Source organism: Gardnerella sp. 2492, assembly GCF_050320365.1.
Classification (GTDB): Bacteria; Actinomycetota; Actinomycetes; order Actinomycetales; family Bifidobacteriaceae; genus Bifidobacterium.
The window spans coordinates 1441566-1499236 of the sequence record NZ_CP186952.1 but is presented as its reverse complement, the minus strand read 5'-3'; the positions used below and the strand labels follow the sequence as shown (position 1 = coordinate 1499236).

Here is a 57671-nt window from a genome sequence, read left to right as displayed (position 1 = left end):
GATTTCTTACGATGAAGCCAATGGAAAATACTCACACTTTATGCTTAATGCGTACGATATAGTGTTGTCCTGCTCTGGAACTTTGGGAAGATATGCAATAGTGCAAGCAAAAGATCTTCCATTATGTTTGAATACGAGTGTAATAAGATTTAGGCCTAAGCGCGATTACGATGATTATTCATTTGTATATGGATATATTACTTCAAAAGAGTTTCTTAATAATCAAATATCTATGGCGAATGGTAGCGCGCAGGTTAATTTTGGACCAACTCATTTGAAAAAAATATTTTTATTTGAGCCTCCAATTGAACTTCGTAAACAATTTAATAATTTAGTGATGCCAATAATAAATGCACAAATAATAATACGCGACGAAATTTCTAAGCTTGTAACATTACGCGACGCATTGATACCAAAGCTTATGTCTGGAGAAATCGATGTATCAAATCTCGACATTTAGAAAGCTAAATTCTTATTTATCTTATTATTTAGTTCAATCTTGTCATCTAAATCTCGGAGTATTGAAGCTACTGCCTTCTGTTGCACCATTGACGGCAATTCCACTTCAATACCGTCAAACGTGTCTCGCGTAATTGTATCAAACACCGAGCCATGAGTATTCTTTTTCAAAACCAGCACGTTGTGCTTAATCAAGTAATATAAATACTCTTCATCAACAAGACCTTCTTTTGCACGTAGCCCATAACACGACTGATTAAAAGCCATAGGATATGGAATCATCGCTATTTCTCCGACAGTACCACGCGCTGAAATTATTGAATCATTTCTCTTTAGCAATTTCGTTGAGCTATTATCAAATCCAGCCTGTGTAATGGTCTTCTCTGTTTCATATACGTAGCGATAATCATTGTTAAAGTCTTTTACAGAAAGCCAAGGAATGTCACCATTCCAATATTCCGGCTTACTTGTCTTCGGAGTTCCGCCACCAATAATATCCATTATTTCTGAAAGCTTATATTTCATACCCAATTGCCCCCAAATTCTTCTTGATTTCAGCTTCTAATTCGTGCGATTTTGCAAACATTTCTGAAAGTTCAGAAGTAAGCCTCGTCATCTTCTCTTCAAATGGCTCTCCGTCATCATCCTGCTCTTCAATACCAACATATCTTCCTGGAGTAAGAATGTAATCTTGATTAGCTATATCTTCTGTTGTTGCTACTTTGCAAAAACCTTTAACATCTTCTAAAGTACCATTCTGAAAAGCTTCAAACGTGTTGGATAATTTTTGTATATCGTCATCTGAAAGATCCCTATGCTTACGGTCAATCATATGACCCATATTTCTGGCATCAATAAAAACAGTTTTACCAGTCTGCCTCTTATTCTTAGTAATAAACCACAACGTGACTGGAATAGTAACGCTGTAGAAAAGTTGCGTAGGCATAGCAATAATGCCTTCTATCAAATCATCTTCAATAATTTTCTTTCGTATTTCGAATTCTGAAGTAGTAGATGTAGACAAAGCACCATTAGCAAGAACAAGACCGATTTTCCCATTTGGAGCAAGATGATGAATCATATGCTGAATCCAAGCGTAATTAGCGTTTCCTGCAGGAGGAACTCCATACTTCCAACGCACATCATCAAGTAGTTTTTCTTGATTCCACGGGTGATAATTGAAAGGAGGGTTAGCGAGAATAAAATCAGCTTTCAAAGTAGGATGCAAATCATTAGTAAAAGTATCTGCCTGATACGGTCCTAAATCAGCATCAATACCACGAATAGCCATATTGATTTTAGCCATCTTCCACGTATCTGGATTAGCTTCTTGTCCATAAACAGAAATAGTTCCACGGCGATGACTGTGAGCCTCAATAAACTTCTCAGACTGAACAAACATGCCACCACTACCGCAGCAGCAATCATACACACGACAATTATCGAACGGCTTTAACACGGAAACCAAAGTTTTTACAATGCTAGAAGGCGTATAGAATTCTCCACCATCTTTACCTTCTACAGCTGCAAATTGAGCTATGCAATACTCGTAAGTTCTTCCAATAATGTCTTCATCAAGTCCATTACCGTTCATATCAATACTATTTGTAAAAATATCAACAACGTCGCCAAGAACCTGCTTATCCAAATCAGGATTTGCATAATTTTTCGGCAATACATTCTTAAGGCTCTTATTTTCTTGCTCAATAGCAACCATTGCATTATCGATGACTTTGCCAATTTCAGGAGTATGTGCTGCAGAAGCAATTACATTCCATCTTGCATTTTCTGGAACATAGAAAATACTATCAGCAAGATACTCGTCACGATCGTTTTCAAAACCATCATTTTCTTCTACAAGCTCTTTATAACGCTTCTCGAATGCAGTAGAAACATACCTCAAAAAAATTAAGCCAATAATTACTTTGCGATATTCAGCAGCTGGAATATGACCCCACAGCACGCATGCAGCATCCCATAATTGCTTTTCAAAACCTATATTCGCCGCATTTTTATCAGCCATCTATATACCAACCACCTATCTACTTGCAAAGATTAATCATCCACAGAATAAATCTAGTATTAAGTTTACATCAATTAACGATTTACTAATTAAGTCTAAGTATCATAAACCAGCATAGCCGTTGACACCACATATAACACCACTTATACTTTTATAAAACTTTCAAAAAATCAGCAAAATATGAAATCAAATATGACTAAAACAAATAAAATTAGCAAAAATATCACTCACAAAAACAACGCCAAAACACTTACAAATAAAACACTCAGCTACTACATGTCACTACCGTATAAGCTGGAGATTGTAAAGGATCCAGATGAAGGCGGATTCGTGTCCTACTACCCTGATTTGCCAGGATGCATAAGTTCAGGAGACACCGAACAGGAAGCAGCAGCAAATGCGCAGGACGCTAAGCATTCTTGGTTTGAAGCAGCTCTTACAAGCAAAATCAATATAAAAGAGCCGTCTTACCATGAATTAAATGACTATTCCGGACAATTCAAGTTACGTCTTCCTAAAGAATTACACAGGCAGTTGGCTGAACAATCTCAAGCCGAAGGCATAAGCATGAACCAGTATTGCGTTTATCTTCTTTCGCAAAATAACGCTATTGAGCGCGTGCTTGAGCAAGTATAGACAATAAATACTTCATACTATTTATCTGCAATTACTCGCAATTACTTGCAATTACTTGCAGCGCAATTTCAATACCGCAAAGCATATCAGCTAAACTCATAGAACTCGTACTCGGCTTATCAAGAACTTGCTCAGGCAAATACGGAACGTGAATAAAACCGCTCTTAATCGGCAATTTCCTAGTCTGGCAATAATGACAAACACTGTAAAGCACATCATTGCACACGTACGCGCCCGCAGAAAAAGACACAGACGCCGGCAATTTCGCCTTATTCAAAGCCTCAACTATATTCACAACTGGCAAAGTCGCTTTATACGCCACATCACCATCCTGCACAACAGGCTCATACCAAGGCTTATATCCACTATTATCCGGTATGCGCGAAGCTCTACAGTTAATTCCAACATACTCAACGTTAAAACAAGCAGAACCGCCAAATTGCCCTAACGAAAGCACAGCATTAGGGTGAACTTCCTCTATTTTCTCAATAACTTTTTGCGCACCTTTGTTAAATTCTGTAGGAATCTGCAAACGAACAAGTTCCACGCCCTCAGGCGCATGCACTGATTGCGCAATCTCCCACGACGGATTTATAGACTCATTATCAAACGGCGTAAAACCAGTAATCAAAATACGCATTACAATACCCCCTCATACAACTCTCACTTTATCAAAACATTAAAACGCATCACAAAAACTGTATATATGTGAATGTCACTGTATATAAACAGTATACAAATTTCAGGATTCTACTACGTAATTCATGTTCGCAAAAAGATTAGTTATAGTCAGATTGTGAAATAATCACACTTCCCACACAACACGCACAAAATCAAAATTGGTAAGACTCACATTCATGTAATAATATTATGCATTGGATGTGCGTTCGCGCCGCAGCGTAAATTAAACAAAGTAGTTAATGCAGCACATACCATAATTTCAGCAGAAATAAACAAAATAAAACTAGATTCAACGACGAAAAGAGATTACCGATGGCGAAGATCATTCAGATTGGCGCAAATCACGCCGGCACTGCCTGCGCTAACACAATTTTGAGCTACCCAGGAAACGATCTTACAATTTACGATCAAAATAGCAATATTTCCTTCCTTGGCTGCGGCATGGCTTTGTGGATTGGAAAGCAGATTCAAAGCAGCGACGGACTGTTCTATCAGAAGCCAGAAGATTTCGTTAAAAAAGGCGCTAAGGTAAATCTTGAAAGTAAAGTTTTAGACATAGATTACGCAAAGAAAGAAGTAACAGTCGAGCTTAAAGACGGCACTGTTATTCACGATTCTTACGACAAGCTGGTTCTAGCTACCGGAAGCCTTCCAAACAAACCACGCATTAAAGGCATCGATTTGGAAAATGTGCAAATGGTAAAGCTTTTCCAGAATGCACAAACTGTTATTGCAAAGCTTCAAGAGCGCGATTTCCATAATGTTGTGGTTCTTGGCGGCGGCTACATTGGCGTTGAACTTGCTGAAGCTTTTAAGCGACTTGGCAAGAACGTAACTCTTATTGACATGGAAGACCATATTCTTAACGGCTACTTTGACCCAGAGTTTTCTAACAATTTGAAGAAAATTATGGAAGATAAGGGCATTAAGTTTGAGCTTGGTCAAGCTGTTGAGGAGATTATTGGAGACACTGAAGTTAAGGCTGTTAAAACAAGCAAAGGCACTTACGATGCAGACATGGTGATTTGCGCTATTGGCTTCCACCCAAACGTTGCGCTTGGCAAGGATCATTTAAAGCAGTATGCTAACGGCGCTTTCCTCGTTGACAAGAAGCAGCAAACTTCCGACCCAGACGTGTACGCAATCGGCGACTGCGCTACAATCTACGACAACGCTCGAGACCGCGTAAACTACATTGCTCTCGCCACTAACGCCGTTAGAAGTGGCTTGATTGCAGGTCACAACGTTTGCGGAACTCCTGTAGAAACCGAGGGCGTGCAAGGCTCTAGTGCAATGATGATCTACGATTACAAGCTTGTTTGCACTGGCTTGAGCTTGACTGCCGCTCAAAAAGAGGGCATGGATGTTGATTACGTTGATTTCGAGGATACTCAAAAGCCTGCGTTTATGGAAGTTGAGAATCCAAAGGTGAAGATTCGCATCGTTTACAAGAAGGATACGAAGGTGATTGTTGGTTGCCAGTTGGCTTCTAACTACGATATGTCTGCAGCAATTCACCTGTTCTCGCTGGCTATTCAGAAGAAAGTCACGATTAAGGAGCTTGCTTTGTGCGATATCTTCTTTATGCCTCACTTCAACCAGCCATACAATTACATTACGATGGCAGCTTACACGGCTTTGTTGAAGGGATGATTAGCTTCTGCAATTAGCTTAAATCGCGTTTATTAAACCAAGCAATCTGTTCTATAATGTAGCAGTTGCTTGGTTTTTTAATCATCCGCGCACTATTAGCATAAGACATGCAGATTAAAACAAAGGAGTCTAGGATGAAACAGCTCTCTATTAAACCAACTATTCACAAGTTCGAGCACGCGCGCGATTTTGCGCAAGAATTCAAGCTCGGCAAGGGCGATCTGGTTATCACAAACCAGTACATTTGGGAGCCTTATTTTGGTGATTTAAATCTTGATTGCGACGTGATTTTCCAAGAAAAATACGGCAAAGGTGAGCCTAGTGACGCAATGGTTGATGCGATTGTTAGCGACATTCGCACTACCCCAAAGCGCGTGATTGGCATCGGCGGCGGCACTGTTTTGGATATTTCCAAGGTTTGCGCTTTGAAGCAAACAAGCCCACTTGAGGATTTAGTTGACGGAAAGATTCCTGCACAAAAAGGCGCTGATCTTATTCTTGTTCCAACTACTTGCGGCACAGGCTCCGAAGTTACAAACGTTGCCGTATTCTCGCTTACTAAGCGCAACACAAAGAAGGGTTTAGCAAACGACGCTTGCTACGCTACAGACGCGGTTCTTATTCCGGAATTATTAAAGAGCCTACCAGATTACGTTTTTGCAACCAGCTCTATTGACGCTCTTACGCACTCGATCGAATCCGCGCTTTCCCCTATTGCAACTGAACTTACAAAAATGTTTAGTTACAAGGCTTGCGGACTTATTTTGCAAAGTTATATGCGAGTTGTGAAGGAAGGCAGTAGTGCAAAAGCCCAAGTTGTGGGCGACTTGGTTTCGGCAAGTCTTTACGCTGGAATTGCGTTTGGTAACGCTGGCTGCGGTTGCGTTCACGCGATGGCTTATCCGCTTGGTGGAACTTTCCACGTGGCTCACGGCGAAACGAATGCTGCGCTTCTTACAAGCGTTTTGCGATACTATGCTAAGCATGATGCCAACAGCGATAGCACAGAAAACACTGAGCTTTCTAATCTTTTCGACTTTATGGCAAATATTCTCGAATGCCAGAATGCAGACGTATTAGACAAGCTCGACGAAGTTCTTAACACGATTCTTCCTAAGCACAAGCTTCACGAGTATGGCATGACCAAAGACATGATTCAAAGCTGGGCTTCAAGCGTTGTTAAAGAGCAGCAGCGACTTTTGAAGAATTCCTACATGCATATGGATGAGTCTGCAATTGCCGAAGTCTACGCATCTACTTTCTAAAATCAGATATCACTAAAATCAGATCTCACTAAAAAGTCATATTTCATCAAAAACAATCCCCGCAACCAACAAAAGCTGCGGGGATTTTAATATCGAATATCGCACCTACGCTAAAACTTATGCCTCAAGCGTTATTACAGGATGCAAATCAAACATTGTTACAGTACGCTTCATACGCGCAACAATGCTTGTAATAGCAATCGCAACTACGCCGAAAAGCACTAGCATTCCAATACCGAAAACTATTTCACCACTGTTCTTTCCAGCCATTGCTTGACGCAACCCCATAATCGAGTACGTCATTGGCAGGTACGGATGAACAGCTCTAAAGAATGCTGGCGTCATTTCTACAGGGAACGTTCCAGCAGAACTTGTGATTTGCAGCATAAGAATAATGATTGCAACAACTCGTCCAGGTATGTGGAACACAGTTATTATCATCTGCATAATTGCCATAAATGTTATCGCTGTAATAATTCCCACAGCGTAGAACGCAGGCACATTATCTATTTGCAGCTTAAGAGCAGCGTGAACAACACCCATAAGAATCACAGTCTGCACAACGCCCATAATAATAAATGGCGTGAGGCTAATAAGCGTACTCTTTACCGGGTTCATACCGTTAAGTATTTCTCGCCTATCCATAACTCTCAAAACGAACGTTGCCATAAGAGCACCGACCCAGAGTCCTATGGAAATAAAGTAAGGAGCGAAACCAGTTCCGTAATTTTCAACGTGAGAATACTCGTGTTCTTCCAACGCAACCGGTGCGCTCATCACTTTACTTTTTTGAACAATATTGTTGATTTTTCCAGACTTTTGAGAATTCTGAAGCCCATCATGTAACTTCTTTGCTCCTTCAACAAGTTTTGGAGTATTATCAGATAGTTTCTTAGCTCCGGAATTAAGCTGATCCGAGCCGTTCGCTATTTTCGCTGAACCTTGAGCTGCGTTATTAATACCATTATTAAGTTTTTCACTACCACTGCTCACTTTGCTAAGTCCATCTGCAAGCTTATTTGCTCCTTCAGCTAATTTATTTGATCCAGCATTAACATTTTCGATTCCTTTAGCGAGCGCATTCACTCCACCTTTTATGCGCAAACTACCAGAAGATAACGTGTCAGCACCAGCACTTAAAGCAGAAAGATTTGTTTCTAGAAGTTCAGAGTTTTCGCCTAATCCTTCTGCTAAAGCTTGCAAATTAGATACAACATCTTCCTTAGTTACTGCAGGATTTTGCGCTTGCATAAGAAGATTAGTTATTTTCGCTTTTGTTGCAGCATTTCCAGCTTTTACGTGTTCTTCTAACTCTCCACTAGAAGAAGCAAGCTTTTGAGCACCTTCATAAAATTCACCCGTTGCTGCAGATAATTTTTGCGTTCCTTCATTTAGCTGTTGTGCTCCGTTTGCTAAATCTTGCGTTTTTTGCGCAAGATACTGTGCTCCTTCTTTACTTTGCGCGTTAGCTTGGGTAAGAGTATTTGCACCTTTTTGTAAATCTCCTAAACCGTTTTGCAGTTGACGTAATGACTGCGAAAGTTGGCTAGATCCGTCAGCTAATTGATTTATTCCACTCTGCAACGACTTGGAACCATTATGTAATGCGTTTGCTCCGTTTACAGCGTCCCCAAGCGAATCTGAAGCGGAGTTTACTTTAGCAAACATGTTCTCCCAATATTCTTGCGCAATAGCTTCACTGATTTCGCTTCGCATTGTGTGGAAAGCAGTTTTACCGATTTGCGAAGCCAGCATGTTACTTGCTTGATCATACTTTACGTGAAGTTTTGCTTTAGTTGGTGTGCCATATTCTGCAGAAGCAATGCACTTACTAAATGATGACGGAATTGTTGCTACCATAAAGTATTTTCCGTCACGAAGTCCTCTGCTTGCTTCGTCTGAATTTACGAAGTTCCATTGGAATCCTTCGCTACCATCTTTTTGGTTTTTCAAGCGGTTTTTAATTTCGTCGCCAACATTACGCATTTTGCCGTTAATCATTGCGCCATTGTCTTCTACAACTACCGCAACTGGCACAGTGTCTAATGTTTTGTAAGGATTAGTGAACGCCCATAAGTATAAGGCTCCGTACAAAAGTGGTATTAAAGCTACTGTTCCTATTATTAATTTTCGAGCTTTTCCTTTCATCGTGTTGTTAAGCTCACGAAATGCAAGAGCAATAGTATTAACGCGCATTGTTTTCACCACCATTTGCTTCACGTTCACCAAGCTGAGAATCAGTATGAGAATTTTCTGCTTTCTCATTATTTGGTATGAGTCTTAAGACTTGATCAGCTTGTTTTTCGAGATCACTTTGCAAGACTCCAACAAGGCATGAGCAGTAATGTTCACTTACATATGAACGGATATCTTTAATTAGTAGATCGCTTTGTTCGCTGGTAAGTTCGGTCTCAATTTCGTCTACAAAAAGCAGCCACGGCTGTTTTAGTAAGGCTAAAGCAATTCCTAGTCTCATGCGCTCGCATGGAGTTAGTTCTCCTACTTCTGTTTTTCGAGGTGAGCAAACTTTCCAGTATGCTAAAACGTTGTACGCGTATTGTTGTAATGCTTCGCGATTATTAATATCGTTTCTATACTGTGACCTAAATAGTGGCGAATGCAATGCGAGTTTTAATTCGCTCATTAATATCTCGTCTATTGTCTGAGTTTTGTAGAATTCGTTTATTCCGTTGAATATTCCTATTCCAACGTACTGCCTTGATTTTTGTGTTTCGCTTGGAAGGTTTGCGTCAACAATTTTAAGGCTTCCACTTGTAAATTTCATATAGCCAGATAATGAAAGCAGCAAAGCTGATTTTCCTGAACCGTGCTCTCCGGATATTGCAAAAATTTTGTGTGGAGTGACTTTTAGTGACACGTTCGAGAATGGTGTTCTTCTAAATCTTTTTAATCCTAATTCTTTAGCTTCTAGCAGCGTTTGTTCTTCTTGCATGATTTGTTACGTGACGTTAGCAGCCCAAACTATAAGGTATAGTGCCTTATTTGTTAGCAAAACAATACGATAATCTACTAGTAGTTTGCTAATAGATTACTATGTTTTTATTACTGTGCGCGTCAGGCATTCCTCCTTACTATATTGTTTTTACACTGTCAGAGTATGGGGTATATGAATGTTGAAGTCTTAGCAGATTATTTGTTAAGACTTTCTGAATCTAAACACCATACTTTCTAGTGTTTTATTTTTCCAATTTTCTGTTTTTGTTTTTTCTATTTTGTTTTGACTTTTATTTTGTTTTCTTGATTTTTAATTGATCTTTATAATTAATTTTTATTTTCCACATCACTTTGTGAGATTTTCTATTTGCTAATTTTGCAATTCAACCAGTGTTGCAGTAAAAGTAGCGTAAAATCGCGCAGTTTTTTGCAAACATACACATCTGTTTGCAGTTCACGACTGCAACTATTTTCTCATCACAAGCACTTAGACTACTCTTCTGGGCGAACAAATATGAACTTATTTTTGAACTTTTGTTCATTTGTTTATTTTATAGCAATAAAAACAAGCTAAAAAGTGACAAAATGTCACATTTGCAACTTGCATTTCTTTGCTGATAATAAAAATAATATTTTTAATTGACTGTAAATAGAAATATTAAAGACTTTCATGTTATATTGTCTTTAATTATTTAATTGTTGACATAGACCGTATACATTAAATATTTCGCTGTTCAAGAGAGGAAGGCAATGCAAATTTTACATGTTTTACTTAACCCTGTTATTGTGTCGGTTGTTGTATTGTGTGCATTAAGTCTTGCTAAGCTTAATGTTTTGCTCGCAATGATTGTAGCTTGCATAGCAGGTGGTGTTGCTGGAAATATTCCTCTTTTTGGCGACGGAAATCACACTATTATGGCGCTGCTTTGCGATGGTTTCTCAACTAATGCTCAAACCGCGCTAGCCTATATTCTTCTTGGAACTTTTGCTGAAGCTATTACTACTACCGGTTTAGCTCAGATTATTTCTAAAAAAATAAGCAAAATTATTGGAACTAACAAATATATTCTTCTTGCTGTTTTAACTGTAATTGCATGCATGTCTCAAAATATTGTGCCGGTTCATATTGCTTATATTCCTATTCTTATTCCACCTATTCTTTCTATTATGAATAGGCTTAAGTTAGATCGCCGCGCAGCCGCCTGCTGCACTGCTTTCGGTCTTGAAGTTCCGTACATTGCTATTCCGTTTGGTTTCGGTCTCATTTTCCAAACTGTTATTGCTACGAATCTTTCTAAAAACGGAATGAAAGTTAGTGTTGCAGACGTTAGCGCTGTGAACTGGTATTTGGGTGCTGCCATGTTTGCGGCGCTACTTTTTGCCGTTTTTGTGCTTTACCGTAAGCCTCGAGAATACGAAACCACAGAAGCAGATACTCACGCTGCGGATGCTGTTGTTGGACCTCTTAACAAGAACCATTACGTAACAATTCTTGCGATTATTGTTGTTGTAGTAGTGCAAGTTATTAGTAAGGATCTTTCACTTTCTTCTCTTGCAGGTCTTGCAACGATGATTATTTTTGGAGCAGTTGCATGGAAAGATATCGATAAGCAGCTTGCCGGAGGCGTAAAACTCATGGGTCTTATTGCTTTCGTTATGCTTATTGCAGGCGGCTACGCTAACGTTATTCAAGCGACGGGCGGAGTTGAGGAGCTTGTAAACATCGGCGTTGCCTCTATGGGACAGAACAAGCTTGTTGCTGCGTTTGTTATTACGATTATTGGTTTGCTTGTAACTATGGGCATCGGCACTTCATTCGGCACAGTTCCTATTCTTGCGGTTTTATTTGTGCCGCTTTGCCAGAGCATTGGTTTCAGCACTCCTGCAACGATTCTTCTTATGTCTTCTGCTGCAGCTCTTGGCGACGCAGGATCCCCTGCTTCCGACACCACGCTCGGGCCTACTGCTGGCTTAAATGCGGATGGTCAGCATAGTCATATTTGGGATACTTGCGTTCCAACATTCCTTATTTTTAATATTCCGCTTATGGCTGCTGGAATCGTTATTTCGCAGTTTATTTAACTAAATATTTAAACTGGGATTAAAGTATTTAGAAACGCAAATAAAAGTGTTTATTGATAATTTTATCAATAAACACTTTTATTTTTTATTGAAAACATTATAATGTAATGTGCAATTGTGTATTTGTTATATTTTATGAAGCAAAATAACGAAAATTTAGTTAGGCAACTAGATAGGCGGTTGTTTAGAGAGTTGGGTGTTTTATGAATAAGACAGCGAAAATTATTCTGACTTCAACCATGATGGGTATTGCCACGGCAGCTTGCGCAGTATGCATGAGCCAAACCGCTTATGCTGCTAGTACTGATGCAAGTAGATCTAATGGGAGCAGCGTTAGTGCAAGTAATGCCAACGCAAGCAATACTACTGGAAATAACTCTGAAAACAGTAATAGCGTAAAAACAAATACCCCCCCCATACCGATTTCGCTAACCAAAATAATTTAGAAAATAGCGCAAAAACTAGCAATAATAAAGATGAAGATAATAAAACTAACCCCTCTTACGAAGTTAACAATACTTTAGATAATAAAAATACTGAACCTAACAGCACTTCCAGCAATAAAGGTGAAGAAGATACTGCAATTAATAGCAAATTAGAAGATCGCAGCGCAAAAACAACTGAAGATTCAGATTCGCAGGAAGAAACTGTTTCATATCCACAAATGACAGTGGTAGAGCCGGGTGTAGAGGTTACCATTAAACCAAAATTCATGCGCGGCGGTAAAGAGATTACGTTAGATCAATCGACAAAGTACGGCGATTGCAAGGACTACATGGAGGCCATAAACGTCGAGTACAAAAACGGCGAAAAATATGAACTTGCATATACTTCTTTGGTAACACGTGCCGCAGATTATAGCTACACATTCAAATGGCGCACGAGCGCAGCGCGCGAACATCCTAACGCTACCATCCGCGTTACAGGACTTCGTATGTACAATAAGAACGGGCTGCAACTTCAAGAAGAAGTTATTCCAACATTTAAGACTAAAGATGCCGATAAGCATAAGCTTGAGCCAAAGCCATTCGAATTTAATCGGAACGAATTATCGGCAGGACTTGCAACCGACAAAAGCGGTAATTATGTTCGCTGGCGAGCAATAAACAACTCCACCAACTCTAGTTCAGAACAAATGACGGCGTACGGTAATTACCTCAATTACAATCCCGATACAAAAGTGCTGACTACAACTGTAAGCGCTGTGCCATTTACTAATTACGAAAGCAACACAAATGTTGTTGCAAGAAAATACAACAATATCACGCTCAAAACCCTGAAAGTTGGCGAAACAGAACCTACGGTTGTAGATGGTATTAAAGAAACACCGTGGTTTTTCAAGTATCAGCAGTATGCGGATATCTGGAACGAAATTAATCAAACAACAATCGGTTCGAGTGACTTTACTGATCGATATGGGGATCACATTGAACAAAAAGTCGGCGGAAAGGGTCTGACTGGTCTGAAATACGACTTTGATAAACAAGGCATAACTGGCACGCCTACCATCACAGACTGGAAAGAAAGCGAAACAACTCGTACACTTACTATCTATATGGCAACAATTACTAAGCGCGATGATGGCTCTGAAACTATGAGCTTAAGTATATTCGAATGGACAGTGAGTAAGCCACAGCCAACTCCAGTTCTAGACCCTACGAAGCCGCAACCTCCGCAATTTACTGATACCACTAACGAATTGGCTGAAGGACTTGCAACTAATCAGAATGGTCAATATATACGCTGGCAAGTGACCGGTACTGATACGTATGGAGCAGCAGCATATAGCAATTATCTCAAATACGATCCTATTAAGAATGTGCTTACAACAACTCCGTGTACCGTGCCATTTAATAATCAAGAGAAGGAAATTGTTGTAGCAAGGAAATATACCAATATCACACTCAAAACCTTGAAGGCTAACGACACGGAGCCTACAGTTGTACAGGGCATTACAGAAACCCCGTGGTTCTTCAAATACAAAGAATATGAAGAAATTTTTAACGCGGTTACCGCAACCACAATCGGCTCAAGCACGTATTACGATGGGGTTGGAAACTATCATGAAGTAATGATTGGCGGTAATGGTTTAAGTGGCTTAACGTTCAATTTTGTTACGAATAGTGTTATCGGTACGCCTACCATCACAGACTGGACGGAAGGCGAAACGAGTCGCACAATTCCTGTTTATAGAGTAGAGACTTGTCATGTACCCAATACGTCCACGAAAACCATGGGAATATCTGTGACGTATTTGACAGTGAAGAGACCTAAGCCGGAACCACCAAAACCAGAACCACCAAAACCAGAACCACCTAAACCGGAACCGGAACCGGAACCAGAGCCAAAGCCAGAACCAAAACCAACTCCTGTTCCGGCTCCAGTTCCAACTCCAGAGCCGGAGCCTGAGCCTATCCCAGTGCCTATAATTTCGGAACCGGAACCAGAGCCAGAGCCAGAGCCAGCGCCAGCACAAGAAGAGACTGCTGAAGAAGCACCATCTCCGCAAACGCACGAACAGCTTGCACGCACAGGCTCCGAAACCTCAACCGTTGCAAGCACTGGATTGGCATTCTTACTGTCAGCCTTCGGTGCGTTTTCGATTAAACGCACGCGCATTGGCAAACACAGCAAGTAAAAACGCAACTAGCGAATAACACAGCTAACTAATAAACGCCAGACGAGTTGAAATAAACTCACTGGCGTTTATTTTTAAACACCAATCAATCCTAAAGTAGCCAATCGCCGCAATTTTGCACCTAATGGCTACTAAAATCATGAAAATCGAAACTATAAAGGCAATAATCTAAAGAAATAATCATATAATATCTTTAGATTACATTAAACTATGTTGATAATTTATTTATATACATAAAGCAAACTAGACAAGCTAATTTTAAAAAAAAAATAATAAAATAGCCAAAACCAAAAATGACAAGATAATAGAATAACAAAATAACAATCACTCAAAGGACTTGCACGATGCCAACTATTAAGTCAAGCACAGATTTACGCAATAACTACAACGAGATATCAACATTCTGCCACGAAACAAAAGAACCAGTCTTCATTACAAAAAACGGTCGCGGAGACTTAGCAGTAATGAGCATTGAATTATTCAACAAGTTCATGAGCAAATATGAACTATACAGTTCACTCTCTCAAAGCGAGTCTGATTTTAACAACAATCGCACATTATCTTTTGAAGAATCAATGCGAAACCTAAGAGAAGAACTCAACAATGGCGCAAAGTAACCCAAAATACACAATTCTTGTTTCGCAAAGTTACCATAAAGATTTGCAAGACATAGTCCATTACATTGCGCACAATTTAGATTCGCCAATTACAGCATACGAATTCCTCGATAACGTAGAAGCCACTGTTTCAAGCCTATCTACAATGCCATATCGATACCGATTGGTGAACGATGATTACCTGAGTAGCAAAAATTTTAGAAGATGTTTCGTGAAAAAATATGTAATCTTCTATAAAATTTGCGAAGAGAACAAAACGGTTATGGTGCATAGAATACTTCATGCTAGACAAAACTGGGTTGACATATTGTAAGTTAAAGTTATTGAGATACAAGTCTGTAAGCGAGATATACAAGATTGGTAGTAAATAAAAAACGGCCTTAACTATCAACTAGTCAAGGCCGCATCGTTTACTTTATAACGTTTTACAAAACCTTATAAAAGCGCGTAAAACTTCAGATTACACAAGTAAACGCTAGTTATCTTCCAGATTTTGCTTCAAACATTCTCCTCAATCGCACAACAGCGAAACCAGCAATAGCAAAACCTAAAGCCGAAATCAGCGCAACAACCGAAGCTGACTCACCAGTCTTAGGCAAAGCTGCAACATGCTTTTCAAGCTTCTGACCAGCAACATACTGCTTTACAGGTTCAGGCTCCGGCTTAGGTGCAGGCGCAGGCGATGGATATATCTCCTGTTCAGGTTCCGAAGTTTGAGATTCAGGAACTGTAACCGGACTCTCCGAGCCTGATTCAGGCTCAAAAGGTGCAGGCAAAATTGGATCTGGAGTAGGTGCTGGTTTTGGTGTTAGCTTCGGATCAGACTTAACAACTTTGACAGTAGCAAACTCTACAGAAGATTTACCCCTATTGTCACTGACAGTGAAACATATAACATAATTCCCGACTTTAGAATTATCAAAATCACTACTTGTGATATTAACGCTGGATTTCAAATCATTACCAGCATAATCTTTTGCATACAAAATCAGACTCTTTAAATCCAACTGCTCATTCTGCTTAATAGTTGCATCTGTCACTCTCAGTATAGGCAACTTGTATATATTATGAGTGAACCTAATTGTGTTCTTGTCACCATTTTGATAGTAATTGTCCAGTTCATCGCCGCTCACACTTGTACCGTCTTCATTTTTTATTTTCTTTGCCGTTACTGATAGAACACGTAATTTATTTACTTTACCAGCCGAATTTTTCGTAGTTTTATTCGGATTATTTTCCAGAGTAAATGTGATTTCATATTCTGCAGATGAATTAGAGCTCTCTACACCAGATATACCACTTGTTCTACTGGTACTATCTTTCAGAATATATGTATACACACCAGGTTTAGTGAACTTACTTGCAATAATGTCAGTTAAATCATCGCTTGATTTTATTCCGGTAGCATTTTCATCGTATGAAATTTTTACATCATCTAATTTAGGAATACTACTGTCTGAGCTATTTTTAGGAGTAAAAGAAAATGTGTAAGTTTTAGCAGGAATTTCAACTCCACTATCAGACTCTATTTCTTTAGTAATAAAGAATTTCGGCAGAACTTTTATCTCCATAGGGAGTACTATCTTGCCATTCTGACCATAAGTCATAGTACCGGTAAAATTAGCTTGACCTGGCTTAATTGATGTCCCTGTAACTTGCGGGCCAGGAACTTTAGGAAAATTATTAGAATCTATATTAGTTAACTTAGGTATTTCACCATTTATAGTATAACCTAAATTCTTTAATTCTTTTTTTCCTTCTTCATCAATTACAAAAGATACTTTCTTTGCTCCATAATATTTCAACGTTTCGGTGTTTATAACAGAAGGACCAAAATAATCGCCTTTTGTACCTAATTTAGTGGAAAAAACTATACGACCATTATCTTTACTGTCGTTAGTGCTTTTAAGATATTTTCCCAAATCTATAGTTTCGCTAGGTGCAATACGTATATGAAAACTACTCATATCGCTGTCAACAGTAGCAGAATTAGCAGATTCTGGAAACGAACAAACTAGCACCACAAAAGTAACAATCAATCCAATAATATTTTTGATTATTCTATTTTTAATTATTTTTTTATTCAATTTAATTCTCCAACAGAATAGTAAATCTTTTTATGATTCACTTTCTAAATTGCAAATTAATAAATTATAAAATGGTACAAATGCATAAAATGCAGATAAAATCACACCAAGAAAACGCGTGTAAATATGCGGAACCACTCGCCTATTTCAATACAAAATAAATAATGTATAAAGTGGTTAAAATTATAAAAAATTACGTCACAAAAAAGACAGCATCACGCTGTCTGTCTGCCTGTCTGTCTGTCTGCCTGTCTGTCTGTCTGTCTGTCTGTCTGTCTGTCTGTCTGTCTGTCTGTCTGTCTGTCTGTCTGTCTGTCGAGGATTATATTTTTCATAATCTCAGTTTGTCAACCTCCGTTACCGAATTAACATGCGGAATTATAACAAACAGACCCATTAAATTCTAGTGTTATATACTTCATCAATAAACTCAAAACAAAATACACAATCTAAAAGTAGCCAATCGCTGCAAATTTACAACGATTGGCTACTAAAACAAGATTCCAAACGATTTATAAAAGCCATTCAAATAATAAAAAAAACTTAATCTACAATCTCATTATGAAAGAACATCAAAAAGAAATTCATATCTTGCATTATTTCTTCCCACAAAAGACTTTTAGCCCAAGGTGCTTTACTTTTATAATCCTTCCACTTTATTCTCAACACTTCACTATCTTTGATCCTATCGAAAATTTCATTCACGTTACTCAGTAAATAAAGGGTATCTCTCGTTTGAGAAGTAGCGTAAAAAGCTTGAGCGATCTCTTCTCTCTTAAAAGCGCTATCCCCTTGAGACACTCTAAGAGCATGCAAATCATAAAAATCTCGCATTCTCGTGTTAAATTCTTCCCTCACAAGAATTGTTTGCAACTTTTCCGCTAAAATCGTTGCAATTGGATAAGTCAATAAAGAGATAGATTCTGAAAACATTAAAGGCAATTCTGCTTCCATAGCAGATGGAGTAATAGCATGCCCAGTTGAAATATCGATTTTAACAGGAGTTTTTGTACCATCAAAATCTGCAATTAGGCTAGCTCGAACCCCTGGATAGTCAGATTCTTGCATAATAGAATCAAGCGTTTGTAGCGTAAATTTAACACCATCATCGATATTGATAGATATTACATCTGATATAAAAATATGCACATCATCTTCACTAAGAGAAATATTTTGCATAGTTGTATCAATATCCATTGTTGTACGAAGATTTACGCCAACAAGATAAGAAATCAGCATTCCACCTTTTAGAACAAAATTGTCTTTATAGCGCGAGCGGGAAACACGATCTAAAAAACGCTCCATCATATATACGCGCATTAGCACGCGAGGATCTACACCCTTTTGGAGTGCAACATTCTTTATTTTTGCTTTAAGCTGATTAGCATCCTTCATTCTCATAACAACACCCCCAAATATTGTGAAATCAACTTTGAAATCCTAAATTTTTTAGCGTAATCGCTTAGTATATCAAGTCGCTTATCCTTTCTTTTAATATAAGCTTTTAACGCACCAAATACCACCTGTGCATCTATTTGAGAACGAGAACGCAAAATATCGCAAATTGTGCGCTCTAAATCATAAGAAGGCACAAGATTACCTTCAAGCGACATAAGATTCGTCTTACCAATTCCTAAAAAATCTGGTTTTATATAAAACACCCTAGCACCAGTCTTAATTAGACTACTTGCATTATAAGTTGACGGAACAGTCACTGTTAAAGAAGAAGGTTCTCTATCAGTTAAATTATGTAGAAGAAGGGCAGATTCATGTGAAAAAACAGCAACAGATGTGCGCTTTGACAATAAATTCATTTCATCATTCCACAAATTGCTCTTAACGTAAACACCTTTTGATACGCGTTCTAAGCTTTCATCTTTAATAAATCGATAAACACTAGACGGGCTAATTCCAAGTTCTTTGATGACACTATCAATGATTAGAACTTGCTTTTTCTCTATGTAATTGCGCAATTGATCTTTTAACATTTGCCCACCTACTTAATGACACGTTTACGCTGATTTTATATATCATATCAGCATAAACGTATCAAATACGCAACGCTGCTTCAATACAAAGCTCAAGAGCATACGCTTTAGAGTCTCCACCCCAATTTCGCTCATCATAATTTTCAACATCGTGCAAAGTATCTGCAGTGTAAAGAATCTCACCCCAAACAATCCCACGCATTTGTGCACAAGCCGCTAAAGCAGAACACTCCATCTCAACAACCGCGCATCCCTCTTGCTTACGGTTAGCAACTTTCGTCTTAGTTTCACGGAAAAATCCATCCGTAGTCCACGTTTTAACTTCATGATAAGGCAAATTGTGCGCTTGCAAAGTTTGTAAAATAGCACGTCTCGAGCGCTCTGAAACGTCAACATAACGACTTGGAGGCAAATAATGATAAGAAGTTCCCTCATCCCTTAAAGCTTTATACGGAACCAGGAAAACATTTTCCGCATAATCAACTAGCGATCCGCACGAACCAGCACTAATAACTTCGCTAACACCGTAAGAAATCAACCAGTCTAAGATCTGAACAGCGGCAGGAGCACCAACTGGAGCCTGCACTAAGCAGATTTTTTGCGTCTCTTCTTCTACTTCGCTGCCTGTATTTTCTCTTACTGCAGCTCCTACTTTCTCTTCCAAAACATATATTGGATATACTTTAGTTGCAGATTCAAAATTTGCTACAATCGTAGCTTTCCTACTTAAAGCATACTGATCGATTTCATCGCCTAAGAAAGCAAAAACCGCTTTAGATGGAAGCTGAACAGAAATATTATCGTGATTTGGCATTAAAACTGCACTTTTATCGGAATCATACTCTAAAATCGGCAAATCATATTCTGTCATACAATCAGCTCCTCCATACGATCAGCTCCATCCTACAAGCAACTCAATCCTATATACAAATACACGCATTAGTACGCAAAGATCACAAAATAGCCAATCAAAATGAAGATTTTTGCCATTTACGGCAATTTTCTTCACCAACGCAACCCGGAACGTAAACAAACCCAACAGTCAGCCAAACTGCAAAATAGCCGATCACTGCAAATTCGCGGGCGATTGGCTACTATCACAGAAAGCATGTTGCGTTAATATTTTTACCAAGCTTAAAATTGCTCAGCACATTTCAACAAACCAGCGCAAGCCAAGCACAAGCCAGAGCATTCCTACAATCAGCGTCACATACTCACATAGACACAGTGTAAAGCGAGTAGAAGTAAGCCTTCTGATTCATAAGATCCTCAAAGCTTCCGCGCTCAATAAGCTCGCCGCTTTTCATCACAAGAATCTCATCATATTGCTTAAGTGAATTAGCATCCAAACGGTGAGTTACAACAAGTCGAAGAATTCCTTGCAAATCCAAAATAGACTGCGTTACGTTCGCGCTTGTCTCATTATCTAGCGCGCTCGTTGCCTCATCAACCAGCAGAATCTCGGACTTTTTAAGCAAGCTTCGCGCAATAGCAATACGCTGCTTTTCGCCGCCAGAAAGATGACTACCGTTCTCGCCGCACTGATAATCCTTGCCTTTAGCAGCAATCAAATCATCCAAACCAGCCAAGTGAATCACGCGATCCACTTCCGCGTCCGGGAACGGCTTAAAAAGCGTAATATTATCTAAAATCGAAGCATCAAACATAAACACAGACTGCTGCATAAGAGTCGTCTTATCGTAAAGCGAACTCTTGCTCACATTGCTAAGCTCGTGATTATTCAGCTGCACGCTACCCTTATAATCCTTGTAGTAGCACATAAGCAGATTAATCAAACTACTCTTACCAGCACCAGAAGGCCCTACTATCGCGTAAGATTTTCCAGCTTGCAAACTAAGACTTACATTTTTCAAAACTTTACGATCCGCATCATAAGCATACGAAACATCTCGCAAAACAACACTTTTAATCGAATCGTCAATTTTCTCGCCAGAATCTTCCTTAGCGTTACTCATATAATCAGCCATCTTACTAATAAGCTTCTTAGCACCCTTCATCTCGCCAAGCATTTGCGGAATACTTGCAATAGGCTGAAGCACACCATTCATCAAATTAGTGAAAGCTAAAACCATGCCAGCAGTAATAACACCAACGTGAGCGTTAACCATCCAAGCGCCAACAAGCATCACGCCAAGCTGAGTTCCAAGACTTGAAATCGTTCCAAGAGCAGAAACAGTAGTCATCGTTTTTTCGCGAAGATTCTTCGTATGCTCAAGCTCCTTCGACTGATTCTGATAACGGTTAATAACCTCCTGCTCCGCCTTAAAACTCTTAATAACCGAAACGCCGTTCAAAACATCCTTCGTCAGGGCCGTATAAGACTCATTCGACTTAGAAACCTGCTCCTCGCGAGTGGCAATTCCGCTAGCTGTAAGAATCGAGCACACCATAGGAAGCACAGAAATAATAAGAGCAATAACAGTGAGAAGCGGACTGTAGTAAATCATAAGAGCTAGCGAGCTTACAAGCATAAGAACGTCTTGGACAAAATCAAAAATCTTCTTCAAATACTTTTCTTGAATACGCTCACAATCATTAGTAAGCACAGAAAGATACGTGCCGGAATTAGCAAGCGAAAAATCACTATAACTCTTCTTTAAAAGCTTCTTAATAACAGACTCTTTATACTGATTCATTGCTTTTTCAAGAAAGCGAGGGTACGCGCTGCGCTTCAACGCGAAAATCAGAGAGATTGCCAGCATAAAGGAAACGACAAGCAGCAAAATAGTAGTTAAAGAGAAGGATCCTTTACCTGCCATATAGTCGAAAATAATTTGCAAAATCCAGGAAATAGCAGTGTAAATCATAGACAGGGCAATAAAAACTATCATCGAAAGAAAAGCTACAAGCTTGTTTTCCTTGAAAAATAGTTTTACGTAATTTTTTACGTCGTGATGCAGTTTGGATGATTGCTGATTTGCGGACGATTGCTGATTCGCTGTGTTGTCAATTTTGCTCATTCTCACTACCTCTCACTTCCTTTATATCTATACTATTTCTACTATCTCTTCTCTAATAGCATTTTCGCAGTTAGCATCTTCATAAGCTATTTGCTTATTCACTCGCTACAAAGCATTGAAAGATACACTATCATACTTATCCTGATTGGTCATGCTTATCTACTTGACAACACATATAAATGCTTAAACACACTTATACGTAATGCTTGCTGGAAATAATAAGCATAGAGTTTTAAAAAAAAAACAAATTAAAACACTGATTCCATATGTAATATCAGCATAAACGTATCAAATGCGCAAGCAAATCGTAAAGTGTAAATAACCAAACCACATTTAACCAAATCCCAAAGTAGCCAATCGCTGCAAATTCGCAACGATTGGCCACTAGAGAATCATATTTTCTTGCATCATGTCCTGTCTTTTATAAAACCGCAGCACTCAATTTCTGAAAGCTCAATAAAACCAGCAGACTTATAAAAAGCAATAGTTTTTTCAGTACAATCCGTGGTCAATTGAATTTGACGAACATTAGGATAATAATCCACAATCGCCTTTAACAATGCAGACCCTATCCCCTGGCGTTGATACTCCGGCAAAACAAGAATATCCTGAATAAGAACAACCGTATACCCGTCGCCAACAGCCCTAACAATGCCAACTAGCTCATCATTTTTATACGCAGCTAAAACCTTGAGCGAATTGTTAAAACCATTTTCCAGAGCGACTAAATCATCTGTGTACGCAGACCAACCAACGGAATCATACAGCTTTGGAATATCTTTGCTATCATACTTTTTGTACTCTTTGATTTGCGCATCTGCTAAATTCATTTACAATAACATCTCCAAATACTGTAAAATCAACGTTCAAACCCTAAATTTTTTATCGTAATCACTCAGTATATCAAGTTACTTATCCCGCCTTTTAACATAAGCTTTTAATGCACCAAATATTAGCGCGCATCTGTGTACTACGATAGCACTTTTACCGAAATTGAAATTATTGAGATTTCAATCTCATTCAATGAGAAAACTCACTCGGATTGAAAATCCACTGAACTTCCAACGTGAGTTTCGTAAGCGAGCGCGTAATCAGCGCGAGCACCAACTGCACTAGTGTCCCAAAACAGACAGAATCAGACACTCGCGCAGAAAAGGAATACATATAAAGAACTAGCAGACACAAATCAAATTTGACAAACACAAATCCATTCGCTATAGTCTTCACTTATCACCATTTCGACGAGTAAAGGAGTGCACATGTATCATACAAATATGATGACAAATTGTTGTTGTAACGTATGCTGTTGCGCATTTCTTAATCGAAATGATGTTTGCAAGCACTAAGTATGCATAACATCTAGCATGTGTTAAAAGCATTTACGTTAAAACACAGCAAATTACGATCCAAGAAACAGCGCGCTGTTTCTTTTTTTATGCCAAAAATCGAATGTAAAACGTTAAAAGATAACAATTTAACGCGAATTAAATATTAAAACGAATAAATGGCATCTTTAGAAACAACTAATAAAACAGTAATCGCTTTATTAATAAAAATTATTTTTAAAAATTAAAACAAAACAGAAACAAAACAAAACAAACAAACAAGTAAGGGGAAATATTATGTCTAATATCTACAAGTCCGTGCAAGAACTCGTAGGAAACACTCCACTTCTGGAGCTTACACACATTGAAAAAGAGTACAATCTAGCAGCAAAAATCCTCGTAAAACTCGAATATTTCAACCCAGCAGGCTCTGTAAAAGACCGCATCGCAAAGCAAATGATTGAAGAAGCAGAAGCCGCAGGAACAATTAAACCAGACTCAGTAATTGTTGAGCCAACTTCCGGAAATACTGGCATTGGCCTTTCAATGATTGCGCAAACAAAAGGATACAAAAGCATTATTGTAATGCCAGAAAGCATGTCTATTGAACGCCGAAAACTTATGAAAGCATACGGCTCCGAACTCGTGCTCACACCTGCTGCAGAAGGAATGAAAGGCGCAATTGCAAAAGCGAAGGAAATCGTTGAAAACACACCAAACGCGTGGACTCCAGGACAGTTTACCAACCAAGCAAATGTGCATGCACACTACAACACAACCGGTCCAGAAATTTGGCAGGACACTGACGGAAACGTGGATATTCTTATTGCAGGCGTTGGAACAGGCGGCACAATCACCGGTACAGGAACATATTTAAAAGAGCAAAATCCGAAGCTTGAAGTAATCGCAGTAGAACCAGCCGACTCCCCTGTGCTCGCAGGCGGCAAGCCAGGAGCGCACAAGATTCAAGGAATCGGCGCAGGATTCGTGCCGGATGTGCTCAACCAAAACATTTATGATCGCATTGTTCACGTAACGAATGAAGACGCAATCGAAAACGGCAAGCTTATAAGCAAAAAAGAAGGCGTCCTCGTTGGTATTTCTTCCGGAGCTGCAATTTGGACAGCAATCCAAGAAGCAAAAAGAGAAGAAAACAGTGGCAAAACCATCGTTGCAATACTTCCAGATTCAGGAGATAGATACTTGTCTACCGCATTATTTGAAGACTAATTACATTTAGGAGCACTATTTTAAATACGCAAGTTTTGATTAAATAATAAAAGAATAATAAATAACATTATTAGATAATGATCAAAACTATAAAATAAAAAAAAATAGCAAAAATAACGGGAGAAATGTATGAATGATCGCCTTGATCTTATAAATCAACTAAACTCAATTCACGATTCAGACATAAGGCAAGCTACATTCATACCTAATTACCGAAATATTATTGCGCTCATACATGCGACTCAGGTGTTACTTTTACCTGAGTTGCATGTGCGCAATGAAAGCAACGAAACTACACAACTCAACGCTAGTTTGAGCACTAACGCTAGTTTGAATAACGTTACTTCAAACGCGTTAGACACTATAGAACGCATCATATTACACGAACTTCAATGCTACACAAGCAACACAATTAAAATTCGAGAAATTTGCGATCAATTTATAAATACTCTTCCTACAATTAAAAAGTTACTTTTAACAGATATTCAAGCCATATACGAAGGCGATCCCGCTTGCACAAGCAAAGTAGAAGTCACGCTCGCATACCCTGGTTTTTATGCAATGCTTATTCACCGCACAGCGCACGCACTCTACGAACTTAACGTACCGCTAATTCCTAGACTTATGAGCGAATACGCGCACAGAAAAACTGGAATCGACATTCATCCAGGAGCAAAAATTGGCGCATATTTCTGCATTGATCACGGAACTGGCATTGTAATCGGCGAAACAACTGTAATCGGCGAGCATGTTAAGCTTTACCAAGGCGTAACGCTGGGTGCGAAAAGTTTTGCGCTAGACGATTGCGGAAATCCTGTAAAAGGCGGAAAGCGGCATCCGAATATTGGCGATAACGTAGTAATTTACGCAAACGCAACAATTTTAGGCGGAGAAACCACAATTGGTAGCGGAAGTGTAATCGCAGCAAATGCGTGGATTAACCGCAGCATTCCTGCAAACACAACCTACCACTTCCCTAAAGCCTAATACACGATTAAAATACAAACTCCACTTATACAGCTTCTACTACTTCTACTATTTATTATCTAATAGCATTTTCGTTTCAGATTTGCTGATTCACTCGCCACCAAGCTTTGAAAGCTGCACTGGTTCGTGATCCTTGCCCATCTTAAACTTAAGACCTGCACGCTGCCACATACGGTATTCTCCAACCGCAGTAAAGAGAACATCCGTGGAAGAATTAAGAGCAGTTTCGCAAGAATCCTGAATAACGCCAATAATAAGACCAATTGCAACTACTTGCATAGCGATATCGTTTGAAATACCAAACGACGAGCAGGCAAGAGGTATAAGCAAAAGCGAACCACCTGCAACACCAGAAGCACCTGCAGCAGAAACTGCAGAAAGAACAGAAAGAATCACTGCCGTTGGAATATCAACGTAAATACCAAGCGTGTGAGCAGCACACAAAGACATAATAGAAATCGTTATAGCAGCTCCGCTCATATTAATAGTTGAGCCAAGAGGTATAGAAACCGAATAATTATCTTTGTTGAAACCAAGCTTTTCGCACAAATTCATATTTACAGGAATATTTGCAGCAGAAGAACGCATGAAGAAGGCTGTAACACCTGAATCACGCAAAGTTCTAAAAACAAGCGGATATGGGTTCTTGCGTGTAAGTACAAAAACTAAAAGAGGATTAACAATCAGAGCAACAACAGCCATAGTTCCTACTAACAAAGCAATAACGAAACCATATTCGCTAAAAATACGAAGACCATTACTTGCAACTGTTGTATAAACAAGACCCATAATGCCAAAAGGTGCTGCGTTAATAATCCAGTGAACAATTTTTCCGATAGCAGACGAAACGTTATCGAAGAACGCTTTGGTAGAAGGCTCTGCTAAGCGGAGAGCAACACCGAAAGCAATCGCCCAGAAGAGAATACCAATGAAGTTGCCTTTAACAAGAGCATCTACAGGATTGACGACAATATTTAGCACAAGAGAATTAAGTACTTCACCAATTCCTTGAGGAGACGGAGAAGATGCTGCTGTAACATGCGCAAATGTGAAATCTACAGGAAATATGATAGCTGCACAAACTGCTATAAGACTGGCGCTAAAAGTAGACAGCGCATACAGTCCTATAACAACTTTCATATTACCAACACTTTTTGCCTGAGCAAGCGCACCAATTACTAGACAAAATACCAAAATTGGAGCAACGGATTTAAGCGCACTTACGAAAAGCTTTCCAATAAGATCAAGAACGTAGACGTGAGCTGGCACAAAAATACCAAGCGTTGCACCGAGAAAAAGACCAATTACGATACGCAAAATAAGGTCAATGTTATTCCATTTTTGAACAATCTTGTGCATGAGAGTCTCCTGTATAGTAATTTGTGCAGAATATTTTATACTCTTTTATGTGTATTCACACTTATGCATTCACACTCGTGCGCTCACACTTGCAAGATTTTTATTTTTTACATATTATACACAGCTATGTATTTATATGCAAATCGTCTAATCTGCATGATTTTTATTTGACGACTGCGGCAAAACAACTGCATGCGCGCTGGCAACAGGTAGAGAAATTCTAGCGTTAGACGAACCGACGAGCGGATTAGACTATGCGCATATGCAAGAACTAGCACAGATATTATCAAAACTTAAGTCTATGAATACAACAATTGTTGTAGTAACTCACGATAGTGAACTATACATGCATGTTGCACAAGATTGATTCATATGTAAAGTTAACTCTCGAAATGCATAGAATTTATTTATCTTGAAACACATACTATAATCTCCTCAAAAGGGGGTATGAATATGAATATAAACGCAGATACGCTCGTTTCTATTTCCGAAGCAAATCAGAATTTTTCTAAAGTTACACACATTGTTGACGTATACGGTTCAGCTATTATTTTAAAAAATAATGCTCCTCGCTACATAATTTTAGAATTTCCAAAATCTCAAGATGAAGAAATTTCTATTCCAAACAATGATGAAGTCATGTCTTTATCTTACATATTTATTAAAAAGAATAAAAACATTTATAAGAACCTATCTAAATGAAGTATTTAACACGAAATAATGCGTGCATGCTTTTAAACGATAAGGAATGTGTTATAGCAAAAAGTTTTAAAATTGACTTGAACGCATTGTCATATTACAGTTGTTCCAATTTACCTAGCTTTATCTCTTCTAACGTAAATAACTGCGAGAATCTTAACTCATAGACATCAATTAGATACCCTTATCAAAACCGCTACAACATACTTAATTTCTAGCGTAACTAGTGTTTGGCAACTGAGGCAAAACAGCCAGCAAACCGACAGTAAAAATCAGCGCTAGTATAGGCAAAAGCTGCCATTGGAACGTAGACGAGAATGCAAATCCAATCCAAGAACCAGTAGTAGCACCAATCGCAAACGCGAGGCGCGCCCAACCAGAGAACTTAGCGAGCGTACTTCCTTTAAACAGAATCTGACGCGCAACAATAATCGGCTCCACTAGCAACATTCCGCCAATCGCTTGAAGGAATAATGCGAAGCACATTATTGGCAAAAGATTAATAAACATAAGGCAATAAGCAAGCAAGCTCACAACAATTCCTAAAACCGCTATTTTTCTTAAACCGAGTTTTTGAGACGAATGCGCATATAAAACGGACGCGAGCACGCTTCCTACGCCAGTGAAAATATACAGCATTGTTAAAGATTGAGAGCCATATTGCTTACCAATACCAAGAAGAATATAGGAAACAGAGCATGCAGGAATAAAAGCAACCAAAAGAGATCCAGCAAGAAGCATGATTTTACTCTTGAGATGAGGATTTGTAGATTGCTTAGATGTAGATTTGTTAGTCACATCATTTGCTTGCGATTCTTGCGATTCTTGCGATTCATTCTCTACATCTTGCGACGCTTCCTCTTCTACGCAAGATGCTTGCGCAATGTCTTGTTTCATAATAAATCGCGTAGCACAAGCCGCAAAAGAAGTCACGGACGAGAAAATCAAAACCGCAGGAATCGACCAGCTTGCAATCCAAGATCCTAATGGAGAGCCAAGCAAGGTTCCTGTAATACTCGCCAAAATACTCACAATGCCGCTGTAGTTGACAATCATGCTGTCATCACCACCTGCAGCATCAACCTCGAAAACTTCGCTAGCAATATCAATCACTTGACCAGTAATCAACAACGCACAAGAAAGAGCAACAAGCGACCACTTCCACGCAGGAGAGCCAAACATAAGAAGCGGTAGTAAACTGAGCACGCCTTCTACACCTTCGGTCATAGCAAGAGCGCGAAAACCGCCAAGCTTATCAACAATCCAACCAGAGCATGGCGAAAGAAAATCGGCAACCGTCATGAAAGTCTTACGAAAACCAATCACCCAAGCAGGCAAGCCCACAATAATAATAGAAGGCAAAACCGAGCCTTCATACGCTTGATTGCCGAGCATAGAAAAACAGAAGCCAACCAGAGCCCATCGCAATGCAGGACTAATAGATCTCATGCGAATAAAAATATTATTCTTACTAAAAATTGACTTCACAGCAACCATCTCTCCCCTAAAACTCTTTCCAAACAATGCAAACTTGCATGCAAGACTACATAACTACTTACACGCAGGCTTACATGCAAACTTACATAACTACCTTCAAATCGCTATCAAACTTAAATAATTCACTACAAACTACACAAATCCAATAGCTTATTTGACAAATTTAATAACACAATACTCTCGTTTAAAAAAAAAGCAAAAATTGCATTATATCTTAGCGAATATCACACTATTATGTATGTTTTGGTGTTTTTTACCACATAATTCTACGCATTTAGTAACACTCAGCATAAAAACAACACTCTCCACGTACGTAGAACCCTTTGCTTAAAGAAGAAGAAAACAGTCTTACAGAATCTTACGCAGCTACTGCGGTTCTTCTCCGTGGGTGCCACTTGATAACGAGAACAATATTGGTAAGCACAATACCAACAACTACGCTCACCCATGCCAAACCCGGTGTAAGAAGCCAAGCGAGAACACCGAAAATCAGCAGTCGAAGCAATACAACAATAACTAAGAAAGGCCAACTTTTTGTTAGGCATTTCTGTTGATCAGCCTTCAATGCGCCCATCAGAATCATAATCGCAGACGCCGCGCAAGAAAATAGCATATTGCCCAAGAATATGACGAGTAGCGTGCTCCAGCCAGCGATAGTACAAAGCATCCACCATTGCAGCATCAATGCAAGCAAAAATGTAACAACAGCATATACTGCTTCCATCAGCATATTCGCAACGATTAACGATGAGAATGTTAGAGACGTACCTCTAGGAGTGTCTGTTTTACCTTCGCTCGCATGCTGTAATGCAATCATGTTTCTCGCCTCGGCGCGCTTTACGCGCTCTTCTTCAAGCATTTGAACGCCAAGCTCAACCGATTTCTTTGAAGCTTCCTGTAATTGCGCATCCGTCATACCTGGCTGCCAAGGCTTTTCTAAAACAAACATCAACACACTAGTGATCGCTGCGCCAATAATAATGCTTAGCAGCGTAGTATTTGAAACAAGCAATAAAGCAATACCAGAAGTCACCAACAGCCTGAGCACAAAATCGATGATTCCGATAAGCAAATCGCCAGACCCGTCATCTGGTCTACGATGCCTATCCCACTGCAGATACGCTGTGCTTAACAGGGAAAACACCACAACACTCAGCACGAGTATGACCACCGTCTCCCAACCTAGTACGCGGTGGCCTACGAACTGCTGTACAAGCAACGCAATAATAAGCGTGCAAATGCCAGCAACAGTTTCTGTAATCACATGACCCAAAAAAGCATGCTTGAAAAGAACTGGCCTTACATTCGTCTCACTCATCATCTTTCCTCTATATATTAATCCAATACCTTCTTGTTGTAACGTTTCCTCTTGATAAGCTATTTTTCACTTTGTTTTCTAAAATTCCACCATTATTTTCTATAACTCGTATCGAGCCAATATTGTCATCATCGCATGTAATCAAAATTTTATGTAGATTCAAAGTCTCTTTACAATATGTAAGTGCCATAGAAAGCATTTTTGTTCCATAGCCCTTCATACATTCAGATTGTCTAACTTCGTACCCTATGTGACCACCATAGTTAATTAAAAAAGAATTTAATTCATGCCTAATATTAATTTCACCAATAAATTTTTCATTATCTATCAACCAAAATGTAGTAGCTCTAACATAATTTTCAGGCAAATTTATACCATGTTCATAGTTATAAGAACTCTCTATAATTGTCTCAGGGTGTATAAAACGTCTTTCTGCATTCGGCCTAAAAATTTCATCTTCTTCATTTGCTTCTATATAACCTTGGATATATTTACTATCTGGTCTAATTAATTTCATGAGTTCCCCTTATTCTTAATATGCAATTCTAATAAGAATGCAATTCTATTAAAATTAGAATCCGTACCAGGCTGTTTAGCCTTAATAGTATTACCATTTAAAAAAAACCACACATACAAGCTTTATTAAAGAAAAATTTTTTTATTTTTTTCAAGTGCACACTATGGATACTGGGTGCACTTTTTAACGATAGGAAAGGCTATAGTTAAAAGGGTTAAGATTGACTTGGTAACTTGATTCTTGAGTGCAAAATATCACTATTTCTTCTTATAACCTACAGCAACATTACCTGCTATCAATACCTGGTACTTTAAGAACATCAGAGCCTGGCTTGTCTTTTAAATCAAATTCTCCATGGAAAGATCTCTCGCTATAATAGCGGGATTCATTAATATCTTTCATCTGAAATTATATGCTCTATTCCACTATGCTCCGATTTAAGATATTCTTTCATAAATGTCGGGTAAGCCTTGCACTTATCAAGCTCATCTATAGGTAACCAATGCATTGTCTCTTTAGCACCTGACTCTGTAGTGCTTTGGCTCGTAAAATCTCTTTTTCCCATGGGCTTCATCATGTAGTAGAATGTCAGCTCATGGAAGTCTACTCCTTTTAACCCAGAGTTGCCGATGAATAAGTTCTCGTGTATGACGGCAAGGTGATCGACCTCGTAATTAAGACCTGTCTCTTCAAATACTTCTCTCTTAACGGCTTCTTCTGACGTCTCGCCCATGTGAACCGCTCCGCCAACTGAGTAGAAATAGTCGTCATCATCATTTCTTGCAAATAGCACACAACCTTCTTCAACTATGATGGCTGCTGCTCTATATCTAAATGCTTTTTTATCGTTAATAAATCCGCAATTATGTTCCATAGTTTATTCCTTTAGAAAATCTGGTAAATATTTGTGTATAATCCCTTCTTGCGATAAATTCATTGTATCCATCGATAAAACATATTAATGTACGAAAATTAAAACTTATTGCTTACAGTTCACCATATACGACTTAGCGCATGTTAAAAACAAATGGGAGTCACGAATTACCATCACAAACTATGCCTTTTAACATTTAGTCCTTACAACCACATTTCTAAACAAAGCCAATCGTCGTACTAATATCCCGCCAATCGTCGGAATGAAAATTCGCCAATCGTCGGAACAGAATTCCGCCAATCGTCGGAAAATGATGATAGAATTCATATTATCAGCAGAAAATACGAGCAGACTTAATTAAAAAACAGGGTGACAGAGTTGAAAAAATATAGGAAAAGAATTGCCGACGATATTTTGAAAAGAAAGCTAGAAGGCAAAGGCGCGGTACTGATTGAAGGGCCGAAATGGTGTGGAAAAACCACTACTGCAGAACAATTTGCAGCAAGCGTTTTATATATGGACAACCCCGAAAAGAAAGAACAGAATATCGCTATGTCGGAACTAAGCCCAAAGCGATTACTGAAGGGAGCTGCCCCAAGATTAATTGACAAATGGCAGCTTGCTCCAAAACTTTGGGATGCAATACGGTTTGAGGTTGATCATCGTAGTGAGCTTGGGCAATTTATACTAACTGGTTCTGCTGTTCCTGCAAACACTACAGAAATTACTCACTCTGGTACTGGGCGCTTCACGTGGCTAACAATGAGACCAATGAGCTTATATGAATCCGGTGATTCCACGGGCGAAGCTAGCTTGGAAAACCTTTTTGCGGGAACTAAAAGTATTGAGGGTGATTCAAACTTAAGTATTGACCGCCTAGCTTTTCTTGTATGCCGTGGAGGATGGCCACAATCGGTGGATATGCGTAATGAAATTGCTTTAGATCAAGCTTTTGATTACTACGATGCTGTTGTACACTCCGACATTAATCGTGCCGACGGCGTACAAAAAGATGCTGAAAAAGTTAAGCGTCTTATGCGCTCATACGCAAGGAATCAAGGAGCACAAGTACCAAATACTGTGCTTTCGCGAGATATTTCTGCTAATGAAGATAAGACAATTAGCGAGGAAACCGTTGCGTCGTACGTTGATGCGCTTCGCAAAATATTTGTTGTAGAAGATATGCCTGCTTGGAATCCAAATCTAAGATCAAAAACTGCCATTCGTTCATCCGATACGCGTTATTATATTGACCCATCTATTGCTGCAGCGGCTTTGGGAATTGGACCAAACGACTTAATAAACGACTTAAATACTTTCGGTTTTCTATTTGAAACACTTTGCATCAGAGATCTGCGAATTTTTGCAGATTCTCTAGGCGGCGAAGTTTACCACTACAGAGATAAAGACGGACAGGAATGCGATGCGGTTATTCATTTAAGAAACGGTAAATACGGTCTTATTGAAATTAAACTCGGAGGCGAAAAGCTCATTGAAGAAGGAGTAAAAAGCCTTAAAGCGATGAAAGAAAAAATCGACACCAGTAAAATGAACGAGCCATCTTTCCTTATGGTTTTAACTGGAACAGGCGATTTTGCGTATTTCCGCAAAGACGGTGTTTGCGTAGTTCCTATCGGCTGCTTAAAAAACTAACACGAAGCCTTTCATGACTACAAACGCTAAACCTTTTAACGATAGCCCTCGCTAACCCCTGCTACACAAGGACAAACTTGCACCCACCTAATCAACCTTTGACATCACCACAACAGTCTCAACGTGAGATTTAGGAAACTTACGAGTATAGCTACACTTTTTTGAGTACACACTATGGATAGTGGGTGCACTTTTTAACGATAGGAAAAGCTATCGTTAAAAGGTTTAAGATTGGCTTAATAACTTGATTCTTGAGTGAAAATATTACTACTTTTCCTTATAACCTATAGCAACATTACCTGTTTTATTAATCCCTGGTACTTTAAGAACACAAGAGCCTGACTTACAAGAGCTTGGCTTGTCTTTTAAATCAAATTTTCCAACTAAAAATAAAGCTTTATACCCTGAACTAGTCAAATTAAACTGTGAGTCAACTAATTTGATGGGCTTATCTCCAAGAGTGACTTTAGACAAATCATAATGAGAATCCAGAATATCTCGTGACACAAAAAGATACAACTCATCCTTATTCATATAGTTTTATGGCATATGAAACTCTTCCCGAGACACCGCTACTGTTTCCCAATGATACGACGCAACTTATTGCAATTTTTTAATTGATTCACTTTCAGACAGTATCCTCATTTGTTCAATAGCTATTGCATTTAATTTCTCCAATCTTTCAGATTGACTCATACCTTCATTTATAAATACCGCATTAAGATTCTCAAGATTAGAAAGGCAAACAAGCTGAGATATATCTGCATAATCTCTAATATTGCCTTTTAAATCCGGATTTTCATTACGCCACTCTTTAGCTGTTATTCCAAATAAAGAAACATTAAGAATATCCGCTTCATTTGCATAAATAAAATTGATTTCTACACCCATTGCTTAACAGATAATATAAAACGGTTAAGTCCTGCTTCATTTTTAATTCCCTCGAATTCGGTGGAATTAAAATTCGTGTTATACATTTCTTCCCAAATACCTAAAAACTCTATCGTATTCTTATTCCTAAGCCACTTTTCAATCAAAGCAGAACCGTTATCAATATTTCTAACCATATCCGTTAAAGAAATATAATCTCTATTGTCAATGGCAATAATACTGATTTCTGAACCTTCATTATTTTAGACACGTAATCACCTCTCAATCATACAATTTCACACATTTAGCAAATCATAGAAAGTACGCTCATCAATAATTTCTATATCTTGCCCCTCAAGTTTAAGCTTTTCTGCTTTCTTATGCTTTGAAGACTTCTCACCTTTAAGAATTGCATTGTAATCATTGTCACCAAGTATCAGATAGTTCGTCTGCTTAGTCACACTATTATCTAAAACACCGCCGAGATTCACTACAATCTGCTGAGCATCTTTGCGAAGCATTTTCTCAAGCTTACCGGTGAAAACCACGTGCCGATTATAGAAAAACCCATCTTTATCAACAACCACTTCAGTAGGCTTAATTGCCTTGATATCTATCCCTTTACCACCGTGACTTCCACTAGCAGGCCATAAATCTTCAATGACTAGATTCTTCTCAGCCATACTTGCTTTTACTGCATCATATAATTCTTTCGTTGATGTACAGTCTGATAAAGCACGGTGTTCATTATTGTGTAATCCTAAGTAGTCAGTTAAATCGGAGAGTCTGTGATGTTTTAGCTCAGGATACAGTTTTCTTGCAAATTGCATCGTATCCATATACTGATTAGACAATTGTTCCTTAAAACCCTCATTCAAAAAACGCATATCAAAAGAAGTATTATGCCCAAGAATAATGTCATCACCTATGAACGAAAGCACAGCCGTTTTCATATCAGAGATAGACGGCATGCCTTCCAGCATGTCATTAGTTATTCCTGTTAATGCTGTAATAAAACCATCTACTTCTATACTCGGTTTAATCAGCTGATCATAACGGTCTACTATCTCATTATTTCTAACTTTTAAGATACCAATCTCGATAATCTCATCATAATAAGCGGATAAGCCTGTCGTCTCAGTATCTAACACACAATAATCATCAATAATCTGCCTAGTATAGTTAGTATTCACGCTATACATAAAATACCCCCAACCCCCCAAAAAACGATTATTATAATCCAATTATAAAGAAGAACTTTACGCTAGCAACTCATATAACAATTTTTCTTAAAACAATATTATCGATATTCCCAAATCACTTAAAACTACAATTTTTCAAAAAATATTCAAACAACCATATACCAATAAATCGCTAACACACTACAAGCAAACACAACATAAACAGGTGGGTGCAGGGTGGGTGCAAAGTGGCGAATCGACTTGCATGGGCGCTTTGACAGAGCTTGAAATTGCATAACGCATTTCAAGCTCCTTCAAAGCGTGATTTGGCTCAAATGTAAAGTCCAGTGGACTTTACATGCCAAATCAGCCGAACGGCTACTAATAGCCGTGAGGAATAACATAATTCGCGAATGCACTTCGATTCGCTGAGCTTACTCAAAGTTGAAAGCACAGTGTGCTTTCAACGCAAGCGAAGTACGTTAACATCCTGTGCACTCGACCCCAGAGCGTTGATATCTTCCCTCATACAGCCAAACTTGAATTTATATATCTATTGTTTTAATAAGTTTGATTGCCCTTGATGACACTAACTCGTCTTGGCTCATTTCCAAAAGGCTCTTTTTATCTACCCACTTATAATTAACCGTTTCTCCTTTTTGAAGAGCAATTGCATTTTTCTTACAATCGGTTACGCATAGATATTCAACATAAAGAGAGTGGTAAACATCCTGAACAAATCTTCCGATCTCCATAATTTTTGAAGCTTCAATACCTGTTTCTTCTTTTAATTCTCTTACTGCACATTCTAATGGTGTTTCATATTGCAATGCAGAACCACCTGCTGTCAACTCCCACATTCCACCGAATTTCTTTTCAAAATCTCTTTGCATAATAAGGTAAGTACCATCTATATGTTTAACAATTACTTCGCCCACCAAATGATACATGCCGTCAGGAATTGGTTCTCCTCTCACTAATGTAATATTCTTTAATTTATTAAATTCTTTATCATACGCATCCCAAATCTCAGCCATAAAACCCTCCATAAGGCCTGATTGTCAATTTCATTAAATATGAATTTTATCTTTCTCCAGTGGATACAAAGCCATTGTTCACTTCTACATAAAGCTTACCAATCTCAATATCCGTGATAAGCACTTGATTAGAATCAGATTCAACCTCACAAACTTCCACATCATGTGGCAAACTCACAACAATTTCAGGCATACCCTGAGTAAACCACCTCAGCCAATTCGAAGCTGAAACTTTTTTAGTTTGAATAAGCCTTATAACATTTTGCGCTTCCTCAACCCTCAATATATCTTGTTCACAGTTAAAAGCTCACACCAAAGGTATCAGCACGTTTCACCGTTAAACGAACATCTTTCGTCTCTGCGATAAACTTCTTATTATCCATTACTTACGTTAATTAGATAAATAAATACATAAATTACAATTGAACTAGTATAGAAATATTCTATTTTTCATATAACATAGTAAAAGTAGTGAATAAATTACGAGGAGGTAATTTGTGAAGAAAAGATATATGTTGAGAAATATTTTTAAAATCAAATATAATTTCCATAATATTGTTTTAATCGTTTTCATTGGACTATTAGCAGGTTTTTTATCAGGATTGTTCGGTGTAGGTGGAGGAATGGTGATAGTTCCTGCATTAACTGTTTTTATGAAATTTGATCAGCGTCATGCTGTTGCTACTTCTCTTGTTGCCATAATTATAACGTCGCTTTGTGGAAGCATTGTTTACGGTTTAAACGGCAAAGTGTCATTTTTATCAGCATTTTTTCTAATAATAGGTTCAGTTTTCGGATCACAAATTGGGGTATATTTTTTACATATTTTGCCTAAAAAAATATTTCCTTGGTGTTTTATACTTTTTGTATTACTAGTTATATGTTCTAGTCAAGTTTGGATTCCGTTAAGAAATGTAGATTTTAATGTTAGTTTTTTAAAAGCTATATGTCTTATATTTATAGGCGTTGTTTCTGGTATTTTTTCAGGTATTTTAGGCGTTGGTGGCGGAGGAATTATAGTGCCATGCGTGCAACTTTTGCTCGGCATGGGAGACCTTATGGCAAGAGGAACTGCTTTGCTTGTCACGCTTCCTACAGTTATAAGTGGTAGTATTGCTAATGCTCGTTACCATTGTACTCATTTTACTGAAGGAATTATTATCGGTATTTTTGCGACATTTACTGTAAACTTAGGCGCAATAATTGCGCGCAGTATTTCACCTTTTATATGCAATATATTGTTTTGTATTTTTTTGTTCAGCGTATGCTTACAAATGATATTAAAAACAGGTATTTTAGCTAAGAATAAGCGTTAAATATGTAAAGTCTTTGACTTTTATTTATTTGAAAAAATAGTTTTGAATATAAAAAGTGGGGCTTAGATTTAAACCCCACGATATAGGAGAATGTTATAAAGTAACTTTTTACAATTATGCCATTTGAGTAACATCTCTTTTTGCTTGTATAAATTTATTATCATGTTTTTTGCATGATAAATAATTACGCAAACTATACTGTATATCCTCACTTCACAAGGTGGGTGCAAAAGGGAAAGAAATGAATTTACACCACTTTTAGGACTTGACCTATTAAATAATTAATAGTTCCATTTTCAATCAATATATAAAGACCGAGTCCAATAAACACGACAGGTACAATTACTTTTTCGTACTTTTCCACAGTCTCTCCGATAGCAGAAATTGAGGCGAGATTTTGAGATAATTTGCATAGAATCAAAATCCCTAAGGCAAATATTACTAAACTTATACCAATCTCAATCAAACTCTTTCCTGTAAAATAGGGGATATAAATTCCTAAATTATCTCCACCCATTGCCACTGTTAAACTTGTAAATGCTAAGATTTTTGATCCATTTCCGGTAATTTTCCCCTCGATATCTTCTTCATCAATATCTTCATCCACAAAAATTGCTCTTATACCAAGACCTAGCGGAATTAGACCAAGGAGTCCGATAATCCAATCTTGTGGAATAAAATTTAAAAAGTAAGCGGCAATAAGACTAGCCAGTACAAGCAGTCCTGTACCTAAATACTGCCCTACATAAATTGATTTCAAACCTTTCTTTCCTTGACTAGCGAATAAAATAGTCAAAACAACTAAGTAGTCAATGGATGTAGAAACAAAAACTAATAAAGCGGATACTATTGTTTCCATTATTCCTCCTTTCAAAATGTTTAATGTTTACAGCCAATCAAAATTGACTGCACACACATTGTTCCTCGGCAGTTGCCAATGGAGACATTTTAAGAAATAACTTCACAATTTTCCCACCTTTCCTTGAAATATTACTTGTGAAATTTACTTAAACTATATGATTTTGTCAAATATGCTGATAGATATCCACGCAAACTGTGAAGATTGAAAATATATAAAATTAGATAGACCAAACATTATTCATCTAAATAAAGCCATTGTTTTCAAAAATCTTATAGTCTATTATTTTATTTTCTTGACAACAAACAAATTGATTCTAAATGGATTGAGAGAACTCCTAGTATAGCTACACTTTTTTGAGTGCACACTATGGATAGTGGGTGCACTTTTTAACGATAGAAAAAGCTATCGCAAAAAGGTTTAATTGCCATTTATAACTTTCTCAATATCTCTTTTCCCATAAAGCACACGAGAAACCATAACCTCATGCTTTTCTTCAAAAACAAAATAAAAAATAAGAAAATTATCACACGCCATGAACCTTAAACTTTTACTTCTCCATGGCTCAAAACTAACCAAACGATGCGCAAGAGGAAACTCATCAAGACTCAATATTGCTTTCTCCAACCTATTTACCTGTCCCTGCGCGTTTTTTAAAGACAGTAAATTAAACGCAATATAAGCATAAATACCGCGCAAGTCTTCTTCAGCCTCACGCGAAATGTGAACCGAGTAAATCATAAGTTAAATTCCTTATGCAAGGACTCAAAAACCTTATCCGCAGGCTTCACATCACCAGATAAAACCGACTTATAACCCTTTTCCAACTCATCATTCAACTCACCTTGAGTCATAGAACTCACATCACGCGGCTCTCTATAACCCAATTTCACATCAAAAGGAAGCCCCTGCTGTAAAACAACCTGCTTATAAAACATAGTAATAGCACTCGAAGGAGGAAGACCCAAAGAATTCAATATATACTCTGCCTGCTCTTTTAACTCCGGATCAATACGAGTATACAAGTTAGCTGTTTTCGCCATATAATAACCCCTTATTTCTTACAATGATTATACAACATTGCATTGGCATTGCAATGTCACTGCATTAACATTAGCATTAGAAAATTACACTTATACGTAATATTAAAAACGCAAAAATTGCATCTAAAATCTCAAAAAATCAACAACAAACTAAAAACCAACAAAATCAAAGCACAAAACTTACATGCAAAAACTATTCATCTTGATATTCAAGCAAAGCATCAGTATCAATCGTTTTAATTTCAAACGTTTTTCTTGTTGAAACACAAAAATTATGCTTAATCATAAGATTTGCAAGCTTCACACCATCAACCAAAATAATATGATGATTGTCAGCATAATCCTTAGCTTTCTGCGAAAACCTAGATGTTGTAACAAAAAGACCATGCCCTTGCTTACCAGCAATTGCACCAACAAAACTCTGAATATCAGGCTGACCAACAACTTTATCTAAAGCCCATTTCTTAGCCTGTATATAAATCAGCGAGAACCCAAGCTGATCCTCCATTATTACACCATCAATTCCATCATCACCAGAAGCAACAGTAGCATGGCTACCATAAGCAATAGCCCCATAACCCATACTGGAAAGAAGATCAACAACAAGTTTTTCAAAAGTATACGGAGAAATCTTCAATACTTCATTCAACAAATCAGAAGCAAGAGTCGCGTTAATCTGCTTATATGCTGATTCAAGTTGATCATCTGGAGTTAAATCATCCTTATTCAAATTAACAGACAAAGAGCTATCAGTATTTTCAGAATGATAAAACTCTACAAATGAAGAAAATTGCTCTAAATATTTTGAATCAATAACTTCTGGATTTTCTTCAACAACTTTCTTTCCAGCATCTGTAATAACAATACTCGCACGTGCTGGGCTGTCAACGAGTCCAGCTTTCTTAAGATAAGTTTTTGCCCAACCAACCCTATTTTTAAAAACACTTTGATTACCACTTGGAAGTTTTTCTTTTAAGTCTTCCTCTGAAAGATTCAACTTATGAGCTAAAGTTGCAATAACTTCTTTGAATGCATGAACTTCACCATCATTTATTACAAACAACAAAGGCTTCATTAGTTCATTGTATTTCGGTAACACCATTGTTAATCTCCCCTTTAAGTCACTTTCAAACGCGAATACAAACTCAATCTAAACTAAACCTAAACTCAATTCTCATTATAAACTGAGCTATGCAATTTCAAGCTCAATCAAAGTGCAGTAAAACAACACTCTCCACGTGGATTGAGAGAATGGGTAGTATAGCTACACTTTTTTGAGTGCCAAGCCACTAATATAATTGTAATCTTGATAATATTATGATACTTTTTTGATAAAAGGAGGTTGATACTATGATTAATATTCGTCCAGTTTCCGATTTAAGAAATAAATTCCCAGAAGTAGAAGAAACAGTTATAAATTCAAATACACCAGTATTCCTTACAAAAAATGGTTATGGGACTATGGTTCTCATGAGCATCAAACAATACTCTGCCCTCACTGACGACATTGAAAGAAAACTCGACGAAGCAGATACTTTTGCCGCAAACACTTCTACACGTCTTTCTAAAGACGACGTCTTTGATAGCGCAAGGAGAAGGATTAATGAGCAAGAACACGTATAAATTAACCTTTCTACCACTATTCAAAGAAGATTTATTAAAAACAGTTGACTATATAACCAATACACTGCAAAATACAAAAGCTGCTCACAGACTTGTTGACGATATAGAATCAGCAATCGATAAACGACTTGAATCACCCCTCTTATTTGCTCCTTACCAATCATCAACAACACGAGAACACCCCTACTACAGGATTAGCGTACGCAACTTTTCTGTTTTTTACGTTGTCGTAGGCGACACTATGGAAGTGCGCAGACTTCTATATTCAAAACGAAATATTGACGCACTACTGGAATAACTATTCCTAATAACTATCATTATTATGCTAACGATTATTAAAAAAGCTATCGTTAAAAGGTTTAAGATTGGCTTAATAGCTTGATTTTAGGCAAGATATCCATTCTCCTCACACCATGTCCATGCAATATTAGATTGTTGGCTGGAAGCCGTGGTGTTCTAATAATGGGCGTAAATTTCAAGTTCAACTTTAAAATTACGCCCAAAATGGTCAACTTGCTTTTTACACGTAAAAGACACACAGAAAAAGAATTGCTCCGTACACTAAATATTTTGCCCTTTATGATTTGATGACATGTATTTTACACACCGCGCTTTCCAATCATCCTCACTAACGCCGCCAAACATCGGAACAAAAACTCGTTAATCGTCGGAATTAAATTCCGCCAATCATCGTACTAATACCCAGCCAATTCGCAAGGAAAACTATTAAACATCGCACTTACGCTTTCAAATTAAACCTTTTAACGATAACCCTCGCTAAACCCTGCTACATAAGGGCAAAAATGCACCCACCTAATCAGCCCTTGACATCAACACGACAGTCTCGACGTGGATTGAGAGAACGGGTAGTATATTTACACTTTTTGAGTGCACACTATGGATAGTGGGTGCACTTTTTAACGATAGAAAAAGCTATCGTTAAAAGGTTTAAGATTGGCTTGATAACACGTTTACATTACAATTCTTCCAGTTGTTTAGTCTGGTCTCTTCCCATGTAAATAACCGCAAGCATTTGGGCTTGCAGCTGTCCACTAAATACCCTTTTCAAAATCATCAAAAATATCCTCTATAGGAATGTAAACGTAAAAATTAAAATTCACCTTTGGAATGCTGCTTGATAACGAAAATAATATCGGTAATCACATGACCCCCCCCCAAAAAAAAGTATAGAAAATATGGCGAGGAAAAGAAATGGTATGGAGCCTCTGTTGACTGCGCTTGAAATAAGAAAATCCACTTCATACGTTGGATTCTTGTAAGACCAGTAGTCTCATATGTGTGAACATAAAAAACATTAAGGTCTTAGAGCAGTAATAGGTATTACGCAAACACCATCATTTCTTTTATAAGCAAAAGGAGCTTTGGCACATAAAACTGCCATAAATGAAGGTTTAGACATGTTTTCAGTATCTATCTTAGATGCTAAATCTTTTAAAGTTTTAACACCTTCTTCTATTAACTTATCTCCACCGAGCTTAATTTCAACTAGACCATAAGACCCATTTCTTAAATGAATTACCGCATCACATTCTAAACCATTCTTATCTCTATAGTGATAAACTGTTCCATCTAAATAGTCCGTATAAATCTTTAAGTCACGAACACATAAATTTTCAAATAAAAATCCCATAGTTTTTAAATCACATAACAAATCTTTAGGTCCAATTCCTAAAGCAGCAGTTGCAATAGACGGGTCTGAAAAATATCTAGTATCCGTTGTACGTATGGACGCTTTAGATCTTAAATTTGGATTCCATGCAGGCGAGTCTTCTATCACGAACATTTTTCTTAGGGCATCAAGATAAGAATAAAGAGTCACTTGATCAAATGTATCCTCTTGATTGACCAACATATCTTGCCTTATCGTTTCTAGTGAGCTTTGCGAGCCAACATGCCTTGCGTAAGATTTAAGTAGTCTTTTTGCTTTTTCTTTATCTCTTTTTACAGAATCCACCCTACTAATATCTGTAGAAACAACGGATTTGTAATAATCTATCGCTTGAAATAAAGACGGTTTTTCGTCTAAACCAATTGCTTTCGGCCATCCACCTCTACATATTAAAAAGGCTATTTTTTCAAGACTAGTTTCATTAATAGCCGAAATATTTTTATCTTCAAATAAATCTCTAAGAGAAACTTCACCGCTTGAGTCTTTTGATTCATACAAACTCATAGGTCGCATCAAAAGCCTGGAGATTCTGCCTATGCCTGTATGCATAGAGTCATCAAATTCATTAGGCACCGCCGAACCCGTTAATATAAATTGGCCAAACTCATCTCTGTTGTCAACCTCATATCGCACTGCATTCCATATATTAGGTGCTATTTGCCATTCATCTATCAGCCTTGGAGTTTCTCCTTCAAGTAGTGTACTAGGAGAAAGTTCTGCCATTTGTTGATATTGTTTCGTCATATCAGGAAGATCCATAGATATAAAACTTTTAGCCTTTTGTTTTGCCGTTGTAGTCTTTCCGCACCATTTAGGCCCTTCAATTAAAATTGCTCCCTTTGCGTCTAATCGTTCTTCTAACAATTTATCTGCAATTCTGGGTAAATACTCCTTCATAATCTCCTCCGATGCTTATTAGTTAGGTAAACTTTATCAGCTATTCAAGTATTTGTCCAGTTTTCATTCAAGTATTTGGCGGACTTTTATTCAAGCATTTGTCCAGTTTTCATTCATGCATTTGGACAATAACTATTCTATAGTTTGCATATTCGGTATAATTCCCAACAAACAACTTCTTAAACGCAGGAACTAAACTGAACGCATAGTAGATGTCATCAAAACGATATCTTGATTCAGTCACGATTTGCAAAGGAGCGCCACTGATTCTGTATGAAATGAGTGGACACTAAGTATATCACATAGTTACGTTCGTATGTAGGAACATATCCACATACTTTTTAACGATAGCATAATGTTATCGTTAAAAAGTATTACCTCGACAAGCTGTGAGTCATCTATTTTTTGATGGTTTTGAAAAAAATAGTAAATATACTCCAAATACAAACTTGATTGCTGCATCAATATATGCAACTAACACCAATGAAATATCAGTAAAAATATAAGCTACAGCAATATTTATAGTACAAATAATCCCCAAATATATCATTGATTTTCCATGCACAAAATAATATGGAAAAAAATGCAAAGCTGTCGCGATTAATGCACCTAGCCAAATTAATCGCCAATTCTCAGTTGCAAAAAAAGGTCCCCCTAAGAAAACCATTAACACGAATAATAAAATAATCGCATACAGAGAAACTTTATCTTGAAATTTACTCGACGAACCGTTGGACAGTTTATTCAACACTTTTTTATTCATATTTATTGAGAAAAAACTGATAACATATCCAATGCAAAATACTTGCATATTGATGATTTGTTTTCCTCCTATTAAAGTTGCCAATGAAATAATCACCGCTACTACAATTAACCATAAACCACAGGCTCTCTTATAATTAAATTCCAACTTTTCATCTTTATTATAATTTAAAAAAAACATAAATACCCCCTAAGATTTCTAATTTCTCTTTGTTTAAAAATTAACCCCGGTATATAATTCCATAACTCTTTGACAAACTTTGCGACAAGTTCATGATCAAGTGCAGTTTCTAAGGTTTCTACATTTTTCCTGAATCTCTTCACCTTGAATTACATCAAAAACCACATTATGGATTGAGAGAACAGGTAGTATAACTACACTTTTTTGAGTGCACATTATGGATAGTGGGTGCACTTTTTAACGATAGAAAAAGCTATCGCAAAAAGGTTTAATTGCCATTTATAACTTTCTCAATATCTCTTTTCCCATAAAGCACACGAGAAACCATAACCTCATGCTTTTCTTCAAAAACAAAATAAAAAATAAGAAAATTATCACACGCCATGAACCTTAAACTTTTACTTCTCCATGGCTCAAAACTAACCAAACGATGCGCAAGAGGAAACTCATCAAGACTCAATATTGCTTTCTCCAACCTATTTACCTGTCCCTGCGCGTTTTTTAAAGACAGTAAATTAAACGCAATATAAGCATAAATACCGCGCAAGTCTTCTTCAGCCTCACGCGAAATGTGAACCGAGTAAATCATAAGTTAAATTCCTTATGCAAGGACTCAAAAACCTTATCCGCAGACTTCACATCACCAGATAAAACCGACTTATAACCCTTCTCCAACTCATCATTCAACTCACCTTGAGTCATAGAACTCACATCACGCGGCTCTCTATAACCCAATTTCACATCAAAAGGAAGCCCCTGCTGTAAAACAACCTGCTTATAAAACATAGTAATAGCACTCGAAGGAGGAAGACCCAAAGAATTCAATATATACTCTGCCTGCTCTTTTAACTCCGGATCAATACGAGTATACAAGTTAGCTGTTTTCGACATACAATCACCCCTTATTTCTTACAATGATTATACAACATTGCATTGGCATTGCAATGGCACTGCATTAACATTAGCATTAGAAAATTACACTTATACGTAATATTAAAAACGCAAAAATTGCATCTAAAATCTCAAAAAATCAACAACAAACTAAAAACCAACAAAATCAAAGCACAAAACTTACATGCAAAAACTATTCATCTTGATATTCAAGCAAAGCATCAGTATCAATCGTTTTAATCTCAAACGTTTTTCTTGTTGAAACACAAAAATTATGCTTAATCATAAGATTTGCAAGCTTCACACCATCAACCAAAATAATATGATGATTGTCAGCATAATCCTTAGCTTTCGGCGAAAACCTAGACGTTGTAACAAAAAGACCATGCCCTTGCTTACCAGCAATTGCACCAACAAAACTCTGAATATCAGGCTGACCAACAACTTTATCTAAAGCCCATTTCTTAGCCTGTATATAAATCAGCGAGAACCCAAGCTGATCCTCCATTATTACACCATCAATTCCATCATCACCAGAAGCAACAGTAGCATGGCTACCATAAGCAATAGCCCCATAACCCATACTGGAAAGAAGATCAACAACAAGTTTTTCAAAAGTATACGGAGAAATCTTCAATACTTCATTCAACAAATCAGAAGCAAGAGTCGCGTTAATCTGCTTATATGCTGATTCAAGTTGATCATCTGGAGTTAAATCATCCTTATTCAAATTAACAGACAAAGAGCTATCAGTATTTTCAGAATGATAAAACTCTACAAATGAAGAAAATTGCTCTAAATATTTTGAATCAATAACTTCTGGATTTTCTTCAACAACTTTCTTTCCAGCATCTGTAATAACAATACTCGCACGTGCTGGGCTGTCAACGAGTCCAGCTTTCTTAAGATAAGTTTTTGCCCAACCAACCCTATTTTTAAAAACACTTTGATTACCACTTGGAAGTTTTTCTTTTAAGTCTTCCTCTGAAAGATTCAACTTATGAGCTAAAGTTGCAATAACTTCTTTGAATGCATGAACTTCACCATCATTTATTACAAACAACAAAGGCTTCATTAGTTCATTGTATTTCGGTAACACCATTGTTAATCTCCCCTTTAAGTCACTTTCAAACGCGAATACAAACTCAATCTAAACTAAACCTAAACTCAATTCTCATTATAAACTGAGCTATGCAATTTCAAGCTCAATCAAAGTGCAGTAAAACAACACTCTCCACGTGGATTGAGAGAATGGGTAGTATAGCTACACTTTTTTGAGTGCCAAGCCACTAATATAATTGTAATCTTGATAATATTATGATACTTTTTTGATAAAAGGAGGTTGATACTATGATTAATATTCGTCCAGTTTCCGATTTAAGAAATAAATTCCCAGAAGTAGAAGAAACAGTTATAAATTCAAATACACCAGTATTCCTTACAAAAAATGGTTATGGGACTATGGTTCTCATGAGCATCAAACAATACTCTGCCCTCACTGACGACATTGAAAGAAAACTCGACGAAGCAGATACTTTTGCCGCAAACACTTCTACACGTCTTTCTAAAGACGACGTCTTTGATAGCGCAAGGAGAAGGATTAATGAGCAAGAACACGTATAAATTAACCTTTCTACCACTATTCAAAGAAGATTTATTAAAAACAGTTGACTATATAACCAATACACTGCAAAATACAAAAGCTGCTCACAGACTTGTTGACGATATAGAATCAGCAATCGATAAACGACTTGAATCACCCCTCTTATTTGCTCCTTACCAATCATCAACAACACGAGAACACCCCTACTACAGGATTAGCGTACGCAACTTTTCTGTTTTTTACGTTGTCGTAGGCGACACTATGGAAGTGCGCAGACTTCTATATTCAAAACGAAATATTGACGCACTACTGGAATAACTATTCCTAATAACTATCATTATTATGCTAACGATTATTAAAAAAGCTATAGTTAAAAGGTTTAAGATTGGCTTAATAGCTTGATTTTTGAACATAAGAATAGACTAAAGAAAATTCAATAGTCTGGATTTTATAACATCCCCACATGAAATTGAGTGGTCTAGTTTCATCACGTGTTGGATACAACGAAAACTTACCCTTAAACTATGAAGCTATTTCTTTGAACTCTGAAAATTTAACCTTGAATTCTGAAACCTTTTTGGGCATCAAAAAAGACGGTATTACTACCGCCTTAATCATTTACACATAACGCTTTTAGATTTAGATTTCTATTTCATAGAAACTTAATCCTTGCTAAGCTCTACAAACTGGGATTTGGATTTTACTTAAAATTGTATTATTTTATTAGCGATATCTTCTACAAATCGCTTATCGTGTTCCACAAATATGAGTGTAGGCTTTGCTTCTTTTATAATTTCCTCAATCTGTATTCTTGATATTACATCTATATAATTCAGTGGCTCGTCCCAAACAAATAAATGAGCTGGCTTTGAGAAACTTACAGCAATTAAAACTTTCTTTTTTTGTCCATCACTATAATTCTTCATATCCATTTCAAATAATTCTCTTGAAAAATCTAATTTTCTTAGAATTGTTTTACACAATGTTTCATCAACATCTTGCTTGTGAATATATTCATTTAGGCTACCTGTTAAATTAGATGTGTCTTGAGGAATATACGAGATTTTTAAATTACCTGCTAATTTTATCTCACCTGTATACTCGTGATTTATACCTAATAAAATTTTAATCAAGGTTGATTTTCCGCTACCATTACCCCCATATATAGCCACTATATCGCCTTGTTTTATCTCGAAACTTACATTGCTTAATATCTGTCTCTCTCCATAGTATGCTGATAAATTGCTAACCGATATTAGAGGATTTTTATGATGATGTAGCGGATGCAGTAATAGGCTTTCCTTTGTTTCAATATCTTTTAGTAAACTTTGTTTTTCTTCTATTGCCTTGTTTTGTCTATTCTCCAAATTCTTAGATTTTTTCATCATCTTGGCTGATTGATGACCTATATGTCCTTTGTCTGGTTTTACACCTGATACTTTCACACCATTTTTAGTATTTTCAATTTTATCAGACCAAATTTGACTTTGTCTTGCAGCCTCTTTTAATCGTTTAATATCTTTTCTTAATCTCTCATTTTGACTAATTTCAAATTGGTCTTTCATCACTTTGTTTTCATACCATGATGTAAAATTTCCCGATTGTACATCAATAGAATTCCTGTTAATAGAAATAACATGATTGATACAACCATCTAAAAAATCTCTATCATGAGATATAAGCAAAAATCCTTTTTTACTTTTCAGATATTCACTTACAATTTTTCTTCCGTCCATATCTAAATGGTTTGTTGGTTCATCAATAAGTAAAAAGCCATCTTCTCTTGTAAACAAAATAGCTAAAAGGAGTTTTGTTTGTTCTCCTTTAGAAAGTGTTTCAAACTCTCTGTAAACAAGGTTCTCATCTACATTTAGCAAATTAAGTTCTCTAAACAACTTCCATTCTTCATCATCTGATATTAGTTCTTTATATAACTCAATTCCTAACTTTGAAGTATCGCTTATATTTGGTGGAAATTTAATAAATTCAACATCCTTGCTTATTTTACCTTGATAAGTTTCTTGATTTAAAAGTAACTTAAATAGAGTTGATTTACCAATTCCATTTCTTCCTATCAAACCCGTTTTCCAGTTTGTATCAAAGGAAAACGATACATTTTTAAATATGGGTTTTACATATCCATAATATGAGAAAGTGAGGTTTTCAATTTTAATTACTGACATAAAACGCCTCCCTAAATTATCATTTACCAGCTGGGTGCAAAGTGTGTGCACTTTTTAATGTTAACATCCTGTGCACTCGACCCCAGAGCGTAGACATGTTCCCTCAAACAGCCAAACTGCGCTCAAAAACCGCAAGAACCCAGATTAGAACAGGCACGCATTAAACCTTTTAACGATAGCCCTCGCTAACCCCTGCTACACAAGGGCAAAAATGCACCCACCTAATCAGCCTTTGACATCAATACGACAGTCTCGACGTGGATTGAGAGAACGGGTAGCATGTCTACACTTTTTTGAGTGCACACTATGGATATTGGGTGCACTTTTTAACGATAGGAAAATATCGCAAAAGGTTTAATTGCCATTTATAACTTTCTCAATATCTCTTTTTCCATAAAGCACACGAGAAACCATAACCTCATGCTTTTCTTCCCCTAAATCCTCTTTTTCACATGCAACTGAATATGATTCGAAACACATGTCATAATCAGCATCATCGAATGGTTTGCCTAATTTCATTGTTTCCACAGCTCTTTTATGAGCATTGTAGTCTTTTCTAAAATTTTCGCTTTTTAATAGACTTTTCTGTATATATAATTGGAAAAATGCAAAGTGTTATCTCCGCCATATATTCTTTATCCATCAAAGGCGCAGAAAGTACTTGTATTTGTGAAAAGTCACTATTTATTAATTCTTCTTCCGTAAGCCGAAAATGTGCAGCAATCTTACTTCTTATTTCTGATTTTGTGTTTCGTTCTCCTTTTCATAGTTTGCGATTGCATTTGGAGAATCTAAGCCTAATGCTAATGCCAACTATAATTGAGTTTCTCCATATGCAGTGCGGAGGCTTTTAATATTTCTTCCAAGATTATTGTTTACCACATCGCCACCTCCTATTATTTTCTATAACCAGTACACATTATATCTTCACCTGTTATTTCACAGCCTACTTCATCAACGAATTGGTCTAGAGCATTATTAATGAATTCATGTAGCAACCAGTTCTGTTTTGATTTCATATATTTACTAAACAACTTAGGGTTATATCGCACCAACTCACTTAACCAGTGAAATACTCCAAAAATCAAAACTGTCGATGGCATATTTACCAAGTTTTCATTTCCCATAACATCTTTTTTTATATACCATAATTTTGACTCTCCGAATATATAAAATAGATATCCCCTAATTTTTTCATGATACCTAATCAATGCTTTCTTACGCTCTTTTATCGGTTTATGTATATCCCAATTAAATCTCTTTTTCATCCTTATGACGTATCTATCCAGCACTCCAATATCTCTTTCAAATTTTGTAGGAAGATTTTTTAGTGCTTTGGCATTAGCATATCTTCCAGATACTTCAAATTTAATCCACGCCTCTTTTGAATTGTCTTTTTTCACGAACACTGGCTTACCGATAGGAACAAATATTTCTGGCTTAGAAAATGTAATACAATACGCTCTATGCACACAAGGTATATTGTACAGCAATTCTGCCATCGTATAATTCCTTGTGACAATATTATGGCCATAGTATTTAGAAAGTTCCGGCAAAACACCAGCGCCCTTTATTGCAGTACATGCATCTTTTATGTTTGTCTTATTTGAATCGTCTCGAACTGAAGATATTCCATGGCTTTTTAATTTACTATCGTCAACACCTTTATAGCGTAAAAGAGCTTTTGCCGCATTCAGAATGCAATAATACGAAGTCAACGGTCGTGCATTATCTGGAAGTTTTTTCGAAGCTAAGTAAAAACTATGTGCTTGTTCCCAATAAAACAGGGCATCACTCGCCCCAGCTATCGATTGACGCTTTAAAAACAACGCCACATATTCCCAACACGAATCCGTCAATATAGTTCTACTACCATACTTTGGCTTATTTACAGATTTCATCAGTTCGCAAGATTTACTATTAATACAGATATCTTTGAACATTTTACCCTCACTTTCTATTATCCAATCCACTGCCTACTACCCCTTCGAGTATCGAGTGGGCTGAACTGCGGTCGGCTCTGACAACAATCCTAGTGCCTCAACCTCCGACATCTAATCCACAGACTAAACCCTACCGCATTTTTCACCATCTCAATTCCAGTTTGGCAGGCTGTCTAGTAGATAAGTTTTCATACAAGAAAACCGGACTTCTCGCAAGGCTCCCGTGACGGTGCTAATCTCGCAAAAAGCACGGAAATACGCCACTTTGGGGTACTTATTTATCTTTCTTAGACATCAACACAACGCTCTCCACGTGGATTGAGAGAACTCCAAGTATAGCTACACTTTTTTGAGTGCACACTATGGATATTGGGTGCACTTTTTAACGATAGGAAAAGCTATCGTTAAAAGGTTTAAGATTGGCTTAATAGCTTGATTTTTGAGCATAAAAAACAAAAAACAGCCTAGAGATGATTCCCCCTAGGCTGAGTTTTGTAACATTTCAAACGCTCACAGTCTTTTGGCTTTTACGATGCCCTTTCAATATCCACACTAATCTCTGATTTAAAAGTTATACTGAACCTGTCCTCGTAAACTTTTATTTTCTTGATGTACTTTCTTACCAGCTTCTCGTCATACTCACTAATATCATGACACTCACTTTTCAGAAAATCTTCCATTTCTCTGATTCGTCTTTTAGCATCTTCTTGACCTGCTTTTTCTATAAGAAGCTGCTGTTTCTTAACTTTAAGCTCATCAATCTCGTTGGCAGTTTTCGTGTAGTCTTTTTTAGCTTTAAGCAAGGTTAATAGTATCGCTTGTTTATCTGCAATTCTTTTATCAACCGTTTCAATCTCGTTTAAGTTATTGCCCGCGATAATTTCTCTAATATTATTCTTCAACGTATACAACACTTCATCCGATATACTAAACACCTTGTTTATGGCTTTCACTATGGCAGACTGCAGATCTTCCTCTTTTACTGTCGGAGCATCACAAGCACTAGGACCATTTTCCCATCTGGTACAACAACGCCAAACAACAGAATGCACTCCTCGGTTGTTCCAAGCAATTCTTCTGTAAACATCACCACATTTAGAACAAACACATAAGCTGGATAAAGCGTACTTACTGGAATAAACTCTCCTTTTTTTGTTCTCCTCACCACTAAACATGTTGGCTCGTCTTACCATTTCTTCTTGAACTTTAAAGAAAATATCTCTTGGAATAATAGACGCGTGGCTATCTTTTACATAATACTGTGGTTCTGTTTCATCATTTTTTATACGAACATGGTTAATAAAATCTATCGTCTTTTTAGTTTAAGAAATTATAAAAAGCAAAGTACGCTTGACAAAAAAAGCAAAGCGAGCTATACATTATATGTAAAGTTAGCTTGCTGTTGGAGGAGGAAAATGAAAAATGCAATTTCTCAATTAAGAAAACAGCATAAAATAACTCAAGAAGAATTGGCAAATGAAGTTGGAGTAACAAGACAGACCATAACTTCCATTGAAACTGGGAAGTATATAGCGTCACTGCCGTTGGCTTTTAAAATTGCTAAGTTTTTTGATATGAGTATTGAAGAAATATTTAGTATAGAAGAGGATGATTAATATGAACAAATTAGAAAAATATAAAAAAGAAATAGGATTTAGAATTAGTATTTTAGTCTTATTATGTATGGTTGCCTTACTCGCAGTTATTATTGGAAATTTTTACTTAAAATATAAATTTCCATTAAAAGAAGATGTGACATATTATGTAGCAGTATTTTTTATTGGACTTGAACTTGTATCTGTATTCTACATGTCAATGCTTGGTAGAGCATATAGAAATAGAGATATATTGGAGAAGATGCATACTAAAGAAACAGATGAAAGAATGATATTAATAAGGATGAAGTCAGGATCAAATATAATACCTATATTTTCAATGGTTATTGTAACAGTTTCTTTAATTGTAGCATATGTAAGTTATGAAGCCTTTTTAGCGTTAATAATAGTTGCATTTGTACAAATAATATTTTCTAAATTATTAAAAGTATATTGGTCAAAAAAGATTTGAAAATATCATAGTAAAGGTATTAGACGATAGACAGTTAAAACTCTATCGTCTTTTTTTATACTCAAAATTAGGAGGTAAAAATGGATTGAGAGAACTCCAAGTATAGCTACACTTTTTTGAGTGCACACTATTGATAGTGGGTGCACTTTTTAACGATAGGAAAAGGCTATCGTTAAAAGGTTTACGTTTGCTTAATAGCTTGAGTTTAGCATAAAAACAGCCTAGAGATGATTCCCCTAGGCTGACTTTTGTAACATTTCAAACGCTCACATTCTTTTTGGCTTTTACGATGCCCTTTCAATATCCACACTAATCTCTGATTTAAAAGTTACGCTGAACTTATCCTCGTAAACTTTTATTTTCTTGATGTACTTTCTTACCAGCTTCTCATCATACTCAGTAAGCTCGTGACGCTCACTTTTCAGAAAATCTTCCATTTCTCTGATTCGTCTTTTAGCATCTTCTTGACCTGCTTTTTCTATAAGAAGCTGCTGTTTCTTACCTTTAAGCTCATCAATATCATCAGCTATTTTCGTGTAGTCTTTTTTAGCTTTAAGCAAGGTTAGTAGTGTCGCTTGTTTGTCTGCAATTCTTTTATCAACCGTTTCAATCTCGTTTAAGTTATTGCCCGCGATAATTTCTCTAATATTATTCTTCAACGTATCCAATACTTCATCCAATATACTAAACACCTTGTTTATGGCTTTCACTGTGGCAGATTGCAGTTCGTTCTCTTGTACTGTCGGAGCATCGCAAGCACTAGGACCGTTTTCCACTCTGGTACAACAACGCCAGACAACAGAATGCACTCCTCGGTTGTTCCAAGCAATTCTTCTGTAAACATCCCCGCATTTAGCACAAACACATAGGCTGGATAGAGCGTACTTACTGGAATAAACTCTCCTTTTTTTGTTCTCCTCACCGCTAAACATGTTGGCTCGTCTTAACATTTCTTCTTGAACTTTAAAGAAAATATCTCTTGGAATAATAGGCGTGTGGCTATCTTTTACATAATACTGTGGTTCTGTTCCATCATTTTTTATACGAACATGGTTAATAAAATCTGTCGTGATGGTTTTTTGTAAAAGAGCATCACCAATATATTTTTCGTTTTGCAAGATGGTTTTAATATTAGACAAGTGCCATTTTAAATGCCCGGCACCGTTTTTAACACCGTCTTTTTCAAGACCCTCCGCTATATCTCTAAGGCTTGCTCCTTCTAAATATTCTCTATAAATCCTTCTTACGACTTTTGCTTCCTGTTCAAGAATTACAAGATTCCCCTCATCGTCTTTTGTGTATCCTAAAAACCAGTTATGGTTGATTTGCACTTTGCCTTCCTGGTAGCGAAACTTAAGTCCAAGCTTCACATTCTGAGAAAGCGACGCGGATTCCTGTTGAGCTAAAGAAGCCATGATAGTAAGCAATAGTTCTCCGCTTGCTTCCATGGTGTTGATGTTTTCTTTTTCAAAAATGATCGGGATGTTTTTGTCTTTCAACTGCCTAACAAATTTTAAACAGTCGATAGTGTTTCTCGCAAAACGGCTAATCGACTTAGTGATAACCATGTCTACTTTGCCACTCATGCAATCGTGGATCATGTCGTTGAAACCGACACGTTTTTTCGTGCTAGTTCCTGAAATACCGTCATCAGCGTAAATGCCAGCAAACTCCCAGAGAGGATTTCTTGAAATATAATCCGTATAATGCTGAACTTGCGTGTCATAACTTGTTGCCTGTTCTTCACTGTCAGTACTAACACGACAATACGCTACTACTCTTAACCTCGGCTTATCTTCATGCTTATCTACCGTATTCGAGAGTGTACAATATTTTGTGTAAACACAAAAAAGAGTATAAAAAAAGAAGCCACTAGTTGTATAATTAATCTACCAAAACAAATTAACAAAGGAGTGACTTCTAAATGGATTTTAACACAGAATTGACAAAAAGACTATTACAAGGTGACAATATTAATCACTTATTAAAAGAAGCGATTGAAAATGGGATTAATCAATTACTTCAAGTTGAATTAACAGAGCATTTAAACTACCCTAAACATTCTGTAGAGGGATATAACACCGGAAATTCAAGAAATGGTGGCTATAATCGTAAAATTTATTCAGAATATGGTATTTTAAATATCCATATTCCACGAGATCGTAACGGAGAATTCGAGCAAAAAATTATTAAAGCTTATAAAAGAAATTCCGAAAAATTAGAAGAGGTTATTATTAAACTTTATTCTAAAGGCTTTACTAACCGTGAAATTGCAGAGTGTATCGAAGATATTTACGGTCATCACTATAGCCCTACTACCGTAACAAATATTACAAAACAAGTTGAAGACTCTGTTAAAGAATTTCATCAAAGAAAAGTTCAATCTCGTTATGCAGTGATTTATGCTGATGCAACGTATGTTCATTTAAGAAGAGCTACTGTTCAAAAGGAAGCTGTTCACTTTTTAGTAGGAATTACTCCAGAAGGCAGTAAAGAAATTCTTGATTATGCAATCTATCCTACTGAATCTGCTGAACACTATAAAGAAATGTTGGAATCATTGAAACAAAGAGGATTACAAGAAGTTTTACTATTTATTACAGATGGACTTAGTGGGGTTAAGACTGCTCTTTTAAGCGTGTTTCCTAACGCAAAATATCAAACTTGTTGGGTTCATTTAATCCGACAATTACAAAAGAAGGTAAGAGTTGAAGATAAAAGAGAATTAGTAGATTCACTTAAGAAAGTTTATCAATCAAACAATAAAGAAGATGCAGAGAAAAAATTAAACGAATTTCTAGAAAACATACACAAACGTTATCCTAAAGTCTGTGCAAGTATTGATTCAGTTTATGACGATTTATTAGTCTTTTTTGACTTCCCTAAACAAATTCGTCAAAGTATTTATACGACTAATTTAATTGAAAGTCTCAATAAGCAACTAAAAAAACGATTAAAAGCAAAGGAACAGTTTCCAGCAGAGGATAGTTTAAATCGTTATCTAGGAGTATTTTGTATTGAACAAAATGAATTATCTAAAGAAAGAATTCATAGAGGATTTGGATTAGCGTCTTATGACCTGCACGAAAAATTCGAAATCCAATAATATTTGCTTTTCGTAGAAAAGCAAATATTATTGGATTGATAGCTTGATTGACAACTAGTGGAGTTTACACAAAATTCTTGACACTGCCGAATTTTTCTTACCTGCTAATAACTTGGTAAAAAGCACCCGACGATTACAGATAGAGAAATACATGGATAGCTTTACAGACAAAGAACTATCCTTAATGGAATCTTTAGCCAGCGGTATCAACGAAGCAAGAAACATCGAAGACTAATTAAAAGAATCCATACATAACGGAAAGAGCCGATAAAATGAGATTGTATTAATCTCATTTTATCGGCTCTGCGTCTTTGCGTCTGGCTCTGTAATCACAGTTACTTTGAACTGCTTTATTTCAATTAAATTTTCTTGTCTGCATTTCGGACAATAGAGGGGGAATTTTTTTAATTCAGTATCTTCCCTTATCTTTAATCGTGTTTTATTTCCACATACAGGACACAATATCCACTTGTAGTTTATAATAACTATCTCCTCCTTTACACTTTAATTCAAATCTTTATTAAAAAATATTTCATCTTATTTAACAAGAAACCATATTTATATAACAACATAAAATACACTAAGTTATTTTATTGAACATATATCGTACTTTATCTATCCGACTATTTGGACGACGGGGCTGGCAAACAGGTTCACCGGTAGTAACATGGTACCCTTTTAACTCTGTTAAACAAACACTACGTCCATTTGTAAAGAAAGTTAAATCACTACGATATTCTTGAATACACCGAGCAGGGATTTCTCCACTAAGAATGACCTCATTATTTTTCAATTGAGTGTCTACGATGTTCGCACAATATTTAGGAGCATCGTTGTATGCTCGTGAAAGATATTCCTGTGGCGCATAAATTTTAAAACTAAGATATGGCTCTAA

The 57671-nt window shown here is 37.0% G+C and carries 59 protein-coding genes and 2 pseudogenes (2 of these 61 cut by a window edge); 23 read left to right on the top strand and 38 right to left on the bottom strand.

Going from position 1 to position 57671, the window contains the following annotated elements; genetic code table 11:
• Positions 1-460, top strand: partial view of a restriction endonuclease subunit S gene (locus ACPFYS_RS06070; RefSeq protein ID WP_427876646.1) — the 3' end only. The gene continues 737 nt to the left of window position 1, outside the view; 460 of the gene's 1197 nt are visible here — the last part of the coding sequence; its start codon lies beyond the left edge, outside the window; its stop codon occupies positions 458-460.
• Here ACPFYS_RS06070 and ACPFYS_RS06065 read toward each other — a convergent pair.
• Positions 457-984 carry a restriction endonuclease subunit S gene (locus ACPFYS_RS06065; RefSeq protein WP_427876644.1) on the bottom strand — a complete coding sequence of 176 codons (528 nt, stop codon included), beginning with the start codon at positions 982-984 and terminating at the stop codon, positions 457-459. The genes ACPFYS_RS06070 and ACPFYS_RS06065 overlap by 4 nt on opposite strands.
• A complete protein-coding gene (locus ACPFYS_RS06060) occupies positions 974-2482 on the bottom strand; it encodes an N-6 DNA methylase (RefSeq protein WP_427876642.1) in 1509 nt (502 codons plus the stop codon). Before ACPFYS_RS06060 ends, ACPFYS_RS06065 begins: the two co-directional genes overlap by 11 nt.
• A 192-nt stretch (positions 2483-2674) precedes the next feature.
• Between ACPFYS_RS06060 and ACPFYS_RS06055 the strand changes: the two genes are divergently transcribed.
• On the top strand, positions 2675-3118 hold the full coding sequence (locus ACPFYS_RS06055) for a toxin-antitoxin system HicB family antitoxin (RefSeq protein ID WP_427876640.1): 444 nt from the start codon (positions 2675-2677) through the stop codon (positions 3116-3118).
• A 31-nt stretch (positions 3119-3149) separates the two neighbouring features.
• Here the strand turns inward: ACPFYS_RS06055 and ACPFYS_RS06050 are convergent, their stop codons facing one another.
• A complete protein-coding gene (locus ACPFYS_RS06050) occupies positions 3150-3758 on the bottom strand; it encodes a pyroglutamyl-peptidase I (RefSeq protein WP_427876638.1) in 609 nt (202 codons plus the stop codon).
• A 353-nt stretch (positions 3759-4111) separates the two neighbouring features.
• Here ACPFYS_RS06050 and nox point away from each other — a divergent pair, with 353 nt between their 5' ends.
• Both nox and ACPFYS_RS06040 read left to right on the top strand, forming a co-directional pair.
• Positions 4112-5452, top strand: coding sequence for a H2O-forming NADH oxidase (gene nox, locus ACPFYS_RS06045; protein ID WP_427876636.1), 1341 nt, complete (start codon positions 4112-4114; stop codon positions 5450-5452).
• Between the two features lie 134 nt (positions 5453-5586).
• Positions 5587-6717 (top strand): 4-hydroxybutyrate dehydrogenase, encoded by a 1131-nt coding sequence (locus tag ACPFYS_RS06040; RefSeq protein ID WP_427876635.1) that lies wholly within the window; start codon positions 5587-5589, stop codon positions 6715-6717.
• Positions 6718-6834: 117 nt separating this feature from the next.
• Here ACPFYS_RS06040 and ACPFYS_RS06035 read toward each other — a convergent pair whose 3' ends face one another.
• Together ACPFYS_RS06035 and ACPFYS_RS06030 are read right to left on the bottom strand one after the other, a co-directional pair.
• Positions 6835-8913: a YhgE/Pip family protein gene (locus ACPFYS_RS06035; protein ID WP_427876633.1), complete on the bottom strand. Its 2079-nt coding sequence runs from the start codon at positions 8911-8913 to the stop codon at positions 6835-6837.
• Positions 8903-9670 carry an ATP-binding cassette domain-containing protein gene (locus ACPFYS_RS06030; protein WP_427876631.1) on the bottom strand — a complete coding sequence of 256 codons (768 nt, stop codon included), beginning with the start codon at positions 9668-9670 and terminating at the stop codon, positions 8903-8905. Before ACPFYS_RS06030 ends, ACPFYS_RS06035 begins: the two co-directional genes overlap by 11 nt.
• Positions 9671-10422: 752 nt before the next feature.
• On the opposite strand from ACPFYS_RS06030, the gene ACPFYS_RS06025 reads away from it, so the two are divergent.
• From ACPFYS_RS06025 to ACPFYS_RS06005, 5 genes are all read left to right on the top strand, one after another.
• Positions 10423-11754 carry a Na+/H+ antiporter family protein gene (locus ACPFYS_RS06025; protein ID WP_427876629.1) on the top strand — a complete coding sequence of 444 codons (1332 nt, stop codon included), beginning with the start codon at positions 10423-10425 and terminating at the stop codon, positions 11752-11754.
• Between the two features lie 203 nt (positions 11755-11957).
• The gene (locus ACPFYS_RS06020) at positions 11958-12200 is read left to right on the top strand and encodes a hypothetical protein (protein ID WP_427896780.1); all 243 of its coding nucleotides are present in this window, start codon (positions 11958-11960) and stop codon (positions 12198-12200) included.
• Between the two features lie 218 nt (positions 12201-12418).
• Entirely contained in the window at positions 12419-14392 is a 1974-nt protein-coding gene (locus ACPFYS_RS06015) for a hypothetical protein (protein ID WP_427896779.1), read from the top strand.
• Positions 14393-14736: 344 nt separating this feature from the next.
• Positions 14737-15009, top strand: a complete 273-nt coding sequence (locus tag ACPFYS_RS06010) for a type II toxin-antitoxin system Phd/YefM family antitoxin (protein ID WP_427876625.1) — start codon at positions 14737-14739, stop codon at positions 15007-15009.
• The gene (locus ACPFYS_RS06005; RefSeq protein WP_427896778.1) at positions 14996-15322 is read left to right on the top strand and encodes a type II toxin-antitoxin system RelE/ParE family toxin; all 327 of its coding nucleotides are present in this window, start codon (positions 14996-14998) and stop codon (positions 15320-15322) included. Before ACPFYS_RS06010 ends, ACPFYS_RS06005 begins: the two co-directional genes overlap by 14 nt.
• Before the next feature lie 166 nt (positions 15323-15488).
• On the opposite strand, the gene ACPFYS_RS06000 is transcribed toward ACPFYS_RS06005, so the two are convergent.
• From ACPFYS_RS06000 to ACPFYS_RS05975, 6 genes are all read right to left on the bottom strand, one after another.
• A complete protein-coding gene (locus ACPFYS_RS06000) occupies positions 15489-16976 on the bottom strand; it encodes an LPXTG cell wall anchor domain-containing protein (protein ID WP_427896777.1) in 1488 nt (495 codons plus the stop codon).
• Positions 16977-17639: 663 nt separating this feature from the next.
• Positions 17640-18497, bottom strand: coding sequence for a nucleotidyl transferase AbiEii/AbiGii toxin family protein (locus ACPFYS_RS05995; protein ID WP_427876621.1), 858 nt, complete (start codon positions 18495-18497; stop codon positions 17640-17642).
• Positions 18494-19084: a type IV toxin-antitoxin system AbiEi family antitoxin domain-containing protein gene (locus ACPFYS_RS05990; protein ID WP_427876619.1), complete on the bottom strand. Its 591-nt coding sequence runs from the start codon at positions 19082-19084 to the stop codon at positions 18494-18496. The genes ACPFYS_RS05995 and ACPFYS_RS05990 overlap by 4 nt, the downstream gene beginning before the upstream one ends.
• A 61-nt stretch (positions 19085-19145) precedes the next feature.
• Positions 19146-19955: a nucleoside phosphorylase gene (locus tag ACPFYS_RS05985; RefSeq protein ID WP_427876617.1), complete on the bottom strand. Its 810-nt coding sequence runs from the start codon at positions 19953-19955 to the stop codon at positions 19146-19148.
• A 343-nt stretch (positions 19956-20298) separates the two neighbouring features.
• Complete coding sequence (locus ACPFYS_RS05980; protein WP_427876615.1) at positions 20299-22065, bottom strand: ABC transporter ATP-binding protein; 1767 nt, start codon at positions 22063-22065, stop codon at positions 20299-20301.
• 407 nt (positions 22066-22472) lie between these two features.
• Positions 22473-22895: a GNAT family N-acetyltransferase gene (locus ACPFYS_RS05975; RefSeq protein ID WP_427876613.1), complete on the bottom strand. Its 423-nt coding sequence runs from the start codon at positions 22893-22895 to the stop codon at positions 22473-22475.
• A gap of 792 nt (positions 22896-23687) precedes the next feature.
• On the opposite strand from ACPFYS_RS05975, the gene cysK reads away from it, so the two are divergent.
• Positions 23688-24620 carry a cysteine synthase A gene (cysK, locus tag ACPFYS_RS05970; RefSeq protein ID WP_427876611.1) on the top strand — a complete coding sequence of 311 codons (933 nt, stop codon included), beginning with the start codon at positions 23688-23690 and terminating at the stop codon, positions 24618-24620.
• Between the two features lie 129 nt (positions 24621-24749).
• Positions 24750-25607, top strand: coding sequence for a serine O-acetyltransferase EpsC (epsC, locus tag ACPFYS_RS05965; protein WP_427876609.1), 858 nt, complete (start codon positions 24750-24752; stop codon positions 25605-25607).
• A gap of 90 nt (positions 25608-25697) precedes the next feature.
• On the opposite strand, the gene sstT is transcribed toward epsC, so the two are convergent.
• Positions 25698-26966: a serine/threonine transporter SstT gene (gene sstT / locus ACPFYS_RS05960; protein ID WP_427876607.1), complete on the bottom strand. Its 1269-nt coding sequence runs from the start codon at positions 26964-26966 to the stop codon at positions 25698-25700.
• A 262-nt stretch (positions 26967-27228) separates the two neighbouring features.
• Between sstT and ACPFYS_RS05955 the strand changes: the two genes are divergently transcribed.
• Together ACPFYS_RS05955 and ACPFYS_RS05950 are read left to right on the top strand one after the other, a co-directional pair.
• The gene (locus tag ACPFYS_RS05955) at positions 27229-27333 is read left to right on the top strand and encodes a hypothetical protein (RefSeq protein WP_427876605.1); all 105 of its coding nucleotides are present in this window, start codon (positions 27229-27231) and stop codon (positions 27331-27333) included.
• Positions 27334-27419: 86 nt separating this feature from the next.
• Positions 27420-27668, top strand: a complete 249-nt coding sequence (locus ACPFYS_RS05950) for a type II toxin-antitoxin system Phd/YefM family antitoxin (RefSeq protein WP_427876604.1) — start codon at positions 27420-27422, stop codon at positions 27666-27668.
• Positions 27669-27872: 204 nt separating this feature from the next.
• Here ACPFYS_RS05950 and ACPFYS_RS05945 read toward each other — a convergent pair whose 3' ends face one another.
• From ACPFYS_RS05945 to ACPFYS_RS05930, 4 genes are all read right to left on the bottom strand, one after another.
• Positions 27873-29162: an MFS transporter gene (locus ACPFYS_RS05945; protein WP_427876602.1), complete on the bottom strand. Its 1290-nt coding sequence runs from the start codon at positions 29160-29162 to the stop codon at positions 27873-27875.
• A gap of 358 nt (positions 29163-29520) precedes the next feature.
• Entirely contained in the window at positions 29521-30480 is a 960-nt protein-coding gene (locus ACPFYS_RS05940) for a hypothetical protein (protein ID WP_427876601.1), read from the bottom strand.
• A gap of 10 nt (positions 30481-30490) precedes the next feature.
• The gene (locus ACPFYS_RS05935) at positions 30491-30997 is read right to left on the bottom strand and encodes a GNAT family N-acetyltransferase (RefSeq protein ID WP_415695539.1); all 507 of its coding nucleotides are present in this window, start codon (positions 30995-30997) and stop codon (positions 30491-30493) included.
• Between the two features lie 388 nt (positions 30998-31385).
• Complete coding sequence (locus tag ACPFYS_RS05930; protein ID WP_427876599.1) at positions 31386-31871, bottom strand: NUDIX hydrolase; 486 nt, start codon at positions 31869-31871, stop codon at positions 31386-31388.
• A 378-nt stretch (positions 31872-32249) separates the two neighbouring features.
• Between ACPFYS_RS05930 and ACPFYS_RS05925 the strand changes: the two genes are divergently transcribed.
• On the top strand, positions 32250-33524 hold the full coding sequence (locus tag ACPFYS_RS05925; RefSeq protein ID WP_427876597.1) for an ATP-binding protein: 1275 nt from the start codon (positions 32250-32252) through the stop codon (positions 33522-33524).
• A gap of 267 nt (positions 33525-33791) precedes the next feature.
• On the opposite strand, the pseudogene ACPFYS_RS05920 reads toward ACPFYS_RS05925, so the two are convergent.
• From ACPFYS_RS05920 to ACPFYS_RS05895, 6 genes and pseudogenes are all read right to left on the bottom strand, one after another.
• Positions 33792-34124 (bottom strand): annotated as a pseudogene (locus ACPFYS_RS05920) (hypothetical protein); the annotation flags it as partial.
• Positions 34125-34415: a hypothetical protein gene (locus ACPFYS_RS05915; protein ID WP_427876595.1), complete on the bottom strand. Its 291-nt coding sequence runs from the start codon at positions 34413-34415 to the stop codon at positions 34125-34127.
• Complete coding sequence (locus ACPFYS_RS05910; protein ID WP_427876593.1) at positions 34406-34591, bottom strand: hypothetical protein; 186 nt, start codon at positions 34589-34591, stop codon at positions 34406-34408. The genes ACPFYS_RS05915 and ACPFYS_RS05910 overlap by 10 nt, the downstream gene beginning before the upstream one ends.
• A 99-nt stretch (positions 34592-34690) precedes the next feature.
• Entirely contained in the window at positions 34691-35596 is a 906-nt protein-coding gene (locus ACPFYS_RS05905; protein WP_427877682.1) for an exonuclease domain-containing protein, read from the bottom strand.
• Between the two features lie 524 nt (positions 35597-36120).
• Positions 36121-36612, bottom strand: coding sequence for an NUDIX hydrolase (locus ACPFYS_RS05900; RefSeq protein ID WP_427876591.1), 492 nt, complete (start codon positions 36610-36612; stop codon positions 36121-36123).
• 64 nt (positions 36613-36676) lie between these two features.
• Positions 36677-36995, bottom strand: a pseudogene (locus ACPFYS_RS05895) (hypothetical protein); the annotation flags it as partial.
• Positions 36996-37124: 129 nt separating this feature from the next.
• Here ACPFYS_RS05895 and ACPFYS_RS05890 point away from each other — a divergent pair.
• Complete coding sequence (locus ACPFYS_RS05890) at positions 37125-37928, top strand: sulfite exporter TauE/SafE family protein (protein WP_427877681.1); 804 nt, start codon at positions 37125-37127, stop codon at positions 37926-37928.
• Positions 37929-38175: 247 nt separating this feature from the next.
• Here the strand turns inward: ACPFYS_RS05890 and ACPFYS_RS05885 are convergent, their stop codons facing one another.
• The 4 genes from ACPFYS_RS05885 to ACPFYS_RS05870 form a co-directional block, all read right to left on the bottom strand.
• Complete coding sequence (locus tag ACPFYS_RS05885) at positions 38176-38787, bottom strand: CadD family cadmium resistance transporter (protein ID WP_427876589.1); 612 nt, start codon at positions 38785-38787, stop codon at positions 38176-38178.
• A 420-nt stretch (positions 38788-39207) separates the two neighbouring features.
• A complete protein-coding gene (locus ACPFYS_RS05880; protein WP_427876581.1) occupies positions 39208-39528 on the bottom strand; it encodes a type II toxin-antitoxin system RelE/ParE family toxin in 321 nt (106 codons plus the stop codon).
• Positions 39525-39830 carry a type II toxin-antitoxin system RelB/DinJ family antitoxin gene (locus ACPFYS_RS05875; protein WP_427876587.1) on the bottom strand — a complete coding sequence of 102 codons (306 nt, stop codon included), beginning with the start codon at positions 39828-39830 and terminating at the stop codon, positions 39525-39527. Before ACPFYS_RS05875 ends, ACPFYS_RS05880 begins: the two co-directional genes overlap by 4 nt.
• A 193-nt stretch (positions 39831-40023) precedes the next feature.
• Positions 40024-40932, bottom strand: coding sequence for a restriction endonuclease (locus ACPFYS_RS05870; protein WP_427876585.1), 909 nt, complete (start codon positions 40930-40932; stop codon positions 40024-40026).
• A 248-nt stretch (positions 40933-41180) separates the two neighbouring features.
• Here ACPFYS_RS05870 and ACPFYS_RS05865 point away from each other — a divergent pair, with 248 nt between their 5' ends.
• Positions 41181-41453: a type II toxin-antitoxin system Phd/YefM family antitoxin gene (locus ACPFYS_RS05865; protein ID WP_016637256.1), complete on the top strand. Its 273-nt coding sequence runs from the start codon at positions 41181-41183 to the stop codon at positions 41451-41453.
• Entirely contained in the window at positions 41434-41751 is a 318-nt protein-coding gene (locus tag ACPFYS_RS05860; RefSeq protein ID WP_427876574.1) for a type II toxin-antitoxin system RelE/ParE family toxin, read from the top strand. The genes ACPFYS_RS05865 and ACPFYS_RS05860 overlap by 20 nt, the downstream gene beginning before the upstream one ends.
• 1017 nt (positions 41752-42768) lie before the next feature.
• Here ACPFYS_RS05860 and ACPFYS_RS05855 read toward each other — a convergent pair.
• From ACPFYS_RS05855 to ACPFYS_RS05835, 5 genes are all read right to left on the bottom strand, one after another.
• Positions 42769-44040 carry an ATP-binding protein gene (locus ACPFYS_RS05855; protein WP_415696780.1) on the bottom strand — a complete coding sequence of 424 codons (1272 nt, stop codon included), beginning with the start codon at positions 44038-44040 and terminating at the stop codon, positions 42769-42771.
• A gap of 394 nt (positions 44041-44434) precedes the next feature.
• On the bottom strand, positions 44435-44983 hold the full coding sequence (locus tag ACPFYS_RS05850; protein WP_427876583.1) for a DUF6609 family protein: 549 nt from the start codon (positions 44981-44983) through the stop codon (positions 44435-44437).
• A 268-nt stretch (positions 44984-45251) separates the two neighbouring features.
• Positions 45252-45572 carry a type II toxin-antitoxin system RelE/ParE family toxin gene (locus ACPFYS_RS05845; protein ID WP_427876581.1) on the bottom strand — a complete coding sequence of 107 codons (321 nt, stop codon included), beginning with the start codon at positions 45570-45572 and terminating at the stop codon, positions 45252-45254.
• Entirely contained in the window at positions 45569-45874 is a 306-nt protein-coding gene (locus ACPFYS_RS05840; RefSeq protein ID WP_427876579.1) for a type II toxin-antitoxin system RelB/DinJ family antitoxin, read from the bottom strand. The genes ACPFYS_RS05845 and ACPFYS_RS05840 overlap by 4 nt, the downstream gene beginning before the upstream one ends.
• Before the next feature lie 193 nt (positions 45875-46067).
• Positions 46068-46976, bottom strand: coding sequence for a restriction endonuclease (locus ACPFYS_RS05835; protein ID WP_427876577.1), 909 nt, complete (start codon positions 46974-46976; stop codon positions 46068-46070).
• Positions 46977-47224: 248 nt separating this feature from the next.
• Here ACPFYS_RS05835 and ACPFYS_RS05830 point away from each other — a divergent pair, with 248 nt between their 5' ends.
• A complete protein-coding gene (locus ACPFYS_RS05830; RefSeq protein ID WP_016637256.1) occupies positions 47225-47497 on the top strand; it encodes a type II toxin-antitoxin system Phd/YefM family antitoxin in 273 nt (90 codons plus the stop codon).
• The gene (locus tag ACPFYS_RS05825) at positions 47478-47795 is read left to right on the top strand and encodes a type II toxin-antitoxin system RelE/ParE family toxin (RefSeq protein ID WP_427876574.1); all 318 of its coding nucleotides are present in this window, start codon (positions 47478-47480) and stop codon (positions 47793-47795) included. The genes ACPFYS_RS05830 and ACPFYS_RS05825 overlap by 20 nt, the downstream gene beginning before the upstream one ends.
• A gap of 386 nt (positions 47796-48181) precedes the next feature.
• Here ACPFYS_RS05825 and ACPFYS_RS05820 read toward each other — a convergent pair whose 3' ends face one another.
• From ACPFYS_RS05820 to ACPFYS_RS05805, 4 genes are all read right to left on the bottom strand, one after another.
• Positions 48182-49660, bottom strand: a complete 1479-nt coding sequence (locus tag ACPFYS_RS05820; RefSeq protein ID WP_427876573.1) for an Lsa family ABC-F type ribosomal protection protein — start codon at positions 49658-49660, stop codon at positions 48182-48184.
• Between the two features lie 354 nt (positions 49661-50014).
• Positions 50015-50188, bottom strand: coding sequence for a hypothetical protein (locus ACPFYS_RS05815; protein WP_427876572.1), 174 nt, complete (start codon positions 50186-50188; stop codon positions 50015-50017).
• Positions 50189-50556: 368 nt separating this feature from the next.
• Positions 50557-51633: a YaaC family protein gene (locus ACPFYS_RS05810; RefSeq protein WP_427876570.1), complete on the bottom strand. Its 1077-nt coding sequence runs from the start codon at positions 51631-51633 to the stop codon at positions 50557-50559.
• Positions 51634-52130: 497 nt separating this feature from the next.
• Positions 52131-52778, bottom strand: coding sequence for a zinc ribbon domain-containing protein (locus ACPFYS_RS05805; RefSeq protein ID WP_080968727.1), 648 nt, complete (start codon positions 52776-52778; stop codon positions 52131-52133).
• 240 nt (positions 52779-53018) lie between these two features.
• Between ACPFYS_RS05805 and ACPFYS_RS05800 the strand changes: the two genes are divergently transcribed.
• Positions 53019-53219 (top strand): helix-turn-helix transcriptional regulator, encoded by a 201-nt coding sequence (locus ACPFYS_RS05800; protein WP_101889313.1) that lies wholly within the window; start codon positions 53019-53021, stop codon positions 53217-53219.
• Between the two features lies 1 nt (position 53220).
• The gene (locus ACPFYS_RS05795; RefSeq protein ID WP_174191324.1) at positions 53221-53670 is read left to right on the top strand and encodes a hypothetical protein; all 450 of its coding nucleotides are present in this window, start codon (positions 53221-53223) and stop codon (positions 53668-53670) included.
• Between the two features lie 284 nt (positions 53671-53954).
• Here the strand turns inward: ACPFYS_RS05795 and ACPFYS_RS05790 are convergent, their stop codons facing one another.
• On the bottom strand, positions 53955-55559 hold the full coding sequence (locus ACPFYS_RS05790; protein WP_427877680.1) for a recombinase family protein: 1605 nt from the start codon (positions 55557-55559) through the stop codon (positions 53955-53957).
• A 35-nt stretch (positions 55560-55594) separates the two neighbouring features.
• On the opposite strand from ACPFYS_RS05790, the gene ACPFYS_RS05785 reads away from it, so the two are divergent.
• Both ACPFYS_RS05785 and ACPFYS_RS05780 read left to right on the top strand, forming a co-directional pair.
• Complete coding sequence (locus ACPFYS_RS05785) at positions 55595-56776, top strand: IS256 family transposase (protein WP_004126753.1); 1182 nt, start codon at positions 55595-55597, stop codon at positions 56774-56776.
• Between the two features lie 151 nt (positions 56777-56927).
• Entirely contained in the window at positions 56928-57011 is an 84-nt protein-coding gene (locus ACPFYS_RS05780; RefSeq protein WP_000376920.1) for a hypothetical protein, read from the top strand.
• A 59-nt stretch (positions 57012-57070) separates the two neighbouring features.
• Here the strand turns inward: ACPFYS_RS05780 and ACPFYS_RS05775 are convergent, their stop codons facing one another.
• Positions 57071-57238, bottom strand: a complete 168-nt coding sequence (locus tag ACPFYS_RS05775; RefSeq protein WP_000336323.1) for a cysteine-rich KTR domain-containing protein — start codon at positions 57236-57238, stop codon at positions 57071-57073.
• A 118-nt stretch (positions 57239-57356) separates the two neighbouring features.
• A protein-coding gene (gene tet(M), locus ACPFYS_RS05770) for a tetracycline resistance ribosomal protection protein Tet(M) (RefSeq protein WP_000691736.1) crosses the window boundary here: on the bottom strand, positions 57357-57671 show its end. The gene runs 1605 nt beyond the window's last position; the window shows 315 of its 1920 coding nt (coding positions 1606-1920); its start codon lies beyond the right edge, outside the window; it ends in the stop codon at positions 57357-57359.

What these genes read in the sequence shown, in the direction of transcription:
- ACPFYS_RS06065 (WP_427876644.1), bottom strand. Translation starts at nt 984, where the DNA reads ATGAAATATAAGCTTTCAGAAATAATGGATATTATTGGTGGCGGAACT.
- ACPFYS_RS06060 (WP_427876642.1), bottom strand. Translation starts at nt 2,482, where the DNA reads ATGGCTGATAAAAATGCGGCGAATATAGGTTTTGAAAAGCAATTATGG.
- ACPFYS_RS06055 (WP_427876640.1), top strand. Translation starts at nt 2,675, where the DNA reads ATGACTAAAACAAATAAAATTAGCAAAAATATCACTCACAAAAACAAC.
- ACPFYS_RS06050 (WP_427876638.1), bottom strand. Translation starts at nt 3,758, where the DNA reads ATGCGTATTTTGATTACTGGTTTTACGCCGTTTGATAATGAGTCTATA.
- nox (WP_427876636.1), top strand. Translation starts at nt 4,112, where the DNA reads ATGGCGAAGATCATTCAGATTGGCGCAAATCACGCCGGCACTGCCTGC.
- ACPFYS_RS06040 (WP_427876635.1), top strand. Translation starts at nt 5,587, where the DNA reads ATGAAACAGCTCTCTATTAAACCAACTATTCACAAGTTCGAGCACGCG.
- ACPFYS_RS06035 (WP_427876633.1), bottom strand. Translation starts at nt 8,913, where the DNA reads ATGCGCGTTAATACTATTGCTCTTGCATTTCGTGAGCTTAACAACACG.
- ACPFYS_RS06030 (WP_427876631.1), bottom strand. Translation starts at nt 9,670, where the DNA reads ATGCAAGAAGAACAAACGCTGCTAGAAGCTAAAGAATTAGGATTAAAA.
- ACPFYS_RS06025 (WP_427876629.1), top strand. Translation starts at nt 10,423, where the DNA reads ATGCAAATTTTACATGTTTTACTTAACCCTGTTATTGTGTCGGTTGTT.
- ACPFYS_RS06020 (WP_427896780.1), top strand. Translation starts at nt 11,958, where the DNA reads ATGAATAAGACAGCGAAAATTATTCTGACTTCAACCATGATGGGTATT.
- ACPFYS_RS06015 (WP_427896779.1), top strand. Translation starts at nt 12,419, where the DNA reads ATGACAGTGGTAGAGCCGGGTGTAGAGGTTACCATTAAACCAAAATTC.
- ACPFYS_RS06010 (WP_427876625.1), top strand. Translation starts at nt 14,737, where the DNA reads ATGCCAACTATTAAGTCAAGCACAGATTTACGCAATAACTACAACGAG.
- ACPFYS_RS06005 (WP_427896778.1), top strand. Translation starts at nt 14,996, where the DNA reads ATGGCGCAAAGTAACCCAAAATACACAATTCTTGTTTCGCAAAGTTAC.
- ACPFYS_RS06000 (WP_427896777.1), bottom strand. Translation starts at nt 16,976, where the DNA reads ATGAGTAGTTTTCATATACGTATTGCACCTAGCGAAACTATAGATTTG.
- ACPFYS_RS05995 (WP_427876621.1), bottom strand. Translation starts at nt 18,497, where the DNA reads ATGAGAATGAAGGATGCTAATCAGCTTAAAGCAAAAATAAAGAATGTT.
- ACPFYS_RS05990 (WP_427876619.1), bottom strand. Translation starts at nt 19,084, where the DNA reads ATGTTAAAAGATCAATTGCGCAATTACATAGAGAAAAAGCAAGTTCTA.
- ACPFYS_RS05985 (WP_427876617.1), bottom strand. Translation starts at nt 19,955, where the DNA reads ATGACAGAATATGATTTGCCGATTTTAGAGTATGATTCCGATAAAAGT.
- ACPFYS_RS05980 (WP_427876615.1), bottom strand. Translation starts at nt 22,065, where the DNA reads ATGAGCAAAATTGACAACACAGCGAATCAGCAATCGTCCGCAAATCAG.
- ACPFYS_RS05975 (WP_427876613.1), bottom strand. Translation starts at nt 22,895, where the DNA reads ATGAATTTAGCAGATGCGCAAATCAAAGAGTACAAAAAGTATGATAGC.
- cysK (WP_427876611.1), top strand. Translation starts at nt 23,688, where the DNA reads ATGTCTAATATCTACAAGTCCGTGCAAGAACTCGTAGGAAACACTCCA.
- epsC (WP_427876609.1), top strand. Translation starts at nt 24,750, where the DNA reads ATGAATGATCGCCTTGATCTTATAAATCAACTAAACTCAATTCACGAT.
- sstT (WP_427876607.1), bottom strand. Translation starts at nt 26,966, where the DNA reads ATGCACAAGATTGTTCAAAAATGGAATAACATTGACCTTATTTTGCGT.
- ACPFYS_RS05955 (WP_427876605.1), top strand. Translation starts at nt 27,229, where the DNA reads ATGCAAGAACTAGCACAGATATTATCAAAACTTAAGTCTATGAATACA.
- ACPFYS_RS05950 (WP_427876604.1), top strand. Translation starts at nt 27,420, where the DNA reads ATGAATATAAACGCAGATACGCTCGTTTCTATTTCCGAAGCAAATCAG.
- ACPFYS_RS05945 (WP_427876602.1), bottom strand. Translation starts at nt 29,162, where the DNA reads ATGGTTGCTGTGAAGTCAATTTTTAGTAAGAATAATATTTTTATTCGC.
- ACPFYS_RS05940 (WP_427876601.1), bottom strand. Translation starts at nt 30,480, where the DNA reads ATGAGTGAGACGAATGTAAGGCCAGTTCTTTTCAAGCATGCTTTTTTG.
- ACPFYS_RS05935 (WP_415695539.1), bottom strand. Translation starts at nt 30,997, where the DNA reads ATGAAATTAATTAGACCAGATAGTAAATATATCCAAGGTTATATAGAA.
- ACPFYS_RS05930 (WP_427876599.1), bottom strand. Translation starts at nt 31,871, where the DNA reads ATGGAACATAATTGCGGATTTATTAACGATAAAAAAGCATTTAGATAT.
- ACPFYS_RS05915 (WP_427876595.1), bottom strand. Translation starts at nt 34,415, where the DNA reads ATGGGTGTAGAAATCAATTTTATTTATGCAAATGAAGCGGATATTCTT.
- ACPFYS_RS05910 (WP_427876593.1), bottom strand. Translation starts at nt 34,591, where the DNA reads ATGGTTAGAAATATTGATAACGGTTCTGCTTTGATTGAAAAGTGGCTT.
- ACPFYS_RS05905 (WP_427877682.1), bottom strand. Translation starts at nt 35,596, where the DNA reads ATGTATAGCGTGAATACTAACTATACTAGGCAGATTATTGATGATTAT.
- ACPFYS_RS05900 (WP_427876591.1), bottom strand. Translation starts at nt 36,612, where the DNA reads ATGGCTGAGATTTGGGATGCGTATGATAAAGAATTTAATAAATTAAAG.
- ACPFYS_RS05890 (WP_427877681.1), top strand. Translation starts at nt 37,125, where the DNA reads ATGTTGAGAAATATTTTTAAAATCAAATATAATTTCCATAATATTGTT.
- ACPFYS_RS05885 (WP_427876589.1), bottom strand. Translation starts at nt 38,787, where the DNA reads ATGGAAACAATAGTATCCGCTTTATTAGTTTTTGTTTCTACATCCATT.
- ACPFYS_RS05880 (WP_427876581.1), bottom strand. Translation starts at nt 39,528, where the DNA reads ATGATTTACTCGGTTCACATTTCGCGTGAGGCTGAAGAAGACTTGCGC.
- ACPFYS_RS05875 (WP_427876587.1), bottom strand. Translation starts at nt 39,830, where the DNA reads ATGGCGAAAACAGCTAACTTGTATACTCGTATTGATCCGGAGTTAAAA.
- ACPFYS_RS05870 (WP_427876585.1), bottom strand. Translation starts at nt 40,932, where the DNA reads ATGGTGTTACCGAAATACAATGAACTAATGAAGCCTTTGTTGTTTGTA.
- ACPFYS_RS05865 (WP_016637256.1), top strand. Translation starts at nt 41,181, where the DNA reads ATGATTAATATTCGTCCAGTTTCCGATTTAAGAAATAAATTCCCAGAA.
- ACPFYS_RS05860 (WP_427876574.1), top strand. Translation starts at nt 41,434, where the DNA reads ATGAGCAAGAACACGTATAAATTAACCTTTCTACCACTATTCAAAGAA.
- ACPFYS_RS05855 (WP_415696780.1), bottom strand. Translation starts at nt 44,040, where the DNA reads ATGAAGGAGTATTTACCCAGAATTGCAGATAAATTGTTAGAAGAACGA.
- ACPFYS_RS05850 (WP_427876583.1), bottom strand. Translation starts at nt 44,983, where the DNA reads ATGTTTTTTTTAAATTATAATAAAGATGAAAAGTTGGAATTTAATTAT.
- ACPFYS_RS05845 (WP_427876581.1), bottom strand. Translation starts at nt 45,572, where the DNA reads ATGATTTACTCGGTTCACATTTCGCGTGAGGCTGAAGAAGACTTGCGC.
- ACPFYS_RS05840 (WP_427876579.1), bottom strand. Translation starts at nt 45,874, where the DNA reads ATGTCGAAAACAGCTAACTTGTATACTCGTATTGATCCGGAGTTAAAA.
- ACPFYS_RS05835 (WP_427876577.1), bottom strand. Translation starts at nt 46,976, where the DNA reads ATGGTGTTACCGAAATACAATGAACTAATGAAGCCTTTGTTGTTTGTA.
- ACPFYS_RS05830 (WP_016637256.1), top strand. Translation starts at nt 47,225, where the DNA reads ATGATTAATATTCGTCCAGTTTCCGATTTAAGAAATAAATTCCCAGAA.
- ACPFYS_RS05825 (WP_427876574.1), top strand. Translation starts at nt 47,478, where the DNA reads ATGAGCAAGAACACGTATAAATTAACCTTTCTACCACTATTCAAAGAA.
- ACPFYS_RS05820 (WP_427876573.1), bottom strand. Translation starts at nt 49,660, where the DNA reads ATGTCAGTAATTAAAATTGAAAACCTCACTTTCTCATATTATGGATAT.
- ACPFYS_RS05805 (WP_080968727.1), bottom strand. Translation starts at nt 52,778, where the DNA reads ATGTTTAGTGGTGAGGAGAACAAAAAAAGGAGAGTTTATTCCAGTAAG.
- ACPFYS_RS05800 (WP_101889313.1), top strand. Translation starts at nt 53,019, where the DNA reads ATGAAAAATGCAATTTCTCAATTAAGAAAACAGCATAAAATAACTCAA.
- ACPFYS_RS05795 (WP_174191324.1), top strand. Translation starts at nt 53,221, where the DNA reads ATGAACAAATTAGAAAAATATAAAAAAGAAATAGGATTTAGAATTAGT.
- ACPFYS_RS05785 (WP_004126753.1), top strand. Translation starts at nt 55,595, where the DNA reads ATGGATTTTAACACAGAATTGACAAAAAGACTATTACAAGGTGACAAT.
- ACPFYS_RS05780 (WP_000376920.1), top strand. Translation starts at nt 56,928, where the DNA reads ATGGATAGCTTTACAGACAAAGAACTATCCTTAATGGAATCTTTAGCC.